This window comes from Nocardia sp. bgisy134 (assembly GCF_965341865.1).
Taxonomy (GTDB): domain Bacteria; phylum Actinomycetota; class Actinomycetes; order Mycobacteriales; family Mycobacteriaceae; genus Nocardia.
Genome location: NZ_CBDQZP010000003.1, coordinates 1 through 55950 on the forward strand (window position 1 = coordinate 1; position 55950 = coordinate 55950).

Consider the following 55950-nt stretch of genomic DNA (forward strand, 5'->3'; position numbering starts at 1 on the left):
GGCTGGCCGGAGACTCCCCCCCCCCCCCCCCGCGATCGGGTCACTGGCGGGCCAGCCACTCCGACAGCCGCGTCGGCGCGACCTGCACGCCCTCGCCGGGCAGCAGGCTCTTGCGCTCCAGCACCGCCCCGAAGTACTGCGCCTGCGGATCGGTGACCACCTCGCGCGGATCGGAACGCGCCGTCAGCACTGTGCGAATCCACTGGTCGAGGCCGAATACCTCGGGGCCTGCGACCTCGATGGCGCCGTTCACCGGACGGCCCGCCGCGGTGCGGCCGACGGCGGCCGCCACATCGTCGGCGGCCATCGGTTGGGCACCGGCGCCCGACAGCCGCACCGTGCCGCCGGTGGTCGCCGAGTCGGCGATGGCACCCGCGAACTCGAAGAACTGCGTCGCGTGCACGAGCGAGTACGGCAGACCCGAGCCCTTGATCAGTTCCTCCTGCGCCACCTTCGCCCGGAAGTACCCGGACTCCGGCAACCGCTCCGTGCCCACCACCGACAGTGCGACGTAGTGGCCGACGCCCGCCTCCCCGGCGGCGGCGAGCAGATTCGTGGTGGAGGTCTGGAAGAAGTTCATGACGTCGTCGTCGGCGAACGACGGCGAATTGGAGACATCGACCACTACCTCCGCGCCCTGCAGCACCTCCTTCACGCCTTGACCAGTGAGTGTGTTCACCCCCGTGCTGGGCGCGGCCGGAACCGCTTGGTGGCCGTGCTCCTCCAGCCGAGCGACGAGTTTCGAGCCGATAAGTCCGGTGCCGCCGATGACGACGATCTTCATGCGCATTCCTTCCGTTCGAATGTTGCTTCGGGGGCCGGCGAGGTCCCCCTGTATCGAGGACAGGACGGTCGGCCATTTCGTGACATGCCCCGGGTACCCACGGCTGCCTGGCGATCACCGCCGGTGGCGGCGGCCACCGGCGGTCAGCCCCACTAGGCCCGCTGTTCCGGCGGCACGTACTCGAAGGTCGGGCCCGCGGTCGTTCGCCCGTCACCGCTCGGCATCTTCATCAGAGCCTGGGCCTGGGACTTCAAGTCGTACATCGCCCCTACGGCGTCTCATCTGCGAAGGACTGCCGTTGAAGGTGTCTTCCAGCAGGAAGAGCAACAGGCAGTAGGTGTTGTTGAACTCCTCTTGCGCGAGGCGGACGGGGCTGCCTTCGGGATAGTCGGCCGTGCGCGGATTGGGCCGCATGGGCAGGACGCTCTCGGGGTCGACACCGATCGGTTCGCCGGTCGGACCGGACCGCGGCGTGTCACCGAGACGGAATCGCCTGCCTTTCCGCCAGCGCCAGATGCAGCATCTCCTCCACGAACACGCTGCCGATCACCTGCGCCGCTTCGGCATTGCGGCCCGGATCCAACGAGTACAGCGCACACAGGTGGGGCGGGCTGGTCGCGTGCTCGAGTGTGACGAGATCCGTCAGGCCACGATGTCGAACAGCGTCAGCTCCCGCGCCGCGGCCGCGCGCTGTTCGGCGCGCTCACGGATCGCACACGTCGGCCCGATACCCTGCGCGACCGATTCCGCCGACACCAGCCAGCCGTGACAACGGCGGCAATGCGCCACCAGCCTGATCTCGGGACGGTCATCGATCTCGGCCATCTCGCACTCCTTCGGCCGCAGTGGTCTCCCCACCCAGAGAGTGACAGAGGGGACCGACACCTTCCGACGATCTCTCCTATCGAGACCGACTGCGCTGCAAGACATCCTGCGATGCGGAGTTCAGGACACAGCCCGACCCCTAATCGCGTGATGCCGGGGCGAGCAAACCGTCGATCACGTGTCGCGCCATCGCTACCCGGTCGTCGTCGCCCAGGCGCACGGCCAGATTGACGGCATTGAGCAGGGCGATCACGTGGAAGGCTGCCGATTCGGGATCGATCGCGGCTATCTCACTGCCTGCGACGGCCTTCCGGAACTGTGTCGCGAGCGTCGTGTGCCAGGCATGTTGTTGCTGTTGCAATAGGTCGAGGACAGGCCCGGGGTGGCTGTCGAATTCCGGCAGGTTCGCGCCCCAGAAGCAGCCACCGGGAAACAGTGGCTTTACGGCGTAGTCGATCCACCGATCGATCAGGGCGCGAATGCGTGCCACGCCCGCGGGGGACCGCAGGGCGGGTCGGACGACCGCATCGACGAAGGCCTCACGGGCCGCTTCCGCGGTGGCGAGCTGCAGTCCCTCCTTGGTCCGGAACAGGGTCTGGATTCCCGCCTTGCTGATGCCGAGATCCTCGGCCAGACGCCCGAAGCTGAGCCCGTCGAGCCCGTCCAGCGAGGCGATGTCGACCGCTCGCCGGGTCACGATCCGCCGCGACTGCGCGCCGCGCAGTAAACGCCGGTCGGTGGTTTCCTCGGCAGCCCGCCGCTCAGATGTCGCCATACGGTCGATCGTATGCCGTCGGCTCGGTCCGTGGTATTGCCACCGTGCCGGCATTGCCGTGTCGAGCCGTGCCGAGATGCTCCGCGCTCCCGATCGGAGCGGTTATAATTAACATACGGTCGGACGTATGTTCTTTGAGACTTCGTCGTTCCGAGGTCGGACCGTGTGGACAAGAAGGGATTCCTGATGCATGAGATAGCCGAGACGGCGACGCTACGGCCGAGTCGGGATCATTCGACCGCGATCGTGTGGGTGCTGTGCTCGGCCGCGTTCATGGCGATGCTCGACGTGTTCGTGGTGAACGTCGCCTTCACCGAGATCGGTGAGTCGTACCGGGGTTCGTCGCTGGCGGACCTCAGCTGGGTCCTCAACGGGTACGCGATCGTCTATGCGGCGCTGTTGATTCCGGCCGGGCGTTTCTCGGATCGATTCGGGCGCAAGGCGGGATTCCTGGTCGGGCTCGGCATTTTCACACTGGCCAGCCTGGCCTGCGCGCTGGCGCCGTCGCTTTGGACGCTCGTGGCATTCCGGGTAGTGCAGGCTGTCGGTGCCGCCGCCCTGACCCCTGCGAGCCTCGGGCTGCTGCTCACGGTGCTGCCGCCCGCGAAGGTGCCTGCTGCGGTGAAGGTCTGGGCCACAACGAGTTCCTTCGCCGCAGCCTTCGGTCCCGTGGTCGGCGGGGCGCTGGTCGAGGCGTCTTGGCGGTGGATCTTCCTGATCAATCTGCCGGTCGGTGTGGTGACCGGAATCGCGGCCCTGCGCCTGGTTCCGGATCGGCGGCAGCAGGTGCAGGCGCGGATGCCCGATCTGCTCGGGGTGGTGCTGCTGGTCGCGGTGATCGGGGGCGTCGCCGTTCTGGTCGCCGTCGTCGGGTCGCTGAGTGTCGCCTCCGACCAGTTGTTGACCGGCTTCCAGCACGGCTGGGGGTTCATCGCCATCGTCGCCGCCGTCGGTGCGGCAACGGCATTCGGCATCACGTCGCGCACCCGTCGGTAACAGCCGGAAGCCAGGACTGCGCCACGTACGATCTGCCCGCGCTTGCCCAGACGGAGATGAGAAATCGAGAGGCGCGCATGCGAATCGGAGTGTCCGGACCGCAAGGTTTCACTGTTCCCGTGTGGTGGCGAGTTGTCGCGCTCGGTGGAGTAGGTGCGGGTCGTGCGCGTTGACCAGGAGAAGTTCCGATCCGGCTGACGTCCAGAGTTCGGCGAGCCGTTCGTGATTGGCCCGTACCGCGGGCAGATCGTGAGCGACCAGTCGTTCCATGACGGTCAGAGCGCGCGGCGCACGGCCGGTGCCGTCGATCTGACCGTGGTGGTAGAACGCGTCGCCCGCGTGCAAGATCCATCGGTCACCGGTGTCGACCGCGACAGCGGCGTGGCCACGCGTGTGGCCGGGCAGGCTGATCATGACGAGGCCAGACGCGATCTCGGCGAGTTCCTTTGCGGCGGCGAAGCCCTGCCACGATTCGCCGTCACCGGGAGTGTGACGGACGAGCGCCGGGCCGTGATCTCGCTGCGTCGGAAGGTAGCGGCCCCGCTCGATCAGCCCGCGCGGACGAAGTGCCGCGGCGGCTTCGTCCGCGGTGAGATGGACCGTGGCCCAAGGGAAATCGGCGAGCCCTCCGGTGTGGTCGGCGTCGAAGTGGGTGAGGACGATATCGCGGACGTCACGAGGGTCGTACCCGAGGCTTTCGATCTGCCTGATGGCGGCCTCGGACTCGTCGAACACCGGACGGACGTAGCACCGCGCCGGGCCGAATCTGCCGCCGGGATCGGCGGCATCACGCAGCCCGAGTCCACTGTCCACCAGCACCAGCCCGGTGGCGGTCTCCAGCAACAGGACGTGGCACACCAATCCCCCCGGCGTCCGTGGCGGGCGCATGGTGCCGCAGTTGAGGTGGTGAACTCTCATCCGAGCATGGCCGTCATGACCGCGGGGTCGCCGCCGATGAGGCCCGCGTCGACGATCCGGATCGGGTTGCTCCCATCCCAGGTGGCAGCGGCCAGCTTGACCAGGTCGAAGACGAATTTCTTGGTGCCGCCGACGTCGGAGATCTCGATGACGGTGCCCGGGTGGTGTTCGGTTTCGAGGTAGGCGAATCTGCCGTCGGCTCCGCCGATCCGGCCTTCCTGGCCGACGGTGAAACCGGCCGCGATCGCCCGTTCGTACAGCTCCTGATAGTTCCCGCTCCAATAGGCGACGTGCTGCACGCCTTCGTTGCCCGCATCGAGGAAGTCTCGATACATCGAGGGAGCGTCGCCGACCGGGCTGATGAGTTCGATCTGGACGTCACCGCTGTTGGCGACCGCGACATCCATCGCCATAGGCGAAGGCTCGCCCTTGTAGGTGAAGTCCTCCGGTCGCACGCCACGCAGGTAGAACCACGGTCCGATACCGCACGCGACGAAGTTGCACATCGACGCCTCGATGTCTCGTACCACATAGCCGATCTGGGCGATCCCGCCGAACATGTTGGCCACCGGGTTCGGCGCGGGCGCGGGACCGGTGTGCGCGTCGGCGAAAGACAGGACGATCTTGCCGGTTGCGTCGTTGTCTCGCAGGCGAAGTGCCGCCGCCGCGGCGTCACCGATGGAGTAGACGCTGTCCAGCCGCGGCGCGATCTTTCCGTCCGCGACAGCGGGCAGGACCCGATCGGTCAGCGCCTCGACCACCTCGGCGAGTTCGGTGCGGGTGCGAATGCTGAAGGTAGTGCCGATCAATCGTTGCCGACGAAAGGCAATGGTGTCGAGATCGACGTGAGTGGCTGAGCCCGCGAGCCGTCCGATGCTCACGATCGTGCCCGACACAGCGGTGGCCCCGGGAAGTTGCGCGAAGAGGTCGCCGCCGACGTGGTCGAGGGTGATGTCGGCGCCCTTGCCATCCGTGGCCGCCAGCACAGCGGCGGTCAGATCCTCGGTGGCGGTATCGACCGTGACGTCGGCTCCTGCCTCTGCCAGCGCGGCGCGTTTGTGCGCACTGGTGGTTGTCGCGATGACCGTTTCAGCGCCGAGGGCCCTGGCCAGCTGGATGCCGATCAGGCCGATCGAACTGGTTCCGCCGACGATGAGAACGGTTCCCCCGGAATGGAATCCGGCTTGAGTGACGAGCGCGTCGTGCTCGGTGACGAGTCCCACCGGCAGCGTCGCGGCCTCGTCGAAACCGAGGTTGCCGGGGATGGGGACAACCAGCCGTGGATGGCACAGGGCGTAGTCGGCGAAGGCGCCGGCGGTGATGCCCATGACGCGGGTGCCGACGGGCAGGTGCGGCGCGAGCGGGCTCGAGGTCTCGACCACTCCCGCCACTTCCATACCGGCGATGAACGGGCCTTCGCCCTGGGAGTTCGCGGTGTAGCTGCCATCGAGGGCATAGAGATCGGCGCGGTTGAGGCCTGCGGCCATCACTTGAACCCGGATGGCGCCGAGTTGCTCGGGAACATCACGGTTTTCGAGGATCCAGTCGGATCCCTTGCCGCCGACGAGTGCGCGCATGGTCACGGTCTTCTCCTACGGTGCGTTCGGGTCGTCGACGGCGGTCAGTCGCCGAGCTCGGGTGGTGTGGTGGCCAGCAGGCGCGGGTCCGGTTCGGCCCCGGCCATCGCGAGGGCTCCGGCGACGGCGCGACCGAGCTTGAGCAGGTCACGCGGATCGCGCTTGTCGAGCCCGCCCACCAGCTGTTTGAGGATGGTGAGCTGGTCGAAGTAGATCCGCTCGGTCACCAGGTTCTCGTGCTCGTCGAAGACGAAGTAGGCCGTCATCCTCGTGCGGTGCCTGGAACCGGTCGGGGGAATCTTGCCGAGCGGGCCGAGATGTGTTCCGAGCAGCCAGAATTCGACAACGACCGCGTCGTGGCTGTGCCGGAGCGCGATGAGCTCGTGATCCTGATCGGGGAAGGCGACGCGGGTGTCGTGGTAGTAGTCGCGCACTTCGCCGTCCCCGTCGTGCACGAGCATCTGCGCGATCAGCTCGTAGTGCGGGTGCGGGAAGGTCGACAGGGTGGCGTCCCAGTCCTGGCGGACCTCGTCATGAAAATGGTCGAGCACCAATTTCTCGCGTGCGCGCAGGACGTCTTCGGACGGCAGGCTGAATCGTGATGACACGGAAGTACTCCTCAAAGACTCGGTCCGTGGGTGATGTGACCGTGGCTGAATGTGGGCCGGGTGCCCGGGTTGGTCCATGCGCCGGTGAGCTCACTGGAGGGGAAGAACTGCAGGAATCGCGGGTCGGTCTCGCTGCGGTCGGCCAGCGTCTTCTCGAGAATGATCGAGTTGTACTGTTCGGCGGTCGTTTCGATCGTGTTGGCGTTGAGCACGACCTCCTGCTGCCAGCGCGCCGCCCACGCCGCCAGGCCGGGTAACCGGGAGTGCTCGGGAGTCAGTGCCTCGGTGGCGATCACGTTCTCACTGCTGACCCAGATACCGGTCGAGGTGTTGAGCACCAGACTCTGGTTGCCGAATACGTGCCCCGGCGTCTTGACGACAGCGACGCCCGGCCCGAGCACCACCGAGCCCTCGATGGGCAGGAACGCCTCGGCGGGCACGTCTCGGTACGCCGCTGGCTGATACCACGGGCGCTGCAGTGGATGCAGTTCGGCCATCGCGGCCAGCTCGTCACGCTGCACGATCACCTTCGCGTTCGGGAAGATCGCCCGCGGCGTGCACTCGAGATCGTCCTGATGGACCGTGGCGCCGACCCACCGGCGCAAGTCCTGGGTGTGCAGGTGGTCGAACATCAGGTAGTCGACTTCCTCGGGCCCGATCCCCAACCGCGCGAGATGGCCCAGCACGGTGCCGTGCTCGCGAACGACCCGCCGCTCGAGCACTCGCGGGGTGCGCTGCGACAGGTTGGCGAAATACGGCGTGTACCTACCTAGTTCGACATCCGAGGGCTCGAACAGCAGTGTCCGGCGGCGATGGGCGGAGTCGTGCCAGCGGACCACGAGCATCCGGTTGGTGATCGACAGGAACGGCGCGATCGCCCGCGAAGCACGGAACAGACCGAACCGTGTCGGATACGGCAGTGTCACCAGGTCGCATGTCGTGACGCTGTCCGGTGTGCCGGTGCTCGGGAACTCGCGGCGGAACGAGCGTGCCCGTTCCCGAACCACCCGCAACCGGGCACCGGGACTGTCGTCGCCTTTCGTCGCGTCGCCGAAGGCGTCGATACGGTCCCCCACGGCCGGAAGGTCGTCGACGGTGGTCGGACCCCAGGGAAAGCGCATTCGGATCTCCAATATCCACAGTGTGGGTTTTCGTGGAGACGAACTTATACCCACGATGTGGATTCAATCAAGGGGTTACGGAAAGATGGCGATATGACCACTCCTGCCTCCACCACCCGCCGCGGACGACCGCCGAAAGGCGCGGCCCAGCTCACCCGCGCCGGGATCGTCGAGGCAACCCTCGAAGTCATCGGCACCGAGGGAGTCGGCGGCGTCGGCGTGCGAGCCGTCGCACGCGTGCTCGGCGTCGACCCGAAAAGCCTGTACAACCACGTCGACGGCAAAGACGGCCTGCTCGACGCGGTCACCGAGCACTTCCTGGGCTCGATCGCACTGCCACCCCCCGCGGGCGACCTACGAGGCGATCTGCGCGCCATCGCCGACGCATTCCGAGACCGCGCCTTGCTACACCCCGAAGCCGCTGCGCTCGTGCTCACCCGGCAACTGGCCTCGTTCGAGGGCTTGGCGCCGATTCAGCGGGTCCTCGAGGTTTTGCGCGCCGCCGACTGCGACCCGCGGGAAGCCGTCCACCTGATGCGCACCTTGCTCGCCGCACTCATCGGAACCCTGCTTCGCGAAGTCAACGCGGGCCCCACCTACGGCACCGACGACACCGAAGGCATCGCCGAACGCCAAGCCACGCTCGAACACTCGGGACTTCCCGCCGTAGCCGAGGCGGCTCCCTACCTGGCGCGATTCGACAGCCGGGCCGAGTACGAGTACGCGATGAACCTCGCCCTCGACGCGGCGGTCGCCCGTATCGAGAACTCGTCGCGAATTTCGCGGTAGCGACCGGGGCGGGCACGACGGGCAGCATCGGAGCCGACAGCAGCGAGGGATCGTTACTGTCGCCCAGCGCCACGGGCGGTCAAGTGCTCCCGCCACTGCTCCATGGCCTGCCGCAGGGCCTCGCCCACGATCTGTCGACCCGCGCGGCCGCAGCGTGTCACGGGGTCCGCTGTGGGCCTCGTGACACGGCGGCGTGGCAGGTCAGGGACGTCTGATCGAGCAGGGTGAGGTAGGTATCGAGCTGGGCCGCGCCGGCGAGAAGGTTGCGGCTGCGGGTGGCCAACCGGTCCTGCCAGGAGTCGAGGAAGGCGCTCAGCGCGTCCGCCCCGCCCGCCTCGCGCAGCGAGGCGATGAACTGCGCGACCTGGGGCAGCAGGTAGCCGCCCCGGCGCAGCTGCCGTGCGATCTCGGCGTCGCGCACGCAGTCCGGTCCGTATTCGCGGTAACCCGTTGCCCGATCGCGTTCGGGGCGCAGGATGCCCTGGGTCTCCCAGGCACGCAGCGTGGCCGGATGCACGCCGAGCCGACGCGCGAGCTCACCGACGGTCAGCGGTCGACCGGTCACCGGGGTCGGCATTGTGGTGGACAGGCTGCCCAGGGCTGATGCGACCTCGGTGCGGGTGTCGCGTTCGGCGAGCAGCGCGACGTGTGCGGCGTCGATGAGCCGGTAGGCGGACTCGGCATCTCCTTGGTTGGTCGCGCGCATGATTTCCATTGCGCGCTGGTGCCCATGGCCACCGCGCAACGCGAGGAAGGCGCGTAGGGCCTGCGCGTGCAAGGGCGTGTAGCGCCGGTAACCGGACGCGCTCCGCTCGGTCGGCGGGAGGATGCCCGCGTCGTCGTAGTTGCGGATCGCCTGTGCGGACAACCCGTGTTCCCGGGCAAGGTCGATGGGACGCAGCTTGCACCTCCGATTGAGGCTTTGATCTCTGAATCCCCGGTAAAAGTCGCCGAAGATTCACTGGAATATTCAACGATACTGTCGAGGGCAGTGCCTTCCGAAAAGGGGTGTTCATGTCCACCGCCGCAACACTGCGTGAAATCGGCCGCCAGCTCGACGACCCGGCCGGCCTGGGCCGTGCCGTCGACGAACTGCTCGCCGCGCGGACCGAGCCGCCGGCTCTACTCGCCCTCGGCGAGCCGACACACGGGATCGAGGCGTTCCCGTTGCTGCGCAACGAACTTCTCGGACACCTCGTCGAACGGGGGTACCGGTCGATCGTGTTGGAGATCGACTTCTTCGCCGCGTCTGTCGTCGACGACTACGTGGCAGGGGCACCGGCGGAGATCGACACGGTGCTCGCGACCGGGTTCAGCCACGGGTTCGGCGCCGTGCCCGGCAACCGTGAACTCGTCGAATGGCTTCGCGCGCACAATGCCGACCGCGCGCCGCAGGATCGAGTTCGCTTCCACGGCTTCGACGCGCCGGTGGAGTACTCCGGTGCGCCGAGCCCGCGACGTGCACTGTCCTCGGTCATCGACTACCTGCCCGCAGCGCTGTGGCCCGAATCAGTCCGCGACCTCGGCGCGCTGCTCGGCGAGGACGCGGACTGGACGAACCAGGCCGCCATGTTCGACCCGGCGGCGTCCATCGGCGACTCCGATCGCGCTCGCGCCCTGCGCATCGTCGCGGACGATCTCGCCAGCGCACTGCGCCGCGCGGCACCCCGACTGCGTCCCGCCGACCCCACCGGTTACGACCACGCCGTCGCGCACGCGCGCACCGCCCAGGGTCTGCTGCGCTATCACGCGGCGATGGCCAGTCCCGCACCCGATCGCATCGCGACCCTGCTCAGCCTGCGCGCCGAGATGATGGCCGAGAACCTGCTCGCGATCGTCGCGCAGGAGCAGCGACGCGGGCCGAGCCTGGTGTTCGCGCACAACAGCCACCTCCGGCGGGCGCACCCCGACATGTCGATCGGCGAGGACGACGGGAACTGGTGCAACGCAGGCGCACTCGTCGGGCTCGCACTCGGCGAGCGTTACGCGTTCCTGGCAACCGACGCCAGCCCCGACAGCGATCCGGGCACCCTCCAGCGTGTGTTGGCCGAGGCGACCACCCGCCGCGCCCTGTTCCCCGCAGCGGCCCTGCGCGCCTCGCTTCCTCCATCGATCGGCACGAGCAAACCGATTGTGCCCGGTCACATCCCGCTCGATCCGGCAGATTTGCATGGCACCGTCGCGGTTATCTTCGTCGCCGACACCGACGGAAAACGGCATCAGTACTGGTAGTAGCCCCCAAGGGGACGCAATGGGCCGCATGTGAGTCTGCAGCAAGCCCTCGCTTGGAGAAACACGCTCATCTGCCGCTGACCACGCTGTTCGATACGACCGCAACACAATTGGCCCGAAAGGGGACCGAGCCCAATCCGTATCCTCAGGGTTTTCGCGGCGCGGCTGGACACACCGAAGGTATGCCCAGCCACGATCACCGCCGTTGGCGCCGACCGGCTTTGGTCCGAGCGTCCAGTACGTCGCGTCGAGCGCCGCGCGAGAGTCGCATCAAGCGTTCCGCCTCGCTGATCGAGGCAGCGTGGTTGAGTATCCAGCGAAGGCTACGTTCGGGCTTGTTCAGCGCTCTGAGCCAGAACAGCTCTGAGATGGCCTCCGTAAGAACGGGAACCAGCGCTATGAGGACAAGCACGATGGCGCCGATGACTAATCCAGGGGTGTGGTGGCCTACAGCGGCCACGACGGCGAACGGCAGACTGCCGATGGTTCTCGAGCTAGCCGGCATGCTCGTCACCGCCCCGCCGAGCGGTGAGCATTGTCGATCATGGTTTGCCTCCTCGGGCTTGTGGTTCTGGAGGCTTGGGATCGGAGAGGATCGAATCTCCCCCAAAGTTGGCGGACTTCTCAGGAAATTCTCAGGAATCTCGTCAGGAGCCCGGTGGTGACCACCGAGCCGCGCTGGTCCCAGGTGCCGGACGCAGGGTTGGTCGAGCGCGTGCGGCACCCGATCGATCGGGACGAGCAGGAGGCGGCGCTCTGCGAGATCTTCCGGCGTTACCAAAAGGCCATGTCCACCGTCTGTGTGTACAACCTGGACGACCTGGATCGCGTGGCAGACGTCGTCCAGATCACCGTCGAGGCCGCCACGAAAGAACTGATCCGCAGGGACAACCCGCGAGAACCCGACAAATTGCGGGCGTGGCTGTGCGGGATCGCTCGCAACCGCTGCCACGAGGACCGTCGAGGCCGGAAAAGCGAAGCGCCCCTGCCCTTGAAAACATTGACGTCGGACGACGACGAGAAGGACAGCTCGAGAAGACTGGACGAGGTCAACCGCATGCTCGACCTCGTCGCCGAGACGTTCACCCCGCGGCAGCGAAAGATCTACCGATTACATATACGTCAAGAATTACATGGGAAAGCTTTGGCTACCGCCCTTTCGGTCAGCGCGAAGAATGCCTACAAATTCGCCTATGAGAACAAGATCCGGCTGGACGAGGGGTTCGGCGCACTGATACTGGCCAAGCACGGTCGGCCGTTCTGCGTTCAACTCGCCGGCATTCTCGATCGGGCCGGCTGGGACGGCCGGCGTGACGAGCAGTTCACCCGTGTCCTGCGGCAGCGCGTCGTCCGCCATCTCGGCACCTGCCGGCAGTGCGACAACTGTGGCACCTGCGACCAGCAGCAGTCCCGGCTCAAGATGGTCTATGCGCCAGTCTTGATCCCCATTCTCATCGCGCCGGAACTGACCGAGAAGATACCCGAGATCATTCGTCGAATTCTCGACGAGGAAGAGCGCGATCGCACGAACAAGCGCGACGGCATGAACAGTGCTGCCGCCGGCGTGGTTCTGGCCACCGCTGCGGCCGACCAGAAAGTCGAGAAGAACAATTGGGTGCTGGATGGATTCTTGTCCTTTCTCAAGGCAATATTTGTGCTTTTCCTCGTCGCCACGATCGGTCCCAAGTTGTTCCCCAATGTCTTCGACAAGCTGCCGAACTGGCCGAACACGCAGAACGCGGCCACGGTGCGGTTGGAGATCTGGGTTCCCGGAGGCTACGAGGTGTACGTCACCCCGGCCGGCGTGACGTGCACTCCGACGTTGCGGAAGAACTGCGACATCCGGATGCGACCCGGTACCCGTGTGACGCTCACCTCGCGACGAGGGGAGTTCGCGTCCGGCGGGCCGCTGACGTGGATGGGTTGCCCCGCAGGCTCGAACTCCTCCGGCAACTCCTGCACGTTCGTGCCGACCGGCAGAGCCACGGTCTGCCTCATCGAGTCCGGATACCAAGGAGTGCCCTGGGACTGGTGCCGCGGCAAACGATGAACACCCGGCCGGGGGGGTTGCTCGGTGACTCGCTCACGGCTCCTGGCGCCCCGGCGAACCCCTGGGGCAGCGATATAGCCGGTTATGGTTGATTTACCACGCGGGCTACGGCGCGCGGGCCTGGGTCCGGTGCTCAGAGCGGCAGAGCAGGAAACGAGTGTGGCGTTGAGGGAGAATACCGACGTGATCGACGCAATCAGGAAGAAGTTCAGAGATCAGCTCGGGGTACCGGCGATCGTGGCGCAGACGGGTGCCACGGCACTCGTCGCCTGCTAGCTCGATGTCGGACCGGGAAGTGCCGGGACGGGGATCCCAGCCGGAGCCCCGCGGAACCAGGTTCGATGCGATGGAACGGCTGCGCAGAAAGCTGGAAGGTACGAAGGCTGCCGAGACCGGTTCCCCCGAGGCGGGCGACGGCACGTCGAAAATCACCCGGCTGCCGCGTCGACCGCGGCGAATTTCAGAAGCCGGTGACCGTCCCCACAAACCTTGGCGTCCGGAAGGCGGCTCCGTCTACGATCCTGCACCGACCAGGCCCGTGCTGCGATCGGAACTGCAACTCGAGACAGGGGCGTGGCCGCTCGACCCCGGTGCCGCGCGGCACCCCGCTCCGGAGGATGCTCCGGGCAGCGCCGAGCATCCTGGGAGTGTCATCGATCTCGGCGCAGCGCGGCGGAAACGAGCTGGTGACGATGCCCCGGCCGCCGGCATTCGGCGCATGGCCAGACCGCGCAGAATTGCCCCAAGGGCAGGCGAGGGATCCGGCACCGATGGTGATCAAGACAGTGGCCGCAATGGTGACACCGATCCTCCACAGTCGGACGGACCCGCCCGGCGGCACTGACTCTGCCCGATGCCGTCGCCGCAGTCGCGCCGGGCGAATCAGAAGCAGACAGAACGCCAGATCGTGCCGCAGAATCAGCGGTTCAGATCGGCCGAACCACTGGAAATCTCGCTGTTGCCGATCTACCGGGGCCTGAGCCTGCGTGGGAGCTACGGACATCAGCACCGCACCGGACAGCAGGGCACCCGCGACGATGTGGCGATCGAATCGAATCATCTCGATCGAAACCCCTGCGGCACAACCACTTTCATATATCACGATGCACAGCGGTTTGCGGTGTGGAGTTCCGAAGCCACATAGCCTCTGCCCGATCAGCACCGATCCCACCGCGACGCCGAATATCCTGCAATGCCGATTTCCGTGCGCGCCCGACGAGTGCGGGGAACCTCATCGCTTACCGTGAAGCCGTTGATCCTGATGAGCCTGGCTGCGTTCGAACCGTCACATCCGGCAGTGCTGCCTCGTCTCCCTGTCGGCAACACACGACAACGAAGGACCAAGCGTGCAAGCCATCATCGTTGAAGATCGTGACGCCGGCGTCGCTGGGATGACACTGACTCACGACCTGCCGTACCCCCACGCCGTCGAGAACGACGTGATCGTGAAAGTACACGCCGCCGGGTTCACCCGCGGCGAGCTGGACTGGCCCGGCACCTGGACCGACCGCGCAGGCCGGGACCGGACCCCGAGCGTGCCCGGGCACGAACTGTCGGGGGTGATCGTCGAGCTGGGTTACGGCACAACAGGTTTGACCGTCGGCCAGCGGGTCTTCGGCCTGGCCGACTGGACCCGCAACGGCACACTGGCCGAATACACCGCGGTGGAAGCCCGCAACCTCGCTCCCCTGCCCGCCGATATCGACCACACCGTGGCCGCCGCGCTGCCGATCTCGGGGCTGACCGCCTGGCAGGGCCTATTCGACCACGCCCGCCTCACCACCGGTCAGACCGTCCTGATCCACGGCGCTGCCGGCGGTGTCGGCTCGATCGCGGTGCAACTCGCCCGCGAGGCGGGGGCCCGAGTCATCGGCACCGGCCGGGCCCGCGACCGCGACCGCGCGCTCACGTTCGGCGTGCACACCTTCCTGGCCCTGGACACCGAGCCGCTGGAGCAGGTCGGCGAGGTCGACGTGGTGTTCGACGTGATCGGCGGAGACGTCCTGGATCGCTCGACCACCCTGGTACGCGCAGGCGGAACCCTGGTCACCATCGCCGTGCCACCCACGATCCAGCCCGACAACGGACGTGCCGTCTTCTTCGTCGTCGAACCCGACCGGACCCAACTCACCGAACTCGCCACGCGCCTGCGCGACGGCCGCATCAAGCCGGCCGTCGGCGCCGTCCGCCCCCTCGCCGAAGCACCCGACGCCTTCGGTCCCGGCACGCACAGCCCCGGCAAGACGATCATCCGTGTCAGCGACGAATGAACACACCGGAACTGGCCTCCCGAAGCCGAAAACCTCTGGTGCGCCGCACGTCCTGTAATGCGGAGGACGTAGACCACCGCCCACTCCACGAACGCCGGTGCCAGGCATGGCTCAGCCCGGGCGGAGGTTCGTGACCGACAGGCCGTGCTCGGCGCGCAGGCGGGCGGCCACGAGCGATCGGTGGCATGCCTCCGGATCGCGCTCGACGCAGAAGAGGGCGGTTGCCGAGTCGCTCGGAAACCCGGCTACGAGGGCGCCGAGGTCGAACGGGTCGAGGATCTCACGGGTGTAGCGCTCGGCGTACTCGGGCGCCAGTGCGATGCGGTTGCGCTTGCCCACGCCCTGGCGGTCGTCCTCGCGGTACTGGAGCAGGCGCAGCTCGGTCGTCGGCGCCAGCTCCGGCACGTGCCGGTAGCCGATGCCCGCCGCGGCGAGCGCGCGCTGGAGCTGCGCCGAATTCGCCCAGGAGTAGTCGTGGCCCCGAACGCCGCGGCGTTGGCGGAGGTCGAGCAGCAACCCCACGCCCTCGCCGGTGAGCTTCTCGAGGAAAGCTTCGGCCGTGAAGCCGTAGACGCCGATCGTCACCATTCTCGGCACCGGAAATCACCTACCTGCTCCTTGTGCCGGTTCAACCGGACGCCCTGCCGGAGGCGGCGAGGTCGCGTCACGCGACGGCGGTCCCCTCGAGCTCGACCATCAGGACGGGGATCGCCAGCCGCGTCACTCCGAGCATCGTGGTGGTCGGTGCCACCCCGGCGGCGCCCAATCGCGACGCCAGCACGCCGTAGTGCTGGAAAAGCAGATCGACGTCGGTGGTGTAGACGTTGAGCCGGACGAGGTTCGCGAGGGACATGCCTGCCTCGCCGAGAACGACCTCCAGGTTGTCGAGACTCAACGCCAACTGCGCCGCCATGTCGCCGGGATGTCGGGGCTCGCCGTCGCCGCTCATCGCGGTCTGCCCGGCGCAGTACAGGGTCCGGGTGTGCCCGGAGACGATCTCACCCTGGTTGTACCCCATCTCCACCGACCACGCCCACGGGTTGACCGCCGTTCGCTCCATTGCCACATCAGCACCATTCGATTCATCGAGAGTGCGTACGTCCATCGGCTCGATAGCCACGATCTTGTTTGTCATATCGATAGCCTCCCAACAAATCACGACATCCTGTGTCGTGTATTCCGGTAGAGTTTTCGTATGCGCGCCGACCGGTTGGTCTCGCTGGTGCTGCTGCTGCGCCAGCACGGTCGGCTGTCCGCGACCGCGCTGGCCCGCGAGCTGGAGGTGTCCACCCGCACCGTGCTGCGCGACATCGAGGCGCTGTCCGTGGCCGGCGTCCCGGTCTACGCCGAACGCGGCAGGCACGGCGGTTTCGCATTGTTGCCCGGTTTCCAGACCGAGCTCACCGGGCTGAACCACGACGAGGCGCTTGCCCTGCTGGTCGCCGGATCGCGGCGCGGCGCACAGGCATTCGGCCTCGGCTCGGCGCTCGCTTCGGGCATGCGCAAGGTGGTCGACGCGCTACCCGAGAGCTATCGGGCCACCGCGGCAGGCGCGGCCCAGCGATTGCTCATCGACCCGGAGACCGACCTCCTCTCGCGCAGGCTGGTCGCCGAGGAGGTGCCCGACGCCGTAGTGACCGAGGTCCGGCGCGCGGTGTTCGCCGGACACAAGCTGCGCATTCGCTACGCGGCCGTGGACCAGACCCCGAAGTGGCGCACGGTGGACCCGATCGGCCTGGTCACCGTGCGCGGTCAGGGCTACTTGCTGGCCGCGAGGTCCGGCGCGGACCGCACCTACAGGCTGTCGCGGATCTTGGCCGCCGAGGAGCTCGCCGAACCCGCAGAGCGACCAGACCGGGTCGATCTGGACCGGGCCTGGCAGGAACGCAGCACGCAGTTCCGGACCGGCGGCGACCAAGTCACCGTGCTGGTACGGGTGAACCCGGCACAGCGGGAGGAACTGCTGGGCACCGCGCTGGCCGTCCTCGCCGAGGAAACCGACGCAGACGGCTGGCTGCGGCTGGAGGTGACGTTCCAAGATCCAAGGCACGCCGAATGGGCGCTGTGGCAGCTCGCCACGAACGCGGAAGCCTTGGACCCGCAGTGGTTGCGCACCTCCCTGCGCAACCGCGCCGCCGCGATCACCACCTGTTACGGAGTGTCATCCTGAGAGTCCGGGCCGACACCGAACTCGCTGCGCGCCGCCATGGCCAGCGGTCGGGCGAACAGTCTTTCAGCCCGAGAGGAACACGACAAGTACTGAGATATCTATCCCGTTGTGCGAAACGGCATTTCATGGCTTGTGCCAATGGCACCAGCCCGCTGCCAACACAATGACCTGGGGTGGGCCACCTCTGATGATGGATCGAGTGCGTGACATTGCCGGTGAAGGTGGCCCGTTCGACCTTCCCGTTGTGCGAAGCGGCATTTCATGTCCTCTGCGGCAGGCCAATAACGTCGGATTCATGGAGTGGAATTTTCGTTCGGCCGAAGAGCTTTCAGCTGCCTTGCGTGCCGGTGAGGTGACCTCGGTGGAACTGACCGACGAGGCGATCGCCCGCATCGAGCGGGACGACAAGGTGATCAACGCGATCTGTGTGCCGAACTTCGACCGTGCGCGGGCTGCCGCACATCGTGCCGACCAGGCGCGCGCCCGCGGAGAGGACCGGCCGCTGCTCGGTATCCCGGTGACGGTCAAGGAGTCCTACAACATCGCTGGGCTGCCCACGACCTGGGGCATGCCGATGCACCGGGACTATGTGCCGGCCGAGGACGCGGTGCAGGTGTCGAGGCTCGAGGCCGCTGGCGCGGTGGTGCTCGGTAAGACCAATGTGCCGTTGAGGCTGCAAGATATACAGAGCTTCAACGAGATCTACGGCACCACCAACAACCCGTGGGATCACGATCGCACGTCCGGTGGATCCTCCGGCGGATCGGCGGCGGCGCTGGCGTGCGGATTCGGCGCGCTGTCCATCGGCTCCGACCTCGCTGGTTCGCTGCGCACCCCCGCACATTTCTGCGGCATCTACGCACACAAGCCGACAGTCGGGCTGGCGGCGACCCGCGGCATGGTCGCGCCGCCCGGACCGGCATTGCCGGACGACCTCGACCTCGCCGTCGTCGGTCCGATGGCGCGCACCGCCCGCGACCTCACACTGTTGCTGGACGTGATGGCCGGACCGGACCCACTGACGCGCGGTGTGGCATACCACTTGACGTTGCCGCCCGCGCGCCACCAGCGGCTCGCCGACTTCCGAGTCTTGGTCCTCGACGAGCATCCGCTCATCCCCACCGGGTCCGCCGTGCGAGCGGGCGTGAACCGAGTGGCCGACGCGCTCGCCGACGCCGGCGCCCGCGTCGAACGGCACAGTCCGCAGTTGCCCGATCTGACCGAAGCCGCAGGGCTTTACATGCAGTTGCTGGTTTCGGGCTCCGTTGCACGCTTTCCCGTCGAAGCCTACGAGCAGCTGCAGATCCGCGCCGCCGCACTGAACGCAAACGACCGGAGTCTCGACGCGACACGGCTGCGCGCCATGGTGTTCAGCCACCGCGACTGGATCGAGGCAACCAACCGTCGCGAGCTCCACCGCCACGGCTGGCGGCAGTTCTTCGCCGAGTTCGATGCCGTGGTGTGCCCGATCACGCCCACTCCTGCGTTTCCGCACGACCACAGCCCCAATCCGTTGGAACGCCAGATCGACATCGACGGCATCGCGTACCCGTACTTCGATCAGCTCGTCTGGGCCGGTCTGGCAACCATGCCCGGCCTGCCTGCCACCGCCATCCCTGCGGGCCGGTCCCCCGAGGGGCTGCCGGTGGGAGTGCAGCTGATCGGTCCGATGTTCGAGGACCGCACCCCATTACGGCTGGCCGAACTACTCGAGCAGAAGATCGGCGGCTTCCGGACACCGAAGTAACCCACCGCCGGGTGTCCACCCAGGACGAAGCGCCCGCAGAAATCGCAACCGCCGACGACGAACCGAGAATCGTTGCAGAAGTCGACATCCGCCATTGCACGGGCGTTCGACGGCCATGTCCCCGGAATGCCACCGGCCGGTGCGCCGGAGAAAGCAAGCGAACCAACCCCAGTCCATGGCAGCCGGATACGACGGTAGCGACTGTATTTGTTCTCGGATGACCTCTGGAACTTCCTTCCAGTCGAACTTCGCCCATATCGCGGGTCCGCCGTCGGAAGGCTCGCCCAGCATTTCGAAGAGGATTGGCCATGGTCCCCAATGCAGACGTTCGGAGTCATTGAGTGCCGCTCTCACACCCGCAACGAGCTCCGTCCTGCCTGGTGCGAGACGTTCTACGAAAGCAATCAGATCAGCGTGTTGCGAATCCGAAAGAACCACGGCGCCTCCCCATCTGACACAGCTACCCTAACTCGGCGGCCAGTCGGCTAGCCCACTGAAGCCGTACTGGAACATCCGCTCATGCCGCATACCGCACTGACCGAACCGGGCATCAGGCGGTGCCGGCGAAACGACTGATCCCCCACCCAGACACCGAGAGGGGGCTCAGCAGAGTCTCTACCAGCAGCGATACACGCGCTGCCCTACTTCTTCGCAGACGCTAATCCGCTTCGGAACTCGACGGCCTTGACGTCCAATAGATGCACGTCAAACGCCCTGTTCAGAGCTCGACTCACGTTCCGAAGCCGAATAGCCTCTGCACTCCGGCTCGCCGATACACCCCGTCGGCCTCCGATGATCCGCCCGGCGCGGTCGATGTGCGCAGACCCACGACGTCAACGGGTTCGATAGGGCGGTCTCGGCCATCGCCGCCCCGGCCGGAAGCCCTTCGGCATCACAATGACCATGCCATTCGCACCTGATGCGGCCGCCAGCGGTCTACCGGGTCATCGGGATCGCCGCCGGTGCGCGCAATTCGTTGTCGCCGTGAGTCGTTCGTGCTCGGGTTGGACGCAGGTCAGCTGTTCCAGGTTCCAGCCCAGGTCGACACGCGCTGTAATGCCTGCGGGTTCAGGGTGTTCGCAGGAGCGTGGACACGATCTCGGCTGCACCGATGAATTTTGTGTGGATCCGTCGTCGATACCTCTGGATACACCGACAGCGGTGGGTCAGAGCAGGAGCAAGCGATCCGGACGTGATCCGGACGGGTGAGCAGGAGGCATAGTGAGCGATACCAGAGTGTTGGTGGCGGGGGCGAGCATCGCGGGGCCCGCGCTGGCCCACTGGCTGCGCCGGCGGGGGGCCGAGGTGACCGTGGTGGAGCGGGCCCCCGAGCTGCGTCCCGGTGGGCAGGCGGTGGACGCGCGGGGGGTTGCCAAGGAGGTCATCCGGCGGATGGGGCTGGACGCGGCGGTGCGCGCGGCCTGCACCGAGACCGCTGGCGCGTACACCGTGGACGTGGACGGGAACGTGCTGGAGACCTACCGTGCCGATGACGACGGCGGCGACGGGTTCATCTCGGAGATCGAGATCCTGCGCGGGGACCTGTCCCGGGTGCTCCACGACGACACCCGCGACGGTGTCGAGTACGTCTTCGGCGACCGGATCGCCGAGCTCACCCAGGACGCGGACGGGGTCGACGTGGCCTTCGCGGGCGGCGACCGGCGGCGCTTCGACCTGGTGGTCGGGGCGGACGGGCTGCACTCGGCGCTGCGAGCGATGGTCTTCGGGCCGCGCGAGCGGTTCGTCCGTCACCTCGGGCACGTGCTGGCCTTCTACACTGTGCCCAACGAGTTCGGGCTGGACCGCTGGCTGATCGACTACCAGGAATCCGGGCGCTCCGCCGGCCTGCGGCCCATCCCGGACGCCACCCGGGCGATGGCCATGTTCTCCTTCCCTTCGGCCGACCTCGACGTGGACTACCGCGACGTCGCGGCCCAGAAGCGGCTGCTGCGCGAGCGGATGGCCGGGCTGGGCTGGTTGACCCCGGACATCCTCGCGCACCTGGACGACACCCCGGACTTCTACCTCGACCAGGTCGCCCAGGTGGTGATGGACCGCTGGTCGAGCGGGCGGGTGGGGCTGCTCGGGGACGCGGCGTTCAGCTCGTCGCCGATGTCCGGGGCGGGCACCGGGCTGGCCCTGGTCGGCGCCTACCTGCTGGCCGGAGAGCTGGCCGCCGCCGGGTGGGACCCGGAAGCCGGGTTCGCCGGGTACGAGAGGCGGATGCGCTCGTTCGTCGAGGCCAACCAGGAGATCGGCCGGTTGAACGCGCGCAGCCGCGACGTCCCCGGGCCGGACGCCGAGCCGAGCATCGATTTCGACAGCGAATGGTTCACCGAGCTGATCGAGCGTGCGATCAACGGCGTCGAGCTGCCCGACTACGCAGGGGTGCCGGACTCCGGGGCCCCGGCCGGACCGCCGATCACCTCGTCGGCCAAGCCGTAGGTGTCACATAACGTGTCGAGCGGGACGACGCTTCGGTAGGCCACCGCCGGACTACGTCCGCTCTATGCCGCATACCGCGCTGACCGAACCGGCCAACGCTTGACGCCAGCGAAACGACTGAGCCCCCACCCGGACACCGGACGGGGGCTCAGCAGAGTCGCTACCAGCAGCGATACGTGCGCTGCACTACTTCTTCGCAGACGCTAATCCGCTTCGGAATTCGACCCTCTTGACTTCCAATATCTGCACGTCAAACGCCCTGTTCGCACCTCGGCTCACGTTCCGGAGCCAAATAACCTCAGACTCGCTCGCAAGGACACTGACCGCCGATAAGACCCAATTACCAGCGGCTAGCCGAACGCCCTGTAATGCCGAACGCCGTGCACTGGCCGCTACGCCCTCTCGGCTCGACGGTACCGGCCCGGTTGTGACTGTTTCGGGATCCCTGCTTGTCTTTGCGGTCGTTGTTGATCTGCTGTGACAAGCGGAATCAGCCGATGAAGGGATTACCCCAGCCGTCGCCGAATGCGGCGATGATCATCGATGCGCCGATGGAGCAGGGAATGATCCCGAACCCGGCCAGGAATCGCATCGTGGCGGAGTTCCAGCCTCGAAAGTGCATGCGTACGGTGCTGGCGATCGCGGTCACTGCCCAGATGGCAAGCGCGAGAATCGATCCCACCGGTAGGGCCCAGAAGTACAGGACGCCGACCAACGCCAGGGTGAAGAAGAACACCAATGCGAAACCCGACACGACACCGAGGATCACGCCCCAGCAGTACCCGATCCAGGTCAAGACGGTTCCTCGCGCACCCGCCTGATTCTGTGGTGCTCGTTTGCCCCAATCTAGGTCAGTGTTCGTGACAGGGGAGTCGAAGTGTGCGTTCATCACTACTCCTGGGTGCGATCGGCAGCCAGGAACCGGTCTACCGCTTCGATGTCGTCGTCGCCGGTTTCGAGCAGGCGCTCGTTGAGGATCGGTATCGAGCCGTCCAGCCAGGCAGGGCGTTCGCCGTTCGCGGGCAGCAGTTCGTGTCGTTCGACGAATTGTTCGGCTAGGTGACGGACCGATTCTCGCAAGGCGCTGACGACTACTCCTTCGGCCAGGCCGGTCAATTCCTGCAGGAGTGCCCGGATCCGGTCGAGTTGGTCGGTCTCGGAGCTGTCGGCCTGGATGCGAGGCCACAGCGTGCGCTCGAAGATGTCGCCGAAGTCGGCTGCGATCTGGTCGGTGTGTGCACGTAACTGGACGATCTGGTCGAGCACCTCACTCGGCGGTAAATCGAGTTCGGCGACCCGCAGGCCGCTGGTGAGCGCCCAGCGTCGCGTCTGCGGCCGGCCGCGCCTCCACCGGATCAATCCGAGCTGAGTTGCCTTGCGCAGCAAGCTGGGTCGCAGACCTTTGGGCTTGATCATCAGTCGGATATCTCCCAAGCCGAGCGGTACCCAATCTTCGGGCCCGCCAGGCAACGCGAGCAGATCGGCGACTGTCGCCCCCTGCTCGCGTGCGGTCAACAGTTCGGCGATCGAGGTGAGTGAGAAGCCGCGGTCCTGCAGGCGCTGCACTAATTCGAGACGTTGCAGGTGTGAGCTGTCGTAGCGCGCGGTGCGGCCGACTCGGCGTGGTGCATGCAGCAACCCCTTCGACTGATACATGCGCACGGTGCTGGTCGGCACTCCGGCCCGCGCGGCGACCTGCTCGACGGTGAGGTCGGTATCGGTCGTTCGCATGAGTCAAGCATCGCGGGATCAAACTTCGCTAGTCAATACTGTTCTAGTAAATGCTCGAATAGTCACAATTGAGGACTGCCGCATGGGGACGGATCCTCATACCTGTTCACAGCCAGTGGTTCGACCAGGATCGAACGTCCTGACATGCCGCATACCGCGCTGACCGAACCGGCCAGCGGACGGTGCTGACGGAGCGACTGAGCCCCCGCCCGGATACCGGACGGGGGCTCAGCAGAGTCTCTACCAGCAGCGATACATGCGCTGCCCTACTTCTTCGCAGAGGCTAATCCGCTTCGGAACTCGACCCCCTTGACATCCAATATCTGCACGTCAAGCGCCCTGTCCAGAGCCTGGGTCGAGTTCCGAAGCCGAATAACTTCTACACGCAACTCTCTGACCCCAGCCGCCGCCGCTGCGACCATTCGCGGCGCGTTCGAACTCGGACTATGGCGCCGTGAATTCTATCCTCGACAATCGGTCGTCGTCCGCGACCGCGGTGATCTCCGCGATGCGCTCGCCCGCGAATCGCAAGGTCATGACCAGCATCAGCATGCCGCGCGGGGCCAGGACCATGCCCGGCTCGCCGTCGAGCATGATCGCGCGGGCAGGCCGCGCCTTTCCGCAGAACGCTGCGGCGAGGTCTCGGCCGCCGTCGAAGTCGGTTCCCGCTCCCAGCAGGCGGGCGGCTTCGTCCGTGCGGTAGGTCGCGTCCGGGTCGAGCATTGCCAGGAGCGCCTCGAACTCACCGTTCTGCGCGGCCCGCAGGAACGTCTCGACGGCGCGGTATCGCCGCATCCGGTCGTCGCTGTCCGACTCGGAGTTCCCTCGCACCCGTCGACGCGCGCGGCTGGCGATCCGCTGCGTCGTCTCGGGGCTGCGGTCGACGATCGGGGCGATGTCGGCGAACGATACGGCGAACAGGTCATGCAGGACGAAGGCGATACGCTCGGTCGGAGACAGCCTGTCCAGCACCACCAGCAGCGCCAAGCCGACAGAGTCCGCCAGCAGGGCCTCCTCCTCGGGATCGGCCCCAAGCCGCGCACCGAATCCTGCGTCGTGTTCGTCGAGGAAGTCCTCGCGGCGCGACTCGCGGGACCTGAGCATGTCCAGGCACACCCGGCCTACCACGGTCGTCAACCAGCCAGGCAGGTTCGCGACGTCGCCGGTGTCGGCCCCGTCCGCCTTGAGCCAGGTCGTTTGGACGGCGTCGTCGGCCTCGCTGAGCGACCCCAGCATCCGGTAGGCCACCGCCCGCAGGTGGCTCCGATGCTCCTCGAAGCGCTTCGCGAGCAGTTCGTTTCCGTTCATGTGTCTGGTTTCCTCGCCGTCACCCGTCAGAGAAGCAGGAAGCCGTTCCGACATGAATATTGGAGGCAGTAAATCATGAACGTCGCCCTGTGGATCGTGGCCGGGGTGCTGGCGGCCGTGCTCCTTGTCAGCAGCGCCAAGCTGGTGATTCCCAAAGAGAAGATTGTGGCCGCAGGCGACTACGCCGCGTGGGCAAAGGATTTCAGCCCGGGCACCCTGAAAGCTCTTGGAGTCGTGGACCTTCTGGGCGCGGTAGGGCTGATCCTGCCCGCCGTGCTCGACATCGCACCGATCCTGGTTCCGGTGGCGGCGACCGGCACGGCCCTGCTTTTCGCCGGGGCGATCATCGTGCGGCTCCGGCGCGGTTTGTGGACGACAGCCATCGCCGAGGTGCTCTACCTGGCCATAGCCGTCTTCGTGGCCTGGGGCCGTTTCGTCCTCGAGCCCTTCGCCTGACTCGGCTCCAATGCCGCAACCACTACAAAGGAGAAACACATGACCACGCACCCGACCTCGGCGCTGATCACCGGCGGCAACAAAGGACTCGGCCTGGAGACCGCCCGCCGACTCGGAGAACTGGGCTGGACGATCTTCCTTGGCTCGCGTGACCCTGGACTCCTATTGGATCCATGATGATCGCGACCGACCCCACGCAGCCCCCCGCGACATTCCACGAGCTCGCCTACAGCTCCTCCAAAGCCGCACTGAACATGATCACCATCAGGTACGCCCAAGCCCTCCCTGAGATCAGATTCAACGGCCTCACACCTGGAGAAGTCGCCAACCGCAAATACACCGCCACCGACATCAACAATCACACCGGCCAACTGACCGTCACCGAAGGCAGTGACCCGATCATCGAACTCGCGACCATCGGCGCCGACGGACCGACCGCAACCTTCATCGACCGCCTCGGCCCCGTTCCCTGGTAATTGCCCGTGTACCGCGCCCACCGAACCAGCCAACGCGCGGCCCTGTCGAAACGCCTGAGCCCCCACCCGTCCGCGGGATGGGGGCTCAGCAGAGTCTCTACTGGCAGCGATCGATCAGGCGACCTACTTCTTCCCAGAAGCTATACGTTGAAGCGGAACTCGACGACGTCGCCATCTGTCATGACGTAGTCCTTGCCCTCCATGCGGACTTTGCCCGCAGCCTTCGCGGCCGCCATGGATCCCGCTTCGACCAGGTCGTCGAAGGCGACGATCTCGGCCTTGATGAAGCCGCGTTCGAAGTCGGTGTGGATGACGCCCGCTGCCTTGGGGGCGGTGTCGCCCTGGTGGATGGTCCAGGCGCGGGATTCCTTAGGGCCTGCGGTGAGGTAGGTCTGGAGGCCGAGGGTGTGGAAGCCGGCGCGGGCGAGGGCGTGCAGGCCGGGTTCGGTCTGGCCGATGGATTCGAGGAGTTCCATGGCGGATTCGGTGTCGAGCTCGAGGAGTTCGGCTTCCACCTTGGCGTCGAGGAAGACGGCGTCGGCCGGCGCGACGGAGGCCTTCAGTTCGGCGACCTTGGCCTCGTCGGTGAGGACGGACTCGTCGGCGTTGAAGACGTAGAGGAAGGGCTTGATGGTGAGCAGCGAAAGCTCTTTCAGCAGTTCGGTGTCCACCTGATCCTGCGCGGCGAAGAGGGTCTTGCCGCTGTTGAGGATCTCCTGGGCCGTCTTGGCCGCGTCGGCGACCGGCTTGCGGTCCTTCTTGACCTTGGCTTCCTTCTCCAGCCGCACGACCGCCTTCTCCAGGGTCTGCAGGTCGGCGAGGATGAGCTCGGTCTCGATGACCTCGATGTCGGCGGAGGGGTCGACCCGGCCGTCGACGTGCACCACGTCGTCGTCGGCGAACACGCGCACCACCTGGCAGATGGCGTCGGCCTCGCGGATGTTGGCGAGGAACTTGTTGCCGAGGCCCGCGCCCTCGGAGGCGCCCTTCACGATGCCCGCGATGTCGACGAAGGACACGGTGGCGGGCACGATGCGCTCGGAACCGAAGATCCCGGACAGCTGGTCCAGCCGCGGATCGGGCAGCGGGACCACACCGACGTTCGGCTCGATGGTCGCGAACGGGTAGTTCGCGGCAAGCACGTCGTTCTTGGTCAGCGCGTTGAACAGCGTCGACTTTCCGACGTTGGGCAGGCCGACGATTCCGAGGGTGAGACTCACGAGGTAGAGAGTCTACGCGGCGCGGACCTGCGCCCTGCTCGCGCCTGCCGCATGGTTCCGGCGGACGCCGGAGCCGCGCCGCCGACCGGGACCGCGGCATCACACCGACACCAACCCGCCGCGCGCGCACCACTCCACCGGCGCAACTCGCCTCCGACGTCGGCAGATCGACCTTCCGAAGCGCCGATAGACAGGTGACCAGGCAAGCCCGGCGTTCTACAGAGCGCGAGCCAGCGTTCGCGCAACGCTGCGGGCCAGCTCGTCCGACGCGGCGGCCGCCTCCGGTCCACCCTCGTAGTACCGCAGGAACGCCTGATGGAAGCAGACGCCGTCGAGCAAAGCCGCTACCGTCTCCACTTCGACGCCGTCACCGACTCGACCCAACCCTTGCTCCGCGCGCAGGTACGCCGCGATGCCCTCGATTGCCTTCCCCGGACCCGCGCCGTGCCTGCTCATCGCGTCCCGATGCGCCGCCATCCGTTGCGGCTGCGCGAGCAGACCACCGAGCAGCGGCAGCGACTGCTGATAGAAGTTCAGCGCACCGCGAGCCAGAGTGGCGAGGTTGTCCTCGACGGTGGCCGCACCCGGCACCGGGTACGCCTCGGCCGGGCTCGGCATGCGATGCCGCAAGACATTGAGAATGATGTCTTCCTTGTCGCTGAAGTGCTTGTAGAGCGCAGCTTCGGAGTATCCGGCCGCCTTGGCGATTTCCTTGGTCGTGGCGTGCACGACGCCACGGTTACGCATGATCTCGGCGGCGGCGTCGAGGATCTGGTCGCGAGTCCCCACGAATCTCCCTCTTGACAGGTTAGTAAGTGCTCACCCAGTATAGGTGAGTAAATACTCACCAACCACAGGGGTCAGATATGCGACTCACCATCTTCGGGGCCAGCGGCGGTACCGGCGGACGCCTCGTCCAGCAAGCACTGGCGCGCGGGCATCAGGTCACGGCCGTGGTCCGCACGGCGCACGACCTTCCGGACCACCCCGAGTTGCGCGTGATTACGGCGGATGTGATGAACCCCGCCGATATCGCGACCGCCATCCAAGGGGCGGACGTCGTACTCGACTCGATCGGATCGCGTGACACCGGACCGACCACGGTTTCCACCGACGCCGCGCTCTCCATCGCGAAGGCCATGGAGTCGACGGGGGTCCAGCGCCTGATCCTGGTCAGCAACAGCGCCAGGATCGCCGGGCCGGGCGACGACTGGTTCACCCGATTCGTGGTGAAACCGCTCATCCTGCGCCGATTGCTGCGGCACAGCCTCGCAGACATGGCGGCGGCCGAACAGGTGGTGCGCGATACCGACCTGGAGTGGACCATCGTCCGCGCGCCTCAGCTGACCGACAAGGCCGGAAAGGGTTCGTATCGGACGGCGCTGGACCGCAACGTCACCTTCGGCATCCGTATCAGTCGCGACGATCTGGCCGCGTGCATGCTCGATCTGGCGGCCGACCCGCGGACGATCCACCGGCACGTCAACGTCGCGAGCTGACGGGCACGCGTCGGCTGGCATCGGCCATGCGGCCGTGCCGATCAGGGGACGATCACGATGTCGGCCGCGCATTTCCGGTGCGGCCGACAGGTGATCGGCGAATCGATCAGGGAATCAGTACGACTTTGCCGAGGTTGCCGCGGCTTTCGATCACCGCGTGCGCCGCCGCCGCGTCCTCCAGCGCGAATTCCCCGTGCACCACCGGCCGCACCTGCCCGGACGCGAAGTACTGCCACAGCTCCTGCCGCCAGTGCTCGTACACCTCCGGCGTCTCGCGTGCGACCCGCGCCATCTGGAAGCCGATCACCGACTTGGCGCCTGCCAGCAGGTCGTAGGCCTGGATGACGCCGCCGCCGGAGCTGTAGGCGACGAGACGCCCGCCGGGCGCGAGGGCGGCGAGGGCGGGTCCGAGCAGTTCACCGCCGACGGCGTCGAGGACGTAGTCGACGGGCTCGCCCCACGACTGGTCGTAGACGACCACGTCGTCGGCGCGGAGTTCGCGCAGGAAAGCGCCCTTGGCCGGGTCGGAGACGGCGGCAACCACGCGCTTGGCTCCACGCACCCGCGCCAGCTGCACGGCCAGGTGCCCCACACCGCTCGCCGCGGCGGTGACCAGCGCGGACTCACCGGACGCCGGCTTCGCGGCATCGAGCGCACCGAGCGCGACGAGGCCGCTGCGCACCAGCGCGACCGCGTCGACGGCGGAGGCGCCATCGGGAATGGGCGACGCCATGTCCTGGCGCAGCAGCGCGTACTCGGCGTAGCCGTGCCCGAAGCACAGGCCGGTGACGCGATAGCCGGGCGCGAAGTCGGTGACGCCCTCCCCCACGGCGATCACTTCGCCCGCGATCTCCCCGCCCAGCGGGATGGGCTCGCGCTGTTCGCGCACCTTCCGCACCACCGGCAGGGTCACGCCGATCGCGTGCACCTTCACCAGCAGTTCGCCGGGTCCGGGCGCCGGTGTCTCGGCCGACTCCAGCCCGAGCACTTCGGGACCACCACTGCGCTCGTATCGGATTCGACGCATGACACCTCCACTCCTCATCTGAAGGCGTAAAGGTAACCGGCCGACAACCCGAACTCACATACTCGAGGCCACCCGTGTGCGCGATCTCACCGCACCCCGAACCGCGGCGTGTGTCACGTTTGCGGGCCGGAAGATCGGTAGGCGGACGACCCGTGCGGGCGTACCGTGACCCGTATGGAGCCGACCACGGAGGTGGTGACGGCCCGACCGGCGCCCGCGCTGGCGGCCTTCATCGATCACTACCTCGGCTACCGGATGACCGGATACGCGCCCGGCCTGCACCGGGGAATGCCGTCGCGCCATCTGACCTTCATCGTCGCCATCGGCCCGACCATCGATGTGGTCGCGCAGACCGATCCGGCCCAGCATCCGCGCGACTATCGCTGCGTCCTCAGCGGATTGCAGGCGAGTTCGGCCGCCATCGCGCACACCGGACATCAAGAGGGCGTGGCCATCGCGCTCACCCCGCTCGGCTGCCGGACGCTGTTCGGGCTGCCCGCCGCGAAGATCTGGAACACCTCGCTCGAATGCTCCGAGCTCGCGGGACCGACCGGTGACGAGCTGTGGGAGCGTCTTCAGGGCGCGGCGCCGTGGGCGCGGCGATTCGCCGTCTGCGACGAGATCCTCACCCGCATGGCCTGTCCCGACCGGCTCGTCACTCCGGAACTCACCTGGGCTTGGCGTGCCGTGGTCGCCAGCGGCGGCACCGCGAGCATCGGTCCGCTGGCCGATCGCATCGGCTGGTCCCGCCAGCATCTGACGCGCAAGTTCGGCGCGGAGTTCGGTCTGAGCCCGAAGCTCGCCGCCCGCGTCACCCGTTTCGAGCGAGCCAGGCGGATGCTCGAGCACACACCCTCGTTCGTCTCCATCGCTCAGGTTGCCGCGACCTGCGGATATTACGACCAGGCCCATTTGAATCGCGACTTCCTCGACCTCGCGGGATGCAGCCCGACCACCTGGTTGGCCGAGGAGATTCCATCCGTCCAAGACGAGCCAGGGGTCGGCGGATGAGGCTGGAACCATGACGAATCCCACGACAGCAGACACCACCACCCGCACCGCGATCTGGCCCTGCCTCGCCTTCCGCGACGCCAGGGCGATGACCGATTTCCTGGTGAACGCCTTCGGCTTCCAGGTCTCGGCCAGCTACGCCCGCGAGGACGATCCGTCGATCGTCGAGCACGGCGAACTGCGCTGGCCGCTCGGCGGCGGCATCATGTTCGGCACCGCGGGCAAGGACGACACCCCGTTCGGGCAGCGAAGGCCCGGCAACGACTCGATCTACGTCGTCTGTGACAAGCCCGACGATCTCTTCGAGCGCGCGACCGCCGCGGGCGCCGAGGTGGTGCGCGGCCTGCGCGACGAGGACTACGGCTCGCGCGGCTTCACCGTCCGCGATCCCGAGGGCAACCTCTGGAGCTTCGGCACCTACTGGGGCGAATAGCGCTACCGTCCGCCGAAGCCGGACATCGCGATGCCGCGGAGGAAGGCGCGCTGACCGATCGCGTAGACGGCGAGCAGGGGCAGCAGGATGACGACGGCGGCCGCCATCAGGAGCGGCCACTGCGAGTAGTACTGCCCCTGCAAGCGGACCAGCCCGAGGGTGGCCGTCGCCAACTCGTTGCGCTGGATCATGACCAGCGGCCAGAGGAAGTCGTTCCACACGGTGATCCAGGTGAGCACCGCTAGCACCATGAGCGCCGGGCGGGTGTGCGGGAGCAGCACGCGCCAGTACACCTGCCAGGTGGAACAGCCGTCGAGAATGGCCGCCTCCTCCAATTCCGTTGGCAGCGTGCGGAAGAACTGACGCATCAGGTAGGTGCCGAAGGCGCTGCCGAACAGGCCGGGCACGATCATCGACCACGCGGTGTCCACCCAGCCGAAGGCCCGCATGAGCAGGAACTGCGGGATGACCGTGACGGTGAGCGGCACCATCAGTGTCGCCAGGTAGGCGAGGAACAGTGCCTCGCGCCCGCGAAAACGCAAGCGCGCGAACGCGTATCCGGCCAGCGAACAGAAGAACACCTGCCCCGCGGTCACACATATCGCGTAGACGGTGGTGTTGAGCAGCATGCGTCCCATCGGCAGCAGCTCGAACACCCTTCCGTAGTTGGACCATTGCGGATCCGCGGGCAACAGAGTGGGTTCGGTGATCTCTCCGTCGCGCTTCAGCGAACCCGACAGCGCCCACAGGATCGGCGCCAGCGCACACCACGCGACACCGACCAGCGCGGCGTAGATGCCGATACCGCGCACCAACCTGCGTACGGCCGCCCGTTCCGCGCGCCCACCCGCGTACTTTCCGGGAGTGTGCGGATCGGTCTCCCTTGCGACCACGCTCTCCCCCACCCCGTGTGCGCAGGTGATCACAGCGGTCCCGCTTCGATGCTCGCCTGCCGACGCCCGCCGAACGATCCTGTACACGTTCACAGTTCGGTCTCCGTACGCCGGGCCAATCGCAACTGAACGATCGTGAGCGCCAACAGGATCGCGAAGATCACCCACGCCAGTGCCGACGCGTAGCCCACTTCGTAGAACCCGAATGCGTGCTGGAACAGCATGATCCCGAGCAGATAGGTGCCCGTCTCGGGTCCACCGTTGCCGCCGGTGAGCGCGTACGCCTGGTCGAAGGCCTGCACCGAGTTGATGACGGTGATCACGAAGACGAACGACAGCGGCCCGCGGATCAGCGGCAGCGTCACCGAGCGGAAGCGCCGCACGGCGCCCGCGCCGTCGATCTTCGCCGCCTCGTACAGAGTTTCCGGCACGCCCTGCATGGCCGCGAGCAAGATGACGGTGGCGAAAGGCACGCTCTTCCAGACGGTCACGATGCTGAGCGAGACCAGCGCCCAGTCCGGGTCGGTCAGCCACGGCACCGGGTCGACGCCGAACCAGCCGAGCACGAGGTTGAGCAGCCCGTCGTCGGTGGTGAAGATGAACCGCCACACCACGGCCATCGCCACCGTCGAAGCCACCAGCGGCAGGAACGCGAGCGTGCGAAACAGGCCGATACCGGCCAGCTTTCGATTCAGCACGGCCGCGACGACCAAGCCGATCGCCACCGTCGGCAGCAAGGTCAGCACGGTGAACACCGCGGTATTGCGCATCGCTATCAGGAACAGCGGATCGGAGCCGAACAGCCTCCGATAGTTCGCCGTCCCGACGAACCGCGGCGGGCTGAACAGATCCCACGCGTGGAAGCTCAGATACAGCGAGAAGCCGAGGGGGAACAGCAGGAACACCAGCACCGCGGCCAGATTCGGTGCGATGAACAACCATCCGGCCCGCTCGCGCCGGCGCGCGAGCCGACCGGGACGCGCCCGGCGCATCGTCTTGTGCGGCGGAGTCGCCACACCCGCCTCGTCCAGTACCGCGTCGTCGACGGAGGTACTCATCGCGCCGCCAGCAACGCGTCGACGTCCGCGGCGAGCCGTCCACTCTGCGACTGCGCGGTCGCCGCACCGCGCAACACCCGGTTCCCGCCCCGTTCGAGCAGCGCCGACACCTTGCCCCACATCGGCGTCACCGGCAGCGGACGCGAACTGTCCGGACCGTCGGTCATCACCGCCAGATTCCGGATCTCGCGATGCGCCGCCGCGAATCCCGCTGTGGCCATGGCGGATTTCAGCACCGGCACGAACAGTCCGGACGCGGCGACGATGGCCTGCCCGACCGGTCCGGTCGCGAACTTCACGAATTCCCAGGCCTGTTCGATGCGCGGGCTGTCGGCGGCGATGGACAGGCCGGTGCAGCCGACATCGGTGATCGCCCCGGGTCCGCCGTGCGGGCCGACGGGCAGCACGGTCAGATCGATGGGAACGCCGTCGTTGCCTGCGAATTCGGAGTAGAGCCAGTGTCCGCCCAGCGCCATGGCCGCGCGGCCGCGCCGGAACAGGTCCGGCGCCGAAACCGACTGCTGGTCGGCGACTCTCGGCGCCACTCGATGGTGCACCGCGAGATCGGCATAGAACTGGAAGCCCTCCGCGAAGCGCGGGTCGCCGAGATTGGTGCGGGCCGGATTCACCGAGGGCGTGAACCATTCGGCGCCGTTGTTCATCCCGAAGCAGGCGGCCGAGAAGTACGGCACCCAGGCGTCGGCGAACCCCCACTGCCTGGTGCGGCCGTCGCCGTCGCGGCGGGTGAGCACGCGAGCGGCGTCGAGGAACTCGTCGAAACTCCAGGCGTCACGCCAGCGGGTCGGGGGCGTCAGCCCGGCGTCGGCGAACAGTGCGCGGTTGTAGTAGAGGAAGACGCCGGACCACTGCTCGGGCAGTGCGTATTGGCCGCCACCGTAGGTGAAAGTGTCGTACAGCGTGGGGAAACTGTCACGCCGCAGCTCGGCGGCGTACTCCGGTTCCCGGTCGAGCAGTGTGCGCAGATCGAGCAGCACGCCGCGCTCGGCCAGCCCCGCGTAGAGCAGTTCCCAGGCCATCAGCACGTCGGGGCATTTGCCGCCCGCGCAGTAGGTGAGCATCTGCTGCAACGGGTCCGGGCCCGACATGATGGTGCGCACCGGAATATCGGGATGCCGTTTCCGGAACTCTTCGATGATGCGCAACCGGACTCGCGCTTCCTCGGGGCGGGCCTGGAAGAAGAATGTCAGTGCATCATCGCCGGAGCCGCACGCGCCTGCCAGCAACGGGGCGGCGAGCGCCGAGCCGAGCAGGGTGCGCCTGCGAACTCCGCGCGGCGCGTCCGCGATCTTCGGCGGCCCGAGCGGGCGCGCGGGCGGGCACGGCGCGGGCGAACGCGGGATCGGATCCAGAACAGCCCTCCTCGGGGCGGACATGGAGTGTGACGAACCGCATCGCAGCATACGTCCGGCTATGACAGCCCGGACGACAGACACACGAACAATATTTAACGGTCGTCCATCGATGGCCGGAATCCGCGCAGCAGCGATCGGCCATCCGCTACCTTGTCTCGTGTTTCAGCAAGATCCCGCACGTCGAGATCCTGCGCGTTTCACAGGAGAGTAGGCAGATGGCGACAATCGAATATCTGCGGACCGACCCCGACCTGCCGCCCGTCGGCGTGGTGGACAGGTCCCCGATCACCCCGGCCAAGAAGGCTGTCTTTGCCGGAATCGCGATACTCGGCGCGGTCGCCTGGACCATCCTCGCCATCGCGCGCGGCGAGAACGTCAACGCGGTCTGGATCGTCATCGCGGCGGTGTGTACCTACGTCATCGCCTACCGCTTCTACGCGCGGTTCATCGAGTGGAAGATCACCAAGCCGCGCGACGACATCGCGACGCCCGCCGAAATCCTGGAGAACGGCAAGGATTTCATGCCGATGGACCGGCGGGTGCTCTACGGGCACCACTTCGCCGCCATCGCGGGCGCGGGCCCGCTGGTCGGCCCGGTGCTCGCCGCGCAGATGGGCTATCTGCCAGGCACCATCTGGATCGTGGTCGGCGTCTGCCTGGCCGGTGCGGTGCAGGACTACCTGGTGCTGTGGGCCTCCACCAAGCGGCGCGGGCGCAGCCTCGGCCAGATGGCGCGTGACGAGCTCGGCGTGGTCGGCGGCATCGCGGCCATCGCGGCGATTCTCGTGATCATGATGATCCTGCTCGCGGTGCTCGCGCTGGTCGTGGTGAACGCGCTCGGCGAGAGCCCGTGGGGCGTGTTCTCCATCGCGATGACCATCCCCATCGCCCTGTTCATGGGCGTCTACCTGCGGTTCCTACGTCCCGGCAAGGTCGGCGAGGTGTCCGCGATCGGCATCGCGCTGCTGCTGCTCGCCATCGTCTCCGGCGGCTGGGTGTCCGAAACCGAATGGGGGGCCGACTGGTTCACGCTTTCGCGGACCACCATCGCCTGGCTGCTGATCGCCTACGGCTTCCTCGCCTCGGTGCTGCCGGTCTGGCTGCTGCTCGCCCCGCGCGACTACCTGTCCACCTTCATGAAGATCGGCACCATCGGCCTGCTCGCCGTCGGCATCCTGATCACCATGCCGGTGCTGAAGGCCCCCGCGATCTCCGACTTCGCCTCCACCGGCACCGGTCCGGCCTTCGCGGGCAGCCTGTTCCCGTTCCTGTTCATCACCATCGCCTGCGGCGCGCTCTCCGGTTTCCACGCGCTCGTCTCCTCCGGCACCACGCCCAAGCTGCTGGAGAAGGAATCGCACGCGCGGATGATCGGCTACGGCGGCATGCTGATGGAGTCGTTCGTCGCCGTGATGGCCATCATCACCGCCTCGATCATCGACCAGCACCTGTACTTCGGCATGAACGCGCCGCTCGGCCTGACCGGCGGCACCCCGGAAAAGGCCGCCGCGTACACGAATTCGCTCGGCCTGGCCGGTCCGCCCGCCACGCCGGAGACCTTCTCCGGCGCCGCCGCGGACGTCGGCGAGAAGACCATCATCTCGCGCACCGGTGGCGCGCCCACGCTGGCGGTCGGCATCTCCGAGGTGTTCCACCAGTTCCTCGGCGGCGAGAGCATGAAGTCGTTCTGGTACCACTTCGCGATCATGTTCGAGGCGCTGTTCATCCTGACCACGATCGATGCGGGCACCCGCGTCGCGCGGTTCATGACGTCGGACGCGCTGGGCAACTTCGGCGGCCCGCTGGGCAAGTTCAAGGATCCGTCCTGGCGGGTCGGGGCGTGGCTGTGCTCGTTCGTCGTGGTCGCGGCGTGGGGTTCCATCCTGCTGATGGGCGTCACCGATCCGCTGGGCGGCATCAACGCGCTCTACCCGCTGTTCGGCATCGCCAACCAGCTGCTCGCCGCCGTCGCGCTGACCGTCGTGATGACCATCATCGTGAAGAAGGGCCTGGCGAAATGGGCGTGGATTCCGGGCATTCCGCTGGTCTGGGACCTCCTCGTGACGATGACCGCATCCTGGCAGAAGATCTTCTCCGCCGATCCGAAGCTCGGTTACTGGAAGCAGCACTCCCTCTGCCAGCAGGCGCAGGAAGCCGGGAAGCTCTGCCTGACGGCGAAGACGCCGGAAGACGTGGACACCGTCATCCGCAACACCTTCATCCAGGGCACGCTCTCGATCGTGTTCGCGGTGCTGGTGCTGATCGTCGCGGTGGTCGGCGCGCTGGTGTGCGTGCGCGCCTGGCGCTCCGGCGGGGGTGAGACGACCGAGTCGCCGGAGGAGCCGTCGAAGATCTTCGCGCCGAGCGGGTTCCTCGCCACCGCGACCGAGAAGACCGTTCAGAAGGAATGGGACGAGCTGATCGCGACGGGCAAGGTGCGCGCACCCGGCGCGGCCCACACGCACGGCGCGGCCAAGGCGGAAGCGCCCGCGTAATGGGTGAATCATTCGCGCCGCGGGAGGGCAGGTCAGCGCGACCGGCCCTCCCGCGGCGTGCGCTCGACGCGGTCCGCGCGGTCATCTGGTGGTTCGACTCGATCCTCGGCGGCCAGGACTACCAGCGCTACGTCGCGCACCTACGACGCAACCACCCGGACTGTCCGATCCCCACCGAGCGCCAATACTGGCGCGACCGCCACGCCGAAGCCGACCGCAGCCCCACCAACCGCTGCTGCTGATCCCACCTGTCACAGACTCCCCATACGCCGCACACAGGCTTCTCGACGCGATGACGTTTCCCGCCGACCGGGGCGTTTCCGCCGCCCGTCCGGCGAGCCTGCGCCACCGCGCCTGTGCAGCGCGTGGGCGGTCCGCGCCGCCTCGGCGATGGTGTCTGTTTTCCGCTAGCACGGTGCGGCGAGAGCTGACATTGTGGATTGCGTGACGATCACGGCGTTGGATTTCGAGCAGTGCTATCGGGCGGTGTCGACGCGCGACTCGCGCTTCGACGGTCAGTTCTTCACGGCGGTGCGTACCACCGGAATCTATTGCCGCCCTTCGTGTCCGGCGATCACGCCGAAGCGGGCGAATGTCAGCTTCCTGCCGACGGCGGCCGCGGCGCAGCACGAGGGGTACCGGGCATGCCGCCGTTGCCTGCCGGACGCTGCGCCCGGCTCGCCGCTGTGGAACACCCGGGCCGATCTGGCCGCCAGGGCCATGCGGCTGATCGGCGACGGCGTCATCGAACGAGGCGGGGTACCCGCGCTGGCCGCCACCCTCGGATACTCCCAGCGCCAGCTCACCCGGGTGCTCACCACCGAACTCGGGGCCGGGCCGCTGGCGCTGGCCAGGGCGCACCGCGCGCACACCGCGCGGCTGCTCATCCAGACCACCGCGATGCCGATGTCGGATATCGCGTTCGCCGCGGGTTTCGCCAGCATCCGCCAGTTCAACGACACGGTGCGCGAGGTGTTCGCGGTCAGCCCGACCACCATGCGCACCGAGGCACAGCGCGTTCGCAAGGACCCCGGGCAGACCACGCCGACGGCGAACGGCACACTCTCGCTTCGCCTTCCGTTCCGGGAGCCGCTGGACCGCGCCTGGCTGGAGTGGTTCCTCTCCGCGCACGTGGTGCCCGGCATGGAGCTCTGGGAAGACCAGGTCTACACCAGGAACCTGCGCACGCCGCACGGGCACTCGACGGCGCGGCTGAGCATTCGCGGCGATCACGTGCGCGCGGAACTGGCGCTGCACGACATGCGTGATCTCGCGCCGACCGTCGCACGGGTGCGTCACCTGCTCGATCTGGACGCCGACCCCGTCGGCATCGACGAGGTGCTCGGCGCGGACGCGACGGCGGCGCTGCGGGAAGGCGCGACGTCGACGAGGCGGGGAAGCGCGACGTCGACGAGGCGCGGGTCCGCGGGCCGCCCGGTGGACGCCTTCGATGCCGAGGACGCGCGGCGGGTGCGGACAGCCACCCTGCCCGATGTGGGCAGCGCGCCAGCCACCGTCGGCACGGGCACGTCGCGCGCCGGCGCGGACCGGGTGGTGTTCACCCCCGGCATTCGGGTGCCCGGTTGCCTGGACGGCCCGGAACTGTTGTTGCGCACCATGATCGGACAGCAGATCTCGGTGTCGGCCGCGGCCACCCACACCGCCCGGTTGGTGGAGGCGCTCGGCGATCAGGTCGAAGGGCCGGCGCGGCGACTGTTCCCGACCCCGGACGTCATCGCCGAGCGGGGCGCCGAGGTGCTGACCGGTCCGTCGCGGCGCATCCGCTCGATCGTCGGCGCGGCCGCCGCTCTGGCGGCGGGTGATCTGCAACTGCATGCCGGTCGCACCGCGGCCGAACTGCGCCGGGATCTGCTGGCACTGGACGGCGTCGGGCCATGGACCGCTGACTACGTGACCATGCGGCTGCTGGCCGATCCCGATATCTTGCTCGACACGGACTTGGTCGTCCGGCAGGGCGCCGACCTGCTCGGCATCGACCTGAGCGACACCGCACGCTGGGCGCCTTGGCGCTCCTATCTGTCCATGCACCTGTGGAAGACCGCGCTGAGCAGACGCGCCGCCGCACCCAAGCGACCGGCCCGCTCGGCACGCAAGACCGACTGACCCACCTGCCGCACCATCGAAAGCGAGCACACCATGAGCATCGAATCGACCCGCGCCGCCGACTTCGGCATCGTCGACACACCCATCGGCCCGTTCACCGCGATCACCGACGGCGAGGGCGCGGTGCTGGCCTCCGGCTGGACCGCCGACGCGGAGAACCTGCGCCTGCTGATCCACCCGGCGCTGCGTCCCGGCCAACTGCGGCAACGGGATTCGCTGGGCGCCGTATCGGAGGCCATCCTCGCCTATCACCGCGGCGACGTGCACACCATCGACGATGTTCCGGTGCGTCAGCGGTCGGGGGAGTTCCTCATGCACGCCTGGGACGTGCTGCGGAAGGTCCCCGCGGGCGATCCGGTGACCTACACCGAGTTCGCCGCCATCTCCGGACGGCCGGAGGCGACCCGCGCCGCGGCCAACGCGTGCGCGCGCAATGCGGCGGCGCTGTTCGTGCCGTGCCACCGGGTGCTGCGGATCGGCGGGGCGCTCGGCGGGTTCCGCTGGGGGCTGGACGTCAAAAGGTGGTTGCTCGATCACGAGGCGTGAGGTTTCACCCGGCTCGCACGCGCCGGTCGCCCGCTGGGGTGACCGGCGCGTTCTCGTTTCCGGAGCCGCTCACCGAAGGGCGCGCCTTGACTAGAGTTCAACTCTAATGACAATCTCACTAGAGTAAAACTCTAATGAGAGGACGGCTCATGGCCGAGAGAGTCTTCGACCGCAGGGACCGGCTGGTCCTGCTGCTGATCACCGTCGTGGAACTGGTGGTCTTTCTCGACACCACCGTGCTGAACGTGGCGTTACCCGCCATAGGCGCCGACCTCGGGCTCGGCGAGGCCGGGCTCGGGTGGGTCACCAACGCCTACCTGCTGGCGTTCGGCGGGTTCATGCTCCTGGGCGGGCGAGCCGCCGACCTGATCGGACCGCGCCGGGTATTCACCGGCGGGTTGGTCGTGTTCACCGCCGCGTCGGCGCTGGCGGGCTTCGCCGACTCCGCCGCGCTGCTGATCGCGGCGCGCGCCCTCCAGGGCGTCGGGGCCGCGGTGTTGATTCCGGCCCAATTGGCCCTGCTCACCGCGAGTTTCACCGCGCAGGCGGCCAGGAACCGAGCCTTCGGGGTGTGGAGCGCGATGGGCGCGGCGGGCGCGGCGATCGGCACCGCGGTGGGCGGGCCGCTCACCGACGCGTTCGGCTGGCCGTCGATCTTCCTGGTCAACGTGCCCGTCGGGCTCGTCGCCCTCGCAGGCACCCGGCTGCTGCCGCCCGACACCGCGCGTCCCGCCGAAGGGCTGCGCAGACTCGACATCCCCGGCGCGATCACCGGAACCACGGCGTTGCTGCTCATCGGCTACGCGATCGGCGCGCTCGGCTCCCCCGGCACCCGTGCGATCGCGGCCGGTCTTCTCGTTCTCGGGATGGCGCTGCTCGCTGGCTTCGTGGTCGTCGAAGCGCGCAGCCCGCACCCGCTGATGCCGCTGCGGCTCTTCACGATTCGCCAGGTGAGCGGCTCGGCGGTGGTGAACGCCCTGGTCGGCGCCGCACACGTGCCCACTTTCGCACTGCTGGCGCTGTATCTACAGAACAGCCAGGACTACAGCCCGACCCGCTCGGGTCTGGCGGTGCTCCCGGTCGCGGCGGTCAACATCCTCGCTTCCCGCACCCTCATCCCCTACCTCATGGATCGCCTCGGCGCGGCGCGCGTGCTGGCGCTCGGCCTCGGCCTCCAAGCCCTCGCCATGGGGTGGTTCGCCCGCCTCCCGGCGCACGCCGACTACCCGATCGACATCCTCCCCGGCGCGATCCTGCTCGGCATCGGCCTCCCCGCCGCCTTCGTCGGCGTCACCGCGCCCGCCGTGACCTCGGTCGACACCGCCGATACCGGGATCGCCGCAGGCATCGTCAACACCGCCCAGCGTGTCGGCTCCGGCCTCGGCGTCACCGCCCTGCTCCTGCTCGCCGACCTGATCACCGCCCGCGCCACCACGCCACCGGACACCGCCTACCGCACCGGGCTCACCGCGGCATTCGCCACCGCCGCAGGCTTGGCCACGCTTGGTGTGCTGCTCACTCTCGCTTTGCTGAGGACGCGGAACGCGGCGTCCGACAGCGACGCATCGACGAAGACATCACACGCAGGAAAGACCCTGTAGTAACGCTGTAGTAATTCCGTAGCAGGGCAGCCTGATCGACGTCCATCCGGTCACTCATCCCGACGAACTTCGTCGGTAGCCGCACCTCCGCCTCCGGCCATGCGCGGTCGAGGGCAGCACTCGTCCGGATGTTCCGTCAGGCGACGGTGGTCTCCAGGCGGGAGCCGGTGCGGCCGCGCAGGACGTGCAGGCGGCTGGGGATGCGCTGGCGCATTTCGTCGACGTGGCTGACGAGGCCGACGACGCGGCCGCCCGCGCGGAGTTCGTCGAGGACGCCCATGACGGCGTCGAGGGTGTCGGGGTCCAAACCGCCGAAACCCTCGTCGATGAAGAGGGTGTCCAGGACGAGGCCACCGGATTCGGCGGCGACGGTGTCGGCCAGTCCGAGCGCCAGCGAGAGGGACGCCATGAAGGTCTCTCCGCCGGAGAGCGTCTTGGCGGGACGCACGGCGCCGGTGTAGTCGTCACGAATGTCGAGGCCGAGGCCGCCGCGCCTGCCGCGCGGACCTGCCTTGTCGGAGTGCACGAATTCGTAACGGCCACCGGACATTCGGCGTAGTCGCACCGAACCGGCGAGGGCCACCTCCTCGAGGCGAGCGGCGAGCACGTAGGAGCGCAGCGACATGCGCCGGTTGTTCTCGCCGCGTCCCGCAACCACATCGGCGAGTCCGGCCAGCTCTTCGTGGGTGCGCTGTAGCGGCGCGATCCGGTCCACCTCGGTCCACAGCTGGCCGCCGAGTTCCTCGAGCAACTGCACCCGCCGCCCCGCCTCGGCCTGCGCGGCGACGGCCGCGTTCAGCTCGACCTGCGCGTCGGCGAGCCCGCGCTCCAGCTCGGCGAGATCGCCGGGTTCGGCGGTGGCGGCGGCCTGGATCTCGGGTTCGGCGAGCACCTTCTCGGCGTGCGCGCGGGCGTGCTCGGCGGCGACGAGTTCCGCGTCGATCTCCTGCTGCCGCTGCGGGGTTCGTGAGGCCGCGTTGACGACGCGGGCGAAAGCGGTGAGCAGCGCGACGTCGTCGCGGGCGGTATCGGCGCCGAGCTGCTCTTCGGGAACGAATCCGGCTGCGCGGGCCAGGCTTTCGACGCGATCCGCGATCGCGGTGACGTGCTCGCGCGCGGTGGCCGCCGCGGTGCGTGCGGCGCGCAGCGCGGTGGCGTCGGTGACCATTCCGTTCAGCCGGGCGCGGCGGCGGTCGATGGTGTCGTCGGAACCCGCGGCGGCGCGCAGGCGTTCGGTGAGTTCCGCGAGGCGGGCGACCGACGCGGCGATGCGGGTGGCGACGGTGCCCGCGCCCGTCTCGGCCGCGCGCAGATCGTCGTGCATGCGGGTTTCCTCGGTGCGCAGCCGGGAGAGTTCGGCGGTCGACCGGTCGGCCAGTGCGGCGAGTTCGGCGGCGTCCTCGTAGCGGTGGGTCGCCGAGCGCAAGGCGGCCGCGAGCTCGACGTGGTCGGCGTCGCCGCCGCGTGCGGTCAGCGCCTCGATCTCCTTTTCCAGACCGATGATTCGGGAGTGAACTCGGTCGCGGCTCCCCTCGGCGGTGCGCTCGGCGGCCACCGCCGCGTCCTCGGCTTCCTTGGAGACCGCGCTCGGCGCGGGCTCGGCGGGCGCCGGGTGCTCCGCCGCGCCGCATACCGCGCACGGTTCCCCGTCGACCAGCTGACCAGCCAGTTCGGCGGCCATGCCGGCCAGGCGACGCTCGCGGAGGTCGAGCACGCGCTCCTTGGCGTCGTTGTGGACGGTCCGCGCGGTCTCGAATTCGATCCGCGTGCGGTCCAGATCAGTTCTGCGACCCGCCAATTCGACGGCTGCGGTGGCCGCGGCCTGGAGTCGTTCGCACTCGGCGGTCAGCGAAGGCAGCGTGGCGGCGGCCTCGGTCGCCTCACGGACCCTGGCCTCGGCCGCGGCGATCGTCGCGGGCAGGCGCTCGCGCCGCCCGATCAGCTCGGCCGTCCGTTCGGTCAGCGCCGCGGATTCGGTACGCAGCTCGTCGATTTCCCGCCGCAGCCGGTCGGCAGCGGTGGCATCGGCCCGCACCTCGTCGAGCGCGCCGATCTGGGCGCTCCAGCGACGAACGACGGCGTCGAGATCGGCGTCCTCGCGAATCGTCGGACCCGATCGATCCGCACCCGAATCTGCTTCCGCACCAGGACTTTCCGACGCGACCAGAGTCGCACCATCGAGATCGGCCGCGGCGGGATCGAGCAGCGCGGCCGCCGATCGCGCCGCGACCGTAGCCGCCTCGCTCTCCCGACGGCGCGAGGTCATGACCGCGGCCCGCGCCTCGTCGATGGCCTCGGCGACCGGCTGGGCCCGCTGAGCGGCCTCCAGTTCCTCGCGCAGCGCGGCGCGATGCTCGGCGCTCGCGGCGTAGTCGTCGAGCTGACCTCGGGCGGCGATCATCCTGCGCCGCAGTTCCGCGAGCCGCCGCTGTTCGTCGGCGAATTTTCGCAGCTCGGACGAAGCCTGTTGGCAGCGTTCGGCTTCCGCGGTCGTCTCGACCAGGTCGGTGCGCGCGGTCGCGAGCAGATCCTGCGACCAGCTCACCGCCTCCAACACGCCGACCGACTCCGTCACGCTCAGGCCCGCGGCGCCGCGGATCTGCGCGATCAGCCGTTCGATGCCCTGCCTGCGGGATTCCAGTTCGGCCGCCGAAGCGCGGCGCTTGTCGGCGAGCCAGTGCTCGGCGGTGCCGAAACGTTCGGTGTCGAAGAGCTTTTCGAGCAGCTTCTCGCGATCCTCGTTGTCGGCCCTCAGGAAACGCGCGAAATCGCCCTGGGGCAGCAGCACCACCTGGAAGAACTGATCGGCGCTCATGCCGAGCAGGCGGATGATCTCGTCACCGATGTCGGGGATGCGGGAGAGGTTCTCGCCGCGCCCGTCCAGCCAGGTCAGCGTGGCCTTGGGCGGGTCGGTGCGCATGCCGGTGCCGCGCAGCTTGGGCCGCTCGAACTCCGGAATCCTGGTGAGCCGCAATCGTCGCCCGCCGAGCGTCGCCTCCAGCACGACCTGCGGGGGCGTCTGTTCCGGCGCGTGATCCGAATGCAGGCGCTTGCTTTCGCCGCGCGCGCCGGGCACCCGGCCGTAGAGGGCGAAGGCGATCGCGTCCAGCACCGTCGTCTTGCCCGCGCCGGTCTGCCCGTGCAACAGGAACAGACCGTCCGCCCCGAGCGCGTCGAAGTCGACGACCGTGGTGTCGGCGAACGGGCCGAACGCGGTCATCTCCAGCCGATGCAGTCTCATGCGGCGGCCTCGCGCGGAACCCGCCACGCACCGGCGCGCCCGTCGATCGGCACCGCGCGCCGTCCAATCAGGACAGCCGCGGGCCGTTCGTTCAGCGCGGCGCCGTCCCCTTCCCTCGACACGGTCCCACGCCAACCGCTCGACACGGCCCCACGCCAACCGCTCAGTGCGGTCACGCGCCATTCAGGCGGCACAGCCGTGCGCAATTCGTTCGGCACGGCTCCGCGCCATCCGCTTAGCGCAGTCCCAGGCCGCACGCTCAGTGCAGTCACGCGCCATTCAAGCAGCACAGCCGTGCGCAATTCGTTCGGCACGGCCCCGCGCCATCCGCTTAGCGCAGTCCCAGGCCGCACGCTCAGTGCGGTCACGCGCCGTTCACTACACGCGATCATGCGCTCAGCTCGCCGGACAACGGCAGCTCGGCAGGCACCGTGGACACCCGCTCGGGTTCGGCGACGGCGGCGGCCAGCGCACGCTCGATCCACGTCATCTCCCCCTCGCTCGGCACACCGCGCACGTCGGTGAGGAAGCTCTGCGCTACTTCGGTGTCGCGGCGGCCGTGCACCCGCTCACGGTAACGCAGCTCCGGGTTGCCGTCGGGGCGTACCCATTCCACGTGCACGGCGTGCGGGAAGCGCTCGCGCAACTTGCGCAGCGCGTCGATCGGACGGGCCTGATCGACGAGGGTCGCGGAGACGTAATCGTCGACGGCCGCGTCGTGCGCCGGGTCCGCGAGCAGTTCGTCCAGGGTCCCGGTGAGGCGGCTCAGCCCGCGCACCACCGGCAGGTCGCGCCGCTGCACGGCGGACAGGCCGCCGGCGTCGAGGTCGACGAGCCACACGGCCTTGCGATGCGAGCTCTCGGCGAACGAGTACGGCAGCGGCGAGCCCGAGTAGCGCACCGACCCGGACAGCGTCTGCGGCGAATGCAGGTGGCCGAGCGCCACGTAGTCGATGCCGTCGAACTCCGCGAGCGGCACCGTCTCCACCCCGCCGACCGAGATGGACCGCTCCGAACCGGTCGCCTCGCCGCCGACGACGAACGCGTGCGCGAGCACCACGGCGCGCGCGCCTGGCCGTGCCGCGAGATCGGCGCGAATCCGGCTCATCGCCGCCGCCAGGATCTCCGCGTGCGAACGCGCCTGCGGGACACCGAGTTCGGCGCGGGTGATCTCCGGCTCCAGATAAGGGATGCCGTAGCAGGCCACTTCGCCGTGCTCGTCGGTCAGCAGGACCGGCCGATCGGCGTCGGCGACGGTGGTGCGCAGGTACAGCCCGCCCGCCGCCGCGAAACTCGCGCCCGCGCCGAGCCGCGCGGGCGAATCGTGATTGCCCGAGGTCGCGACGATCACCGCGCCCGCGTCGCGAATCGCCTCGAAACCCCGGTTGCAGACCGCGATCGCGTCCGCGCTCGGAATCGACCGGTCGTAGACGTCGCCTGGCACCACCACCACGTCCACCGACTCGGCCGCCACCAGTTCGGCGATGGCGGCCAGCGAACGTGCCTGGTCGGCAAGCAGATCGACGCCGTGAAAGGTGCGCCCGATGTGCCAGTCCGAGGTGTGCAGCATCCGCATGGGCAGAAACCGTAGAGCCATCCACCGACAGTGTTCAATTTGCCGCGCCTGCGGCGCGGCGTGTTCGCGGCCCCCTATGTCTCGCGTCCGTGCGGCCGAGACTCGCGACTGCGTCGCATGCGCTTCGACCGCCCGGACGCGAGACGGCCGCGAACGGGCTCGGCAGGCTCGCCCCCGACATGGTTGGGAAAGTGCGGCCGTGAAGTGTGATTCGGTGCCCAACCGGCTGACGACACCGAATATGCGCTGCCTGGTTGCTCGGATGTCGGTGGCATGCGGCACCATCTGCGCTATGACCGCACCGATGCTCGTCGCGCTGCTGCTGGTGTTCGCCGCTGGATTCGGAGTGGGCTGGTTGGGGCATACCGCGCGGGCCGGGCAGCGGGCGGCCGTCGCGGAGGCGAGGCTGGCGGCCGCCACCGACAACGAGCGTTTGCTGCGGCAGTCGCTGCACGCCGCGAACGAGGATGCGGCGCGCAGGCATTCGCACGCCGTCGGCGCCATGGTGGAACCGCTGCGCACGGCGGTCGGCGCGCTCGAGCAGCACATCCAGCAGGTCGAACACCATCGCATCAACGCCTACTCGGGCCTGCGCGAGCAGGTGGCGACCATGCAGCGCACGTCACATCAGCTGTCCAGCCAGACCGGTCAGCTGGTCGCGGCCCTGCGGGCGCCGCAGGTGCGCGGGCGCTGGGGCGAGATCCAGTTGGAGCGCGTGGTGGAACTCGCCGGGATGACCAAGCACTGCGACTTCTCCACGCAGGTGAGCAAAGCGGTGCGCAGGGACGGCGGGCTGGACCGCACCGGTTCGGTGCGGCCGGATCTGGTCGTGCATCTGGCCGGGGAGCGGCACATCGTGGTCGACGCCAAGGTGCCGTTCACCGCGTACCTCGACGCCAGCACGGCCGAGGACCCGGACGCGCGCGCCGAGCTGCTGGTGCGGCACGCCAAACACCTGCGGGCGCACGTCGACCAGCTGGCCGACAAGGCGTACTGGGCAGCCTTCGATCCCGCGCCGGAGTTCGTCGTGCTGTTCGTGCCCGGCGACCCGTTCCTGGACGCCGCGCTCACCACGGATTCGGGACTGCTGGAGTATGCGTTCGGCCGCAACGTGATCCTCGCCACCCCGACGACGCTGATCGCATTGCTGCGCACGGTGGCCTTCGGGTGGCGGCAGGAGGCCGTGTCCCGCGATATGGCGACGGTTCAGCAACTGGGCAGGGAGCTGTCGGCGCGGCTCGGCATGACCGGCAGGCACCTGGACCGGCTCGGCGACCGACTCGGCAAGGCGGTGGACGCTTTCAATTACGCGGTCGCTTCGGTGGAATCGCGGGTCATGGTCACCGCGCGCAAACTGCACGAGCTGGAGATAGCCGAACAGGAGGCGCCCGCGATCCAGCGGGTGGACTCCCGCCCCCGCGCCGTGGCGTTCGCCGACGCCGACGATTAGACGTATCGCTCCGGCCGTGCGCGGCATGCCGACGGGACGCCAGTTAACGGAGCAACGGCCCCGCCGTAACCCGACCGAACGGTGCGGCAGTTAGTGTTCATGGCGTGGCTGCTACCCAACGTGTGCGATCCCGGGTGCCCGCGCCGCAACGTTCGGTCCTGCCTTCGGTGCCGGGAGTCCCGGCCTGGGGAGCAGTCCTGATCGCGGTCGCGTGCACGTTGCTGGGCTTCCTGATCGATGCCGTCGGCGACAGCGCCGAGCTCACCGCCAGCTTCGCCGCGCTGTATATCGCCGGCTGTGTCGCCGCGGTGCTCACTGTGCGGTTCCGCGGGATCTTCACCACGATGGTGTTGCCGCCGCTGTTGCTCTTCCTCGCGGTTCCGCTGGCCTATCAGCAACTGACCGGCCGGATCTCCACCGGACTCAAGGACATCCTGCTGAACCTGGCCATCCCCCTGGTGAACCGGTTCCCGACGATGATTCTCGCCACCGCGCTGGTGCTGGCCATCGGCGGCGCGCGCATCATGATGGTCAGGCGCGAGTCGGCCACGGAACGCTCGAAGGAGGCTCGCCGCGGTTCGAGTTGGGGGCGCAGCGCCGTGAAGCGTCGAGACGAGGACGAGCCCGCCGAGCCTGCCCGCCGCCGCTTGCGGCGACCACAGCAGGAGGTGGAGGAGGACCCGGTGACCGACAAATACGAACCGCCTCGCCCCGGTCGCCGTCCGTCCAATGCCGTCGCCGACGCCCCGCCCCGGGTCGGCGCGAACGGCCGAGGCCGCGATGGCAGACCGGCCGGGCGCGGCCAGCGTCCGTCGGCGGTGTCGCGCCCGGAGGCCGAACCCCAGCGCGGCGCCCGCGGCCGGGCCGAGGTGCCGCCGCATCCGCAGCCGAATGTGCGCTACCGCGAACGCGATTCGAGCAGCACCCAGCGGCGCAAGCCGGAAAGCCTCTGAGCGAGTTCGAAGCTCGGCGCGAGTTCGAAGCTCGGCGACCGATCGCTCAGCGTTCGGCGGTCGATTTTGTTCAGCGCCGAGTGGTGCGCAGTTCCCTCGGCAGCGAGAAGACCAGCGTCTCGTTGGCGGTGGTCACGGGCTGCACGTCGGCGTAGCCGTGTTCGGCGAGCATGTCCAGCACACCGCGCACCAGAATTTCCGGCACCGACGCGCCGGAGGTGATGCCGACCGTGCGCACGCCTTCCAGCCAGGCCGGGTCCACCTCGCGGGCGAAGTCGACCAGGTGCGAGGCCCGCGCGCCCGCGCCGAGCGCCACCTCGACCAGCCGCACCGAGTTCGAGGAGTTGCGCGAGCCGACCACGATGACCAGATCGCATTCCGGCGCCATCGCCTTCACCGCGACCTGGCGGTTCTGGGTGGCGTAGCAGATGTCGTCGCTGGGCGGGTCCTGCAGCGCGGGGAAGCGTTCGCGCAGCCGCTGCACCGTCTCCATCGTCTCGTCGACGCTCAGTGTGGTCTGCGAGAGCCAGATGACCTTGTTCTCGTCGCGCACGGTGACGCGGTCGACGGCGTCCGGCCCGTCGACCAGCTGGACGTGATCGGGCGCCTCGCCCGCGGTGCCCTCGACCTCCTCGTGGCCCTCGTGGCCGATCAGCAGGATGTCGAAATCGTCGCGCGCGAACCGCTTGGCCTCCTGGTGCACCTTGGTGACCAGCGGGCAGGTGGCGTCGATGGTGTGCAGATCGCGGGCCGCGGCGGCCTCGTGCACGGCCGGGGAGACGCCGTGCGCGGAGAACACCACGACCGCGCCGTTCGGCACCTCGTCGGTCTCGTCGACGAAGACGACACCGCGGTCGCGCAGCGTCTCCACCACGTGCCTGTTGTGCACGATCTCCTTGCGCACGTAGATCGGCGCACCGTGCTTCTCCAGCGCCTTCTCCACCGTTTCCACCGCGCGGTCGACGCCCGCGCAGTATCCGCGCGGCTCGGCTAGCAGCACACGCTTACCACCGTCGGCATCGGCGGTTCCGGCGCCCGCCGAGCGGGCGATTCCGACGTTCAAAGGGATGGCCGAAGACATGTCCCCCAGAATACGTGCGCGCGGCCGGTCCCATGATGGCGGTCGAGCCTGATCGGCCTTCACCGGATAGTTGAGTCACAATCTGTCTGTGACAGCGAATGACAACGTAACCAGCGAACACTCCGGAGGATCCGTCCCGGGCCTGGACGGACGAAGGTCCGGACATCGCACACTAATTCTTTGCAGATCACGCGGTATCGGGCAGGCTATGACCATGTTCCGACCTCCGTTTCTGGCCCGGGTCGCCGCCGGGGCCGCCGTCTACGCCCTCGAAGAAACCCGTCGGCTACCGACGGCCGCGATGAACTTCCCGATCACCGCGATCAGCCAGATGCTGCAGACCACCATGCACGTGCAGCAGTTCGTGACCAGCCTCGCTCTCAAGGGCGACGCGGTGTTCGAGCGGCTGTCCAACAGCCCGGTGGAACAGCCGGAATGGGCGACGTTCGACGAGGATCTCGGCGCCGAGCAATCCTCCGGCGACGACGTGACGACCGCGGGCCGCACCAGCCGCTTCGACCTGTACACCGCCGACGAGCCGACGGCGAGCTCCACCAACGGGTATGTCGCCCCCGTGCAGAGCATCACAGTGCCGGAGATCACCGACCCCGAGCCCGCCGAGGAGACGGCTTCCGCCGAGACGCCGTCCGCTTCGGACGAGCAGGCCGAGGTCGCCGAGCCGGAGGTCGCCACCCGCTACGACTACGCCACCATGACTCTCGCCCAGTTGCGCGCGCGCCTGCGCATGCTGACCGTCGAGGACCTCACCGCGCTGCTCGACTACGAGCAGCAGACCCGCGCCAGGGCGCCGTTCGTGACCATGCTGACGAACCGGATCGCCACCGTCCGGGCCCAGTGACCGCACCCGCGACGACCTCGCCGATGGTTGGCCGGGCTCGGTCCGGCCAACCCCGCCGCGTATACCTGTCCGTATGACACAGAGCGGTCAGCAGTCGTCCGCCGAGGCAGGCGCGGCATCCGCCAACTCCGCCGAGCATCCGTGGCCGGTGCGCTCCGTGGCCGTGAAGGTCATGCAGTGGATCGACCGGCTCGGCTCCATCTGGGTGGAGGGTCAGATCACCCAGATCAACGTACGTCCCGGAGCGCGCACCGCGTTCCTGGTGCTGCGCGACCCGTCGGCCGACATGTCGCTCCAGGTGACCTGCGACCCCGACCTGCTGCGCCGCTCCCCGACCCCGCTGCAAGAGGGCAGCCGGGTGGTGGTCTACGGCAAACTCACCTACTTCACCGGCCGCGGCACCCTGTCGTTGCGTGTCATCGAGATCCGGCCCGTCGGGGTGGGCGAGCTGCTCGCCCGCATCGAGCGGCTGAAGGCGCTGCTCGACGCGGAAGGCCTCTTCGATCCCCGGCTCAAGCGGCCGATCCCCTTCCTTCCCCGCACCGTCGGCCTGATCACCGGCCGGGCCAGCGCCGCCGAGCGCGACGTCCTGACGGTCGCCAGGAACCGTTGGCCCGCAGTGTGTTTCGAAGTGCGCAATACCGCGGTGCAGGGTCCGACCGCGGTGCCGCAGATCCTGGACGCACTGACCGAACTCGACCGCGACCCCGCCGTCGATGTGATCGTGCTCGCCCGCGGCGGCGGCAGCGTCGAAGACCTGCTGCCCTTCTCCGACGAGGCGCTGTGCCGCGCCATCGTGGCGGCGACCACCCCGATCGTCAGCGCGATCGGCCACGAACCCGACAACCCGCTCACCGACTACGTCGCCGATCTGCGCGCCGCGACGCCGACCGACGCGGCCAAGCGCATCGTGCCCGACGCCGCCGCGGAACTGTCCGGCGTGCGTGACCTGCGCGCCCGTTCGGCCGCCGCGCTGCGCGGCTGGGTGGAGCGCGAGACCCGCGCGCTGGCCCAGCTCCGTTCGCGCCCGGTGCTGGCCGACCCGCTGCGCGAGATCGATCGGCGCGGCGAGGAGATCGAACGGCTGCGCGCGTCGGCGCGGCGCTGCGCCGATCACGCGGTCCGCACCGAGGCCACCGCGACCAGGCACTTGCGCGAGAAGCTCACCGCCGTGGGTCCGGCCGCGACGCTGGCCCGCGGTTACGCTGTCGTACAGCGCGTGACCGGCGCCGAACGGCACGTCGTACGCAGCATCGAGGACGCGCCCGCGGGTAGTCAGTTGCGCATCCGGGTCGCCGACGGCGCCGTGACCGCGGCCGCGCTCGGCACCCAAGCGCTCGGGGCGCGCACGCCGAGCGCACGCACCGCGGATTCCGGCGCCCGCCGGGACGACGAGGAACGCACAGGAGGGAACTGACCTTGGCCGAAGCCGGCAAGGACGAGCTGGCCGAGATCGCGAGCTTCGGCTACGAACGCGCCCGCGACGAACTGGTGAACGTGGTCAAGATGCTCGAACAGGGCGGTATGGACCTCGACGATTCGCTGGCGCTGTGGGAGCGCGGCGAGGCGCTGGCCAACCGGTGCGAGGAACACCTGGCGGGCGCGCGCAAGCGGGTCGAGGACGCGCTCGCGCGCGCCGCGGCCGACGAGGAGTGACCCCGAGGTTCGGACACCCGCAAGGAGGAGCTGTGACCATCCGCCGCGCGACACCCGATATCTGCACCGACGACATGGAGCGCAGCCGCGATTTCTACCGGCTGCTCGGCTTCGCCGAGGCGATGGACCTCGGCTGGGCCGTCACCATGGCCTCGCCCGCCAACCCGACCGCCCAGGTGCTGCTGATCGGGCCGGAGGTGGAGCAGCCACAGCCCGGCATGAGCGTGGAGGTCGACGATGTCGACTCCGTGTACGCGGCGATGACCGCGTCGGGCGCCGACATCGTCTACGAACTGCGCGACGAGCCGTGGGGCGTGCGCCGATTCTTCGTCCGCGATCCGAGCGGAACGATCGTCAACGTCGTCAGCCACGCGTGAGCGCGGGCGGTCGCCCAGTGCGAATCAGCTCAACGCCCCAGCACGAATCGGCCCAGCGCCCAGCGCGAATCAGCCCACGCGCCAGTGCGAATCAGCTCAACGCCCCAGCGCCTGATCGACCTCAGCGTCCGATCGACCTCAGCGCGCCAGCGGCTGAGCGGCCGTGACCGCCTGGGCCAGCGTCTCGAACGCCGCCTTGTTCCCTGCCCCCGTGATCAACACGCGCACACCGCCCAGGTCGGCGATCCACGCCGTCTCCTCGGTCGGCTCGGCGTAGACGACCCACTTCTGGTCACCGATCTTTTCCGCGCCGCTGGCGTAGCGCGAGCCGAGCACGAAGCGCGCGAGCGACTCCTCGGTGGCGCTGCTCTGGGTCAGCTGCATGTAGGTGCCCTGCCCGGTGATGTAGCCGACGGTGCTGACCGGGCCGCCGCCCGCACCGGTGACGGTGTCGCGGTTTCCCGAGTTGGGAGTCCACTCGGCGGGCACGCTCGGATTGCGGATCGGGAACGCGAGCGTGCGCGCGTCGGTCTTCAACGCCGCGTTCACGTCGAAGTGGGGGATCTGGCCGGGCGTCGGCCCCTTGGCGGCGAAGCTGCACTGGCTGGCCAGCGCGGCGAAGACCACGGCGATCAGCACCAGGGGGATCAGCGAGAAGAACAGATCCTTGTAGTCGTGCAGGATGCGTGGCTTTTGGTAGGACACGCTCCCAGTATCCACTCGGTGGCCGGGTGCGCGGCCGGGCACCCCCGTGGCCTGGACCAGGGGTGCAGGACGCGCGACCATGAAATGAGACAATCGTCCCGTACGCACGAACCGAGGGAGGCACCCCGCCATGACGGCATCTTCGCCCGCACCAAGCCGCCGCGAGGCGCCGGACCGCAACCTTGCGCTCGAACTGGTCCGGGTGACCGAAGCAGGAGCCATGGCCGCCGGGCGCTGGGTCGGCCGCGGCGACAAGGAGGGTGGCGACGGTGCCGCCGTGGACGCGATGCGACAGCTGGTCAGCTCGGTTTCCATGCGCGGCATCGTGGTGATCGGCGAGGGCGAGAAGGACGAGGCGCCCATGCTGTACAACGGCGAGGCCGTGGGCGACGGCACCGGCCCGGAACTCGACTTCGCGGTCGACCCGATCGACGGCACCACGCTGATGTCGAAGGGCTCCCCCGGCGCGATCTCGGTGCTCGCGGTCGCCGAACGCGGCGCGATGTTCGACCCGTCGGCGGTGTTCTACATGCAGAAGATCGCGGTCGGCCCCGACGCCGCCGACGTGATCGATATCTCGGCCCCCATCGGCGAGAACATCCGCCGGGTGGCCAAGGCGAAGAAGTCCGCGGTGTCCGACCTGACCGTCTGCATCCTGGACCGGCCCCGGCACGCCGACCTCATTCAGGAGGTCCGCGACGCGGGCGCCCGCATCCGCCTGATCTCCGACGGCGACGTCGCGGGCGCCATCGCGGCGGCCCGCCCGGATTCCGGCACCGACATCCTGGTCGGCATCGGCGGCACGCCGGAGGGCATCATCGCCGCGGCGGCCATGCGCTGTATGGGCGGCGAACTGCAGGGCATGCTGGCTCCGAAGGACGACGAGGAGCGGCAGAAGGCCATCGACGCGGGACACGACCTGGACCGGGTGCTCACTACCCAGGACCTGGTGTCCGGCGACAACGTCTTCTTCTGCGCGACCGGCGTCACCGACGGCGACCTACTACGCGGCGTCCGCTACTACGGTGGCGGCGCCTCCACCCAGTCGATCGTCATGCGCTCCAAGTCGGGCACCGTCCGCATGATCGACGCCTACCACCGCCTGACCAAGCTGCGCGAGTACTCCTCGGTCGACTTCCACGGTGACGAGCACGCGGTCCCGCCGATGCCCTGATCCGCTTTCCCGCACGGCCGCATCCGGACCTCCGGGTGCGGCCGCTCGCGTATAGGGGACTCTCGGGCGAACTGGCCGCCCTGTGCTCGTGTGAGCACTGCCGACGGCGCTGGGGCTGCCCGGTGGTGAGCCGTGACCCGGCGGCAGATCATAGGGGACGATGACTCGGTGGGGATCGAGTCCGACCGGGAATCACCGTCGAACACAACCGAACTCGTCGACGCACTGGCCGAGACAGCCGCGCGGGCCGGTGCGGGCTGCGCGCCGCCGGTGCTCGTGGTCGAGCGTGCCGATGTGCTCGTGGTGCGGGTCGGAGCGGTCGTCGTCAAGGCCCACTCGGTGGAAACCGATGCGGCAGCGTTGCTTTCCCGCCTTCGACTGGCGACCGCACCGCGCTGGCGCGAGATCCTGTTGCCGCCGTTGCCGATCGGCGACGCGCTTCTCACACGCCACGCGGGCCGGACGATCACCGCCTGGGCCTACGGCGAACCGGTCGACCCCCACGATCCAGACGCCGCGCCATGGGAAGCCGCCGCGACGCTGCTCGCCCGGTTGCACACGATGCCGGAACCCGGGCGGCGCGACCTGCCGGAGGCGGGCGGCCCTGCGCGCGTCCACCGCGCGATCCATCGACTGCGGGACGCCGGTGATATCGCGAACCAAGCGGCCGCGGCGATCGTGTGCCGAGCATTCGCCGCACTCCCCGAACAGACAGCGACCACCCGCACCCTCGTGCACGGCGACTTCCATCTGGGTCAGCTGGTGCGTGGGCCGTGTGGCGGCGACCCGTGGCGGCTCATCGACATCGACGACCTCGGCGTCGGCGATCCGGCGTGGGATCTGGCCCGGCCCGCCGCGCTCTTCGCCGCGGGCATTCTCGAGCCCGTGACCTGGCTTCGGTTCCTCGACGCCTATCGCGCCGCGGGCGGTGTCGCGGTACCGCGGGGCGCGGACGAGTGGACCGCGCTCGACCGTCCGGCGCGCGCCGTCGCGGTGCAGGCGGCCGCGCTGGCCGTGGTCGCCGCCGGACGCGAGGGACGCGAACTCGATGATCTGGACACGGCTTTGGTGGACGCGTGCCGACGGATAGCCATGGCATCGGACAGGTCATGACGCCCGCACAGGCGCCGGAAATCGACTAGCCTCGCCGGAATGCAGTGTCCGAAATGTCATGGATTGATGCAGACGTACAACCGCAGCGGTGTGCACATCGAACAGTGCGGTAACTGCCGGGGGATCTTCCTGGACTACGGCGAGCTGGAGAACCTCACCCGGCTCGAGGCGGGCTACGCCGCACCGCCGCCGCCCCCGGCCGCTCCCGCTCCCGCGTGGGGCGCGCCCGCTCCGCACTACGGGCATGGGCACCACCATCGGCACAACTCCTTCGGCAAGATGCTGTTCTCCTCCTGACGTCGGCGTCGCCGGTTCGGCGGACGGTATTCCGCCGGACCGGTGTGGGATTCCGCTCAGGCGTGGCGGCCCCACGGCGTCCTCGTGCGGCATAGGGTCGGAAATATGACCGAGGAGACGCAGTACCGCATCGAGCACGACACCATGGGCGAGGTACGGGTCCCGGCGAACGCGCTGTGGCGCGCGCAGACCCAGCGGGCCGTGGAGAACTTCCCGATCAGCGGGCGCGGCCTCGAGCGCGCGCAGATTCGCGCGCTCGGACTGCTCAAGGCCGCGTGCGCCGAGGTGAACAAGGATCTCGGCCTGCTCGACCCCGTCAAGGCGAACGCGATCATCGCCGCCGCAGGCGAGATCGCCGCAGGCGAGCACGACGACCAGTTCCCGATCGATGTCTTCCAGACCGGTTCCGGCACCAGCTCCAACATGAACGCCAACGAGGTGATCGCCTCGATCGCCAAGGCCAACGGCGTCGACGTGCACCCCAACGACGACGTGAACATGTCGCAGTCGTCCAACGACACCTTCCCCACCGCCACGCACGTCGCGGCGACCGAGGGCGTCATCAAGGATCTGGTTCCCGCGCTCGAGCATCTGCGACTGGCGCTGCTGGACAAGTCCGAGGAGTGGCGCACCGTGGTGAAGTCGGGGCGCACCCACCTGATGGACGCCGTCCCGGTGACGCTCGGCCAGGAGTTCGGCGGCTACACCCGCCAGGTCGCCGCGGGCATCGACCGCTTGATGGCGACGCTGCCGCGCCTCGGCGAGCTGCCGATCGGCGGCACCGCGGTGGGCACCGGCCTCAACGCGCCCGCCGGTTTCGGCGCGAAAGTCGTTGCGGAACTGGTGAAGTCGACCGATATCGACGCCTTGACCGAGGCCGTCGACCACTTCGAGGCGCAGGCCGCGCGCG

Annotated in this window: 55 protein-coding genes (1 of these 55 only partly in view); 30 read left to right on the plus strand and 25 right to left on the minus strand. The window is 68.4% G+C overall.

Annotation, left to right across the window (positions count from 1 at the left end; all coding sequences use genetic code 11):
- Nucleotides 1-40 precede the first annotated feature (40 nt).
- The 5 genes from ACRWNM_RS06610 to ACRWNM_RS06630 all read right to left on the minus strand — a co-directional run bounded on the left by ACRWNM_RS06610 (nt 41) and on the right by ACRWNM_RS06630 (nt 2384).
- Nucleotides 41-784, minus strand: a complete 744-nt coding sequence (locus ACRWNM_RS06610; protein WP_431964556.1) for an SDR family oxidoreductase — start codon at nt 782-784, stop codon at nt 41-43.
- Between the two features lie 210 nt (nt 785-994).
- Nucleotides 995-1198: a hypothetical protein gene (locus tag ACRWNM_RS06615; RefSeq protein WP_431964558.1), complete on the minus strand. Its 204-nt coding sequence runs from the start codon at nt 1196-1198 to the stop codon at nt 995-997.
- 61 nt (nt 1199-1259) lie between these two features.
- Nucleotides 1260-1430, minus strand: a complete 171-nt coding sequence (locus tag ACRWNM_RS06620) for a ferritin-like domain-containing protein (protein WP_431965355.1) — start codon at nt 1428-1430, stop codon at nt 1260-1262.
- Nucleotides 1427-1609, minus strand: coding sequence for a DUF6011 domain-containing protein (locus ACRWNM_RS06625; protein ID WP_068060305.1), 183 nt, complete (start codon nt 1607-1609; stop codon nt 1427-1429). The genes ACRWNM_RS06620 and ACRWNM_RS06625 overlap by 4 nt, the downstream gene beginning before the upstream one ends.
- 139 nt (nt 1610-1748) lie before the next feature.
- Nucleotides 1749-2384 carry a TetR/AcrR family transcriptional regulator gene (locus tag ACRWNM_RS06630; RefSeq protein WP_431964561.1) on the minus strand — a complete coding sequence of 212 codons (636 nt, stop codon included), beginning with the start codon at nt 2382-2384 and terminating at the stop codon, nt 1749-1751.
- A gap of 186 nt (nt 2385-2570) precedes the next feature.
- Here ACRWNM_RS06630 and ACRWNM_RS06635 point away from each other — a divergent pair, with 186 nt between their 5' ends.
- Nucleotides 2571-3380 (plus strand): MFS transporter, encoded by an 810-nt coding sequence (locus ACRWNM_RS06635; protein ID WP_431964563.1) that lies wholly within the window; start codon nt 2571-2573, stop codon nt 3378-3380.
- A 108-nt stretch (nt 3381-3488) separates the two neighbouring features.
- Here the strand turns inward: ACRWNM_RS06635 and ACRWNM_RS06640 are convergent, their stop codons facing one another.
- Genes ACRWNM_RS06640 through ACRWNM_RS06655 form a run of 4 tightly spaced genes read right to left on the minus strand, consistent with a single transcriptional unit; the run spans nt 3489 to nt 7604 of the window.
- Nucleotides 3489-4298, minus strand: coding sequence for an MBL fold metallo-hydrolase (locus tag ACRWNM_RS06640; protein ID WP_431964565.1), 810 nt, complete (start codon nt 4296-4298; stop codon nt 3489-3491).
- The gene (locus tag ACRWNM_RS06645; protein WP_431965357.1) at nt 4295-5875 is read right to left on the minus strand and encodes a zinc-binding dehydrogenase; all 1581 of its coding nucleotides are present in this window, start codon (nt 5873-5875) and stop codon (nt 4295-4297) included. Before ACRWNM_RS06645 ends, ACRWNM_RS06640 begins: the two co-directional genes overlap by 4 nt.
- Nucleotides 5876-5919: 44 nt before the next feature.
- Entirely contained in the window at nt 5920-6483 is a 564-nt protein-coding gene (locus ACRWNM_RS06650; RefSeq protein WP_431964567.1) for an ester cyclase, read from the minus strand.
- A gap of 11 nt (nt 6484-6494) precedes the next feature.
- Nucleotides 6495-7604, minus strand: a complete 1110-nt coding sequence (locus ACRWNM_RS06655; RefSeq protein ID WP_431964569.1) for a hypothetical protein — start codon at nt 7602-7604, stop codon at nt 6495-6497.
- A 93-nt stretch (nt 7605-7697) separates the two neighbouring features.
- Here ACRWNM_RS06655 and ACRWNM_RS06660 point away from each other — a divergent pair, with 93 nt between their 5' ends.
- Complete coding sequence (locus tag ACRWNM_RS06660) at nt 7698-8393, plus strand: TetR/AcrR family transcriptional regulator (RefSeq protein WP_431964571.1); 696 nt, start codon at nt 7698-7700, stop codon at nt 8391-8393.
- A gap of 157 nt (nt 8394-8550) precedes the next feature.
- Here the strand turns inward: ACRWNM_RS06660 and ACRWNM_RS06665 are convergent, their stop codons facing one another.
- Nucleotides 8551-9294, minus strand: coding sequence for a MerR family transcriptional regulator (locus tag ACRWNM_RS06665; protein WP_431965359.1), 744 nt, complete (start codon nt 9292-9294; stop codon nt 8551-8553).
- Nucleotides 9295-9407: 113 nt separating this feature from the next.
- On the opposite strand from ACRWNM_RS06665, the gene ACRWNM_RS06670 reads away from it, so the two are divergent.
- The 4 genes from ACRWNM_RS06670 (at nt 9408) to ACRWNM_RS06685 (ending at nt 14945) form a co-directional block, all read left to right on the plus strand.
- Nucleotides 9408-10625, plus strand: a complete 1218-nt coding sequence (locus ACRWNM_RS06670; RefSeq protein WP_431964573.1) for an erythromycin esterase family protein — start codon at nt 9408-9410, stop codon at nt 10623-10625.
- 661 nt (nt 10626-11286) lie between these two features.
- On the plus strand, nt 11287-12675 hold the full coding sequence (locus ACRWNM_RS06675; protein ID WP_431964575.1) for an RNA polymerase sigma factor: 1389 nt from the start codon (nt 11287-11289) through the stop codon (nt 12673-12675).
- An 853-nt stretch (nt 12676-13528) separates the two neighbouring features.
- Nucleotides 13529-13819 carry a hypothetical protein gene (locus ACRWNM_RS06680; RefSeq protein ID WP_431964577.1) on the plus strand — a complete coding sequence of 97 codons (291 nt, stop codon included), beginning with the start codon at nt 13529-13531 and terminating at the stop codon, nt 13817-13819.
- A 247-nt stretch (nt 13820-14066) separates the two neighbouring features.
- On the plus strand, nt 14067-14945 hold the full coding sequence (locus ACRWNM_RS06685) for an NADP-dependent oxidoreductase (protein WP_431964579.1): 879 nt from the start codon (nt 14067-14069) through the stop codon (nt 14943-14945).
- Between the two features lie 111 nt (nt 14946-15056).
- Here ACRWNM_RS06685 and ACRWNM_RS06690 read toward each other — a convergent pair whose 3' ends face one another.
- Entirely contained in the window at nt 15057-15533 is a 477-nt protein-coding gene (locus tag ACRWNM_RS06690) for a DUF488 domain-containing protein (RefSeq protein ID WP_431965361.1), read from the minus strand.
- A gap of 76 nt (nt 15534-15609) precedes the next feature.
- On the minus strand, nt 15610-16005 hold the full coding sequence (locus ACRWNM_RS06695) for a RidA family protein (protein WP_431965363.1): 396 nt from the start codon (nt 16003-16005) through the stop codon (nt 15610-15612).
- Nucleotides 16006-16140: 135 nt separating this feature from the next.
- On the opposite strand from ACRWNM_RS06695, the gene ACRWNM_RS06700 reads away from it, so the two are divergent.
- The 3 genes from ACRWNM_RS06700 (at nt 16141) to ACRWNM_RS06710 (ending at nt 21307) form a co-directional block, all read left to right on the plus strand.
- Nucleotides 16141-17115 carry a helix-turn-helix transcriptional regulator gene (locus ACRWNM_RS06700; protein WP_431964581.1) on the plus strand — a complete coding sequence of 325 codons (975 nt, stop codon included), beginning with the start codon at nt 16141-16143 and terminating at the stop codon, nt 17113-17115.
- A 295-nt stretch (nt 17116-17410) separates the two neighbouring features.
- On the plus strand, nt 17411-18862 hold the full coding sequence (locus ACRWNM_RS06705) for an amidase (RefSeq protein WP_431964583.1): 1452 nt from the start codon (nt 17411-17413) through the stop codon (nt 18860-18862).
- Between the two features lie 1221 nt (nt 18863-20083).
- Nucleotides 20084-21307: an FAD-dependent monooxygenase gene (locus ACRWNM_RS06710; protein WP_431964585.1), complete on the plus strand. Its 1224-nt coding sequence runs from the start codon at nt 20084-20086 to the stop codon at nt 21305-21307.
- A 490-nt stretch (nt 21308-21797) separates the two neighbouring features.
- On the opposite strand, the gene ACRWNM_RS06715 is transcribed toward ACRWNM_RS06710, so the two are convergent.
- The 3 genes from ACRWNM_RS06715 to ACRWNM_RS06725 form a co-directional block, all read right to left on the minus strand.
- A complete protein-coding gene (locus ACRWNM_RS06715) occupies nt 21798-22103 on the minus strand; it encodes a hypothetical protein (RefSeq protein WP_431964587.1) in 306 nt (101 codons plus the stop codon).
- Nucleotides 22104-22198: 95 nt separating this feature from the next.
- Nucleotides 22199-23038 (minus strand): MerR family transcriptional regulator, encoded by an 840-nt coding sequence (locus ACRWNM_RS06720; RefSeq protein WP_431964589.1) that lies wholly within the window; start codon nt 23036-23038, stop codon nt 22199-22201.
- Between the two features lie 444 nt (nt 23039-23482).
- Nucleotides 23483-24346, minus strand: a complete 864-nt coding sequence (locus ACRWNM_RS06725) for a sigma-70 family RNA polymerase sigma factor (protein WP_431964591.1) — start codon at nt 24344-24346, stop codon at nt 23483-23485.
- A 75-nt stretch (nt 24347-24421) separates the two neighbouring features.
- Between ACRWNM_RS06725 and ACRWNM_RS06730 the strand changes: the two genes are divergently transcribed.
- The 3 genes from ACRWNM_RS06730 to ACRWNM_RS06740 are packed head-to-tail and all read left to right on the plus strand — an operon-like array spanning nt 24422 to nt 25278.
- Complete coding sequence (locus tag ACRWNM_RS06730) at nt 24422-24802, plus strand: DoxX family protein (protein ID WP_431964593.1); 381 nt, start codon at nt 24422-24424, stop codon at nt 24800-24802.
- 39 nt (nt 24803-24841) lie between these two features.
- Entirely contained in the window at nt 24842-24979 is a 138-nt protein-coding gene (locus ACRWNM_RS06735; RefSeq protein ID WP_431964595.1) for a hypothetical protein, read from the plus strand.
- A complete protein-coding gene (locus tag ACRWNM_RS06740) occupies nt 24976-25278 on the plus strand; it encodes a hypothetical protein (RefSeq protein ID WP_431964597.1) in 303 nt (100 codons plus the stop codon). The genes ACRWNM_RS06735 and ACRWNM_RS06740 overlap by 4 nt, the downstream gene beginning before the upstream one ends.
- Nucleotides 25279-25418: 140 nt before the next feature.
- On the opposite strand, the gene ychF is transcribed toward ACRWNM_RS06740, so the two are convergent.
- Nucleotides 25419-26498: a redox-regulated ATPase YchF gene (gene ychF, locus ACRWNM_RS06745; RefSeq protein ID WP_431964599.1), complete on the minus strand. Its 1080-nt coding sequence runs from the start codon at nt 26496-26498 to the stop codon at nt 25419-25421.
- Nucleotides 26499-26714: 216 nt separating this feature from the next.
- A complete protein-coding gene (locus tag ACRWNM_RS06750) occupies nt 26715-27287 on the minus strand; it encodes a TetR/AcrR family transcriptional regulator (protein WP_431964601.1) in 573 nt (190 codons plus the stop codon).
- A gap of 77 nt (nt 27288-27364) precedes the next feature.
- Between ACRWNM_RS06750 and ACRWNM_RS06755 the strand changes: the two genes are divergently transcribed.
- Complete coding sequence (locus ACRWNM_RS06755; RefSeq protein WP_431964603.1) at nt 27365-27997, plus strand: NAD(P)-dependent oxidoreductase; 633 nt, start codon at nt 27365-27367, stop codon at nt 27995-27997.
- 106 nt (nt 27998-28103) lie between these two features.
- On the opposite strand, the gene ACRWNM_RS06760 is transcribed toward ACRWNM_RS06755, so the two are convergent.
- Nucleotides 28104-29024, minus strand: a complete 921-nt coding sequence (locus ACRWNM_RS06760) for a quinone oxidoreductase family protein (RefSeq protein WP_431964605.1) — start codon at nt 29022-29024, stop codon at nt 28104-28106.
- Between the two features lie 174 nt (nt 29025-29198).
- Here ACRWNM_RS06760 and ACRWNM_RS06765 point away from each other — a divergent pair, with 174 nt between their 5' ends.
- Together ACRWNM_RS06765 and ACRWNM_RS06770 are read left to right on the plus strand one after the other, a co-directional pair.
- Nucleotides 29199-30035: a helix-turn-helix domain-containing protein gene (locus ACRWNM_RS06765; protein WP_431964607.1), complete on the plus strand. Its 837-nt coding sequence runs from the start codon at nt 29199-29201 to the stop codon at nt 30033-30035.
- A gap of 10 nt (nt 30036-30045) precedes the next feature.
- Complete coding sequence (locus ACRWNM_RS06770; RefSeq protein WP_431964609.1) at nt 30046-30468, plus strand: VOC family protein; 423 nt, start codon at nt 30046-30048, stop codon at nt 30466-30468.
- Between the two features lie 2 nt (nt 30469-30470).
- Here the strand turns inward: ACRWNM_RS06770 and ACRWNM_RS06775 are convergent, their stop codons facing one another.
- The 3 genes from ACRWNM_RS06775 to ACRWNM_RS06785 form a co-directional block, all read right to left on the minus strand.
- Nucleotides 30471-31283 (minus strand): carbohydrate ABC transporter permease, encoded by an 813-nt coding sequence (locus tag ACRWNM_RS06775; RefSeq protein WP_431965365.1) that lies wholly within the window; start codon nt 31281-31283, stop codon nt 30471-30473.
- 167 nt (nt 31284-31450) lie between these two features.
- Nucleotides 31451-32353, minus strand: a complete 903-nt coding sequence (locus tag ACRWNM_RS06780; protein WP_431965367.1) for a carbohydrate ABC transporter permease — start codon at nt 32351-32353, stop codon at nt 31451-31453.
- A 62-nt stretch (nt 32354-32415) separates the two neighbouring features.
- Nucleotides 32416-33813, minus strand: a complete 1398-nt coding sequence (locus ACRWNM_RS06785) for an ABC transporter substrate-binding protein (protein ID WP_431964611.1) — start codon at nt 33811-33813, stop codon at nt 32416-32418.
- 194 nt (nt 33814-34007) lie between these two features.
- On the opposite strand from ACRWNM_RS06785, the gene ACRWNM_RS06790 reads away from it, so the two are divergent.
- The 5 genes from ACRWNM_RS06790 to ACRWNM_RS06810 all read left to right on the plus strand — a co-directional run bounded on the left by ACRWNM_RS06790 (nt 34008) and on the right by ACRWNM_RS06810 (nt 40558).
- The gene (locus ACRWNM_RS06790; protein ID WP_431964614.1) at nt 34008-36287 is read left to right on the plus strand and encodes a carbon starvation CstA family protein; all 2280 of its coding nucleotides are present in this window, start codon (nt 34008-34010) and stop codon (nt 36285-36287) included.
- Nucleotides 36287-36529 (plus strand): YbdD/YjiX family protein, encoded by a 243-nt coding sequence (locus tag ACRWNM_RS06795; protein WP_431964616.1) that lies wholly within the window; start codon nt 36287-36289, stop codon nt 36527-36529. Before ACRWNM_RS06790 ends, ACRWNM_RS06795 begins: the two co-directional genes overlap by 1 nt.
- A gap of 193 nt (nt 36530-36722) precedes the next feature.
- Nucleotides 36723-38411: a DNA-3-methyladenine glycosylase 2 family protein gene (locus ACRWNM_RS06800; RefSeq protein WP_431964618.1), complete on the plus strand. Its 1689-nt coding sequence runs from the start codon at nt 36723-36725 to the stop codon at nt 38409-38411.
- 33 nt (nt 38412-38444) lie between these two features.
- Entirely contained in the window at nt 38445-38957 is a 513-nt protein-coding gene (locus tag ACRWNM_RS06805; RefSeq protein WP_431964620.1) for a methylated-DNA--[protein]-cysteine S-methyltransferase, read from the plus strand.
- 149 nt (nt 38958-39106) lie between these two features.
- Nucleotides 39107-40558, plus strand: coding sequence for an MFS transporter (locus ACRWNM_RS06810; protein ID WP_431964622.1), 1452 nt, complete (start codon nt 39107-39109; stop codon nt 40556-40558).
- A gap of 136 nt (nt 40559-40694) precedes the next feature.
- Here the strand turns inward: ACRWNM_RS06810 and ACRWNM_RS06815 are convergent, their stop codons facing one another.
- Nucleotides 40695-43799, minus strand: coding sequence for an AAA family ATPase (locus ACRWNM_RS06815; RefSeq protein WP_431964624.1), 3105 nt, complete (start codon nt 43797-43799; stop codon nt 40695-40697).
- Nucleotides 43800-44187: 388 nt separating this feature from the next.
- On the minus strand, nt 44188-45375 hold the full coding sequence (locus ACRWNM_RS06820) for an exonuclease SbcCD subunit D (protein WP_431965369.1): 1188 nt from the start codon (nt 45373-45375) through the stop codon (nt 44188-44190).
- A 292-nt stretch (nt 45376-45667) separates the two neighbouring features.
- Here ACRWNM_RS06820 and ACRWNM_RS06825 point away from each other — a divergent pair, with 292 nt between their 5' ends.
- Nucleotides 45668-46825, plus strand: coding sequence for a DNA recombination protein RmuC (locus ACRWNM_RS06825; protein ID WP_431964626.1), 1158 nt, complete (start codon nt 45668-45670; stop codon nt 46823-46825).
- Between the two features lie 104 nt (nt 46826-46929).
- Nucleotides 46930-47778 carry a DUF6542 domain-containing protein gene (locus tag ACRWNM_RS06830; protein WP_431964628.1) on the plus strand — a complete coding sequence of 283 codons (849 nt, stop codon included), beginning with the start codon at nt 46930-46932 and terminating at the stop codon, nt 47776-47778.
- Nucleotides 47779-47848: 70 nt separating this feature from the next.
- Here ACRWNM_RS06830 and ACRWNM_RS06835 read toward each other — a convergent pair whose 3' ends face one another.
- Nucleotides 47849-48859 carry a 4-hydroxy-3-methylbut-2-enyl diphosphate reductase gene (locus ACRWNM_RS06835; protein WP_431964630.1) on the minus strand — a complete coding sequence of 337 codons (1011 nt, stop codon included), beginning with the start codon at nt 48857-48859 and terminating at the stop codon, nt 47849-47851.
- Between the two features lie 214 nt (nt 48860-49073).
- On the opposite strand from ACRWNM_RS06835, the gene ACRWNM_RS06840 reads away from it, so the two are divergent.
- The 4 genes from ACRWNM_RS06840 to ACRWNM_RS06855 all read left to right on the plus strand — a co-directional run bounded on the left by ACRWNM_RS06840 (nt 49074) and on the right by ACRWNM_RS06855 (nt 51751).
- Entirely contained in the window at nt 49074-49718 is a 645-nt protein-coding gene (locus ACRWNM_RS06840) for a lipid droplet-associated protein (protein WP_431964632.1), read from the plus strand.
- 73 nt (nt 49719-49791) lie between these two features.
- On the plus strand, nt 49792-51135 hold the full coding sequence (xseA, locus tag ACRWNM_RS06845) for an exodeoxyribonuclease VII large subunit (RefSeq protein WP_431964634.1): 1344 nt from the start codon (nt 49792-49794) through the stop codon (nt 51133-51135).
- A gap of 2 nt (nt 51136-51137) precedes the next feature.
- Nucleotides 51138-51374, plus strand: a complete 237-nt coding sequence (locus ACRWNM_RS06850; protein ID WP_431964636.1) for an exodeoxyribonuclease VII small subunit — start codon at nt 51138-51140, stop codon at nt 51372-51374.
- Between the two features lie 32 nt (nt 51375-51406).
- Entirely contained in the window at nt 51407-51751 is a 345-nt protein-coding gene (locus ACRWNM_RS06855) for a VOC family protein (protein WP_431964638.1), read from the plus strand.
- A 138-nt stretch (nt 51752-51889) separates the two neighbouring features.
- Here ACRWNM_RS06855 and ACRWNM_RS06860 read toward each other — a convergent pair whose 3' ends face one another.
- Nucleotides 51890-52456, minus strand: a complete 567-nt coding sequence (locus ACRWNM_RS06860; protein ID WP_431964640.1) for a DUF4245 domain-containing protein — start codon at nt 52454-52456, stop codon at nt 51890-51892.
- A gap of 130 nt (nt 52457-52586) precedes the next feature.
- On the opposite strand from ACRWNM_RS06860, the gene glpX reads away from it, so the two are divergent.
- The 4 genes from glpX to ACRWNM_RS06880 all read left to right on the plus strand — a co-directional run.
- On the plus strand, nt 52587-53630 hold the full coding sequence (gene glpX, locus ACRWNM_RS06865) for a class II fructose-bisphosphatase (RefSeq protein WP_431964642.1): 1044 nt from the start codon (nt 52587-52589) through the stop codon (nt 53628-53630).
- Nucleotides 53631-53798: 168 nt separating this feature from the next.
- Nucleotides 53799-54743, plus strand: a complete 945-nt coding sequence (locus ACRWNM_RS06870) for a phosphotransferase family protein (RefSeq protein WP_431964644.1) — start codon at nt 53799-53801, stop codon at nt 54741-54743.
- A gap of 39 nt (nt 54744-54782) precedes the next feature.
- Entirely contained in the window at nt 54783-55040 is a 258-nt protein-coding gene (locus ACRWNM_RS06875) for a zf-TFIIB domain-containing protein (RefSeq protein WP_431964646.1), read from the plus strand.
- Between the two features lie 105 nt (nt 55041-55145).
- Nucleotides 55146-55950, plus strand: partial view of a class II fumarate hydratase gene (locus ACRWNM_RS06880; RefSeq protein ID WP_431964648.1) — the 5' portion only. It continues 599 nt past the right edge of the window; the window shows 805 of its 1404 coding nt (coding positions 1-805); its start codon is at nt 55146-55148; its stop codon lies off the right edge, out of view.

Coding starts and splice junctions, on each gene's coding strand:
- ACRWNM_RS06610 (WP_431964556.1), bottom strand. CDS start 784: ATGAAGATCGTCGTCATCGGCGGCACCGGACTTATCGGCTCGAAACTC.
- ACRWNM_RS06615 (WP_431964558.1), bottom strand. CDS start 1,198: ATGCGGCCCAATCCGCGCACGGCCGACTATCCCGAAGGCAGCCCCGTC.
- ACRWNM_RS06625 (WP_068060305.1), bottom strand. CDS start 1,609: ATGGCCGAGATCGATGACCGTCCCGAGATCAGGCTGGTGGCGCATTGC.
- ACRWNM_RS06630 (WP_431964561.1), bottom strand. CDS start 2,384: ATGGCGACATCTGAGCGGCGGGCTGCCGAGGAAACCACCGACCGGCGT.
- ACRWNM_RS06635 (WP_431964563.1), top strand. CDS start 2,571: ATGCATGAGATAGCCGAGACGGCGACGCTACGGCCGAGTCGGGATCAT.
- ACRWNM_RS06640 (WP_431964565.1), bottom strand. CDS start 4,298: ATGAGAGTTCACCACCTCAACTGCGGCACCATGCGCCCGCCACGGACG.
- ACRWNM_RS06645 (WP_431965357.1), bottom strand. CDS start 5,875: ATGCGCGCACTCGTCGGCGGCAAGGGATCCGACTGGATCCTCGAAAAC.
- ACRWNM_RS06655 (WP_431964569.1), bottom strand. CDS start 7,604: ATGCGCTTTCCCTGGGGTCCGACCACCGTCGACGACCTTCCGGCCGTG.
- ACRWNM_RS06660 (WP_431964571.1), top strand. CDS start 7,698: ATGACCACTCCTGCCTCCACCACCCGCCGCGGACGACCGCCGAAAGGC.
- ACRWNM_RS06670 (WP_431964573.1), top strand. CDS start 9,408: ATGTCCACCGCCGCAACACTGCGTGAAATCGGCCGCCAGCTCGACGAC.
- ACRWNM_RS06680 (WP_431964577.1), top strand. CDS start 13,529: ATGCCGTCGCCGCAGTCGCGCCGGGCGAATCAGAAGCAGACAGAACGC.
- ACRWNM_RS06685 (WP_431964579.1), top strand. CDS start 14,067: ATGACACTGACTCACGACCTGCCGTACCCCCACGCCGTCGAGAACGAC.
- ACRWNM_RS06690 (WP_431965361.1), bottom strand. CDS start 15,533: ATGGTGACGATCGGCGTCTACGGCTTCACGGCCGAAGCTTTCCTCGAG.
- ACRWNM_RS06695 (WP_431965363.1), bottom strand. CDS start 16,005: ATGGAGCGAACGGCGGTCAACCCGTGGGCGTGGTCGGTGGAGATGGGG.
- ACRWNM_RS06700 (WP_431964581.1), top strand. CDS start 16,141: ATGCGCGCCGACCGGTTGGTCTCGCTGGTGCTGCTGCTGCGCCAGCAC.
- ACRWNM_RS06705 (WP_431964583.1), top strand. CDS start 17,411: ATGGAGTGGAATTTTCGTTCGGCCGAAGAGCTTTCAGCTGCCTTGCGT.
- ACRWNM_RS06720 (WP_431964589.1), bottom strand. CDS start 23,038: ATGCGAACGACCGATACCGACCTCACCGTCGAGCAGGTCGCCGCGCGG.
- ACRWNM_RS06725 (WP_431964591.1), bottom strand. CDS start 24,346: ATGAACGGAAACGAACTGCTCGCGAAGCGCTTCGAGGAGCATCGGAGC.
- ACRWNM_RS06730 (WP_431964593.1), top strand. CDS start 24,422: ATGAACGTCGCCCTGTGGATCGTGGCCGGGGTGCTGGCGGCCGTGCTC.
- ACRWNM_RS06735 (WP_431964595.1), top strand. CDS start 24,842: ATGACCACGCACCCGACCTCGGCGCTGATCACCGGCGGCAACAAAGGA.
- ACRWNM_RS06740 (WP_431964597.1), top strand. CDS start 24,976: ATGATGATCGCGACCGACCCCACGCAGCCCCCCGCGACATTCCACGAG.
- ACRWNM_RS06755 (WP_431964603.1), top strand. CDS start 27,365: ATGCGACTCACCATCTTCGGGGCCAGCGGCGGTACCGGCGGACGCCTC.
- ACRWNM_RS06760 (WP_431964605.1), bottom strand. CDS start 29,024: ATGCGTCGAATCCGATACGAGCGCAGTGGTGGTCCCGAAGTGCTCGGG.
- ACRWNM_RS06765 (WP_431964607.1), top strand. CDS start 29,199: ATGGAGCCGACCACGGAGGTGGTGACGGCCCGACCGGCGCCCGCGCTG.
- ACRWNM_RS06770 (WP_431964609.1), top strand. CDS start 30,046: ATGACGAATCCCACGACAGCAGACACCACCACCCGCACCGCGATCTGG.
- ACRWNM_RS06780 (WP_431965367.1), bottom strand. CDS start 32,353: ATGCGCCGGGCGCGTCCCGGTCGGCTCGCGCGCCGGCGCGAGCGGGCC.
- ACRWNM_RS06785 (WP_431964611.1), bottom strand. CDS start 33,813: ATGTCCGCCCCGAGGAGGGCTGTTCTGGATCCGATCCCGCGTTCGCCC.
- ACRWNM_RS06790 (WP_431964614.1), top strand. CDS start 34,008: ATGGCGACAATCGAATATCTGCGGACCGACCCCGACCTGCCGCCCGTC.
- ACRWNM_RS06795 (WP_431964616.1), top strand. CDS start 36,287: ATGGGTGAATCATTCGCGCCGCGGGAGGGCAGGTCAGCGCGACCGGCC.
- ACRWNM_RS06805 (WP_431964620.1), top strand. CDS start 38,445: ATGAGCATCGAATCGACCCGCGCCGCCGACTTCGGCATCGTCGACACA.
- ACRWNM_RS06810 (WP_431964622.1), top strand. CDS start 39,107: ATGGCCGAGAGAGTCTTCGACCGCAGGGACCGGCTGGTCCTGCTGCTG.
- ACRWNM_RS06815 (WP_431964624.1), bottom strand. CDS start 43,799: ATGAGACTGCATCGGCTGGAGATGACCGCGTTCGGCCCGTTCGCCGAC.
- ACRWNM_RS06820 (WP_431965369.1), bottom strand. CDS start 45,375: ATGCGGATGCTGCACACCTCGGACTGGCACATCGGGCGCACCTTTCAC.
- ACRWNM_RS06825 (WP_431964626.1), top strand. CDS start 45,668: ATGACCGCACCGATGCTCGTCGCGCTGCTGCTGGTGTTCGCCGCTGGA.
- ACRWNM_RS06835 (WP_431964630.1), bottom strand. CDS start 48,859: ATGTCTTCGGCCATCCCTTTGAACGTCGGAATCGCCCGCTCGGCGGGC.
- ACRWNM_RS06840 (WP_431964632.1), top strand. CDS start 49,074: ATGTTCCGACCTCCGTTTCTGGCCCGGGTCGCCGCCGGGGCCGCCGTC.
- xseA (WP_431964634.1), top strand. CDS start 49,792: ATGACACAGAGCGGTCAGCAGTCGTCCGCCGAGGCAGGCGCGGCATCC.
- glpX (WP_431964642.1), top strand. CDS start 52,587: ATGACGGCATCTTCGCCCGCACCAAGCCGCCGCGAGGCGCCGGACCGC.
- ACRWNM_RS06875 (WP_431964646.1), top strand. CDS start 54,783: ATGCAGTGTCCGAAATGTCATGGATTGATGCAGACGTACAACCGCAGC.